This window comes from Streptomyces sp. NPDC006798, assembly GCF_040635975.1.
Lineage (GTDB): Bacteria > Actinomycetota > Actinomycetes > Streptomycetales > Streptomycetaceae > Streptomyces.
Genome location: NZ_JBEYIS010000052.1, coordinates 1 through 50,779 on the forward strand (window position 1 = coordinate 1; position 50,779 = coordinate 50,779).

Here is a 50,779-nt window from a genome sequence, read left to right on the forward strand (position 1 = left end):
GGGCCGCTGGATCAGCGGTGTCGTGGTCATCGGCACGGATCCGTGTACGGGACCGGGGCCGTGTCGTGCCCGTACGGAAACGGGGTCCGGCGCTCTCGTACGGGACCGGGGCGCGGTCGTTCGCAGGGAACCGGTCCCACCCGGCCGCCCGGCCCGGTGGACGGAATCCGGAGGGAGGGATCCGGCCGGGGTGGAGACGGGCCGAACGGGTAGCCGAGGTGCGGCCGTCGCCCCGTCAGCTGTCCGTTTTGATGGGAAGTTGACCGACACGTGCTGTGGCATGAGCAACAAAGAGGGCTGTTTGTTTGGTGATCGACACGCGCCGCGCCTAGCGTCGGTCCGGCTGTTCGCAGGCAGGCGCCGCAACCGCGGCACGGACAGCCATCGCCGAGTCCCCGTCAGGCGCGAGCCCTGGGGAGCCGGGGACCCATGTTCCCCTTGGGGTGAATCGGAGCCTTCGCAGCCCGCGGAGGAGCCGTAGGAGACCTTCCTCTTCTCCGAACCCGTCAGCTAACCCGGTAGGCGAGAAGGAAGGAAAGGACCAGCCTTTTCATGGCGTTCGCCCGATCCCACGGGAAGCATCGTGCCCCGAGCCGTGTGACGCGCCGCAGCGCGAGCCTGGCCGGCGCGGCGACCCTCGCCACCACCGGCGTCATCGGCACCTTCGCCGCCCCCGCCTTCGCCTCCGACAACGACGGCCGCGACCAGGGCCCCGAGACGGGCGGCCTGAGCGCCGAGGACACCGGCTCGATCCAGATCCTGGCGGCCGAGGACACCGGCTCCCTGCGGACGCTCTCCGGCCCCGACACGCTGGCCTCCCAGGTCGCCGACCAGGCGCACGCCCAGAAGCAGGAGGCGATCGCCCGCGCCGAGGCGGAGGCGGAGGCCGAGCGGCAGGCGGAGGAGCGGGCGAAGGCGGAGCGCGAGGCCCGGGAGCGGGCGGCCCGCGAGGCCGAGCGCAAGCGGCTCCTCACCACCTGGACGTCGCCGGTCGCCGGTTCCGAGGTCACCACCTCGTACCGGGCCAACAGCTCCCTCTGGTCCTCCGGCAGCCATACCGGGATCGACTTCCACGCCTCCACGGGTACGAAGATCGTGTCCGTGGGCGCGGGTACCGTCGTCGAGGCGGGCTGGGGCGGCGCGTACGGCTACAACGTCGTGATCCAGATGCGGGACGGCTCCTACACGCAGTACGCCCATATGTCGTCCCTGTCGGTCGCCGCGGGCGCGACCGTGATGCCCGGCCAGGAGATCGGCCGCGCGGGCTCCACCGGCAACTCGACCGGGGCCCACCTCCACTTCGAGGTCCGGACCGGAGCGGAGTACGGGTCGGACGTCGACCCCCTCTCCTACCTGCGGGCCAAGGGCGTCAAGGTCTGACCCCCTGCCCCCGCCCCGGCGGGCGCCCGCCCGGCCCGTCCGGGTGAGCCGTCCCCCTGTTTCCTTCCGTGCCCCGGCGCCGTGCGCGCCGGGGCACGCGGCGTTTCCGGCCCCGGCTCGCCAGGGGCATGCCGTACGGAATCGGCCGCCGTCGGCCGAAATGCGATGCCGGGCTATCGGGAACAGTCGGAATTCCCGATCGGCTGACATAGAGTCGGCGGGGAAATGAGAACCGTAGATGATTTCCCGGACCACGGCGGAGGTACGGTATGCGGGTTCCCGCGCATTCGGTCTGCAGGGCGATTCGCGACGACATCGTCTCCGGAGTGTTCCGGCGCGGCGAAAGACTCACCGAGGAACAGCTCGCCCAGCGGTACGGAGTCTCCCGGGTCCCGGTGCGCGAGGCGCTGCGGACCCTGGGGGCCGAGGGCTTCGTCACCACCCGGCGGCATGCCGGGGCGTCGGTCGCCGAGCCCACCGGCCGGGAGGCGGCCGATCTGCTGGAGATCCGTACGCTGCTCGAACCACTGGCCGCCGCCCGGGCCGCCCGGCACCGCACGGAGGGCCATCTGCGGGTCCTGCGCGGACTGGTCCGGCTGGGGCGGGAGTGGGCGGACGGCGGCGGCCGGGCGGGGGATCCGCAGGCGCTGGACGCCTGGTTCCACGACACCCTCGCCGAGGCGTCCGGCAGCCCGGGGCTGATCGCGCTGCTCAACCCGGTCCGGCGGAAGATCGCCTGGATGTATCTGGTGGAGTCGGCTCACGGGCGGTCCGCCGAGTGCTGGGCCGAGCACGCGGCGATCGTGGACGCGGTGGGGCGCGGCGACGCCGAGCGGGCCCGGGCCCTGACGGCCCTGCACACGGAGCGGGCCGCCGGACTCCACCGGCTCTGCGGGCCGGGCGCGCCGGACGACGCCTTCGAACGGCCGCCGGTGGCGGAGCGGCCGCCGGTCCGGGGCCGCCCGCGGGCGAGGGGGCGTTCGGCGGCGGGTACCGGCGGGGCCGCCCGGGTGGGGGCGCGGGGGCCGGCCTGAGGCGGTCGCGCCGCGGCCGGGAGGCCGCAACATTTCGGCAACATGGAATGCGGCCGTATTTAACACGGCTCCCGTATAAAGGAGTCGTGCCATATTTCCGATGGCATTCCCGATGATTCCCGGCGACGGACCGCGGCCGGGTTCTGCGTTTTCGCCGGTCGTGCGGTGAAAACACATCAGGCGCTGATCCCCGGGCGGGGGATCAGCGCCTGAGAATTCCGGGAGCGCCGATTCGGCGGGGAATTCCGGAGCGCGCCGGAGGCCGTGGCGGAGCCGGACGGCCGGACGCGGGAGTCGCGGAGTCGGCTCAGACCGTCTCCGGCAGCTCCTCGAGGCCTTCGGCGACCAGCTTCGCCAGGCGGTCGAGCGCGGCGTCGGCACCCTCGGCGTCGGAGGCGAGCACGATCTCCTCGCCGCCCTGGGCGCCCAGGCCGAGCACGGCCAGCATGGAGGCGGCGTTCACCGGGGAGCCGTCGGCCTTGGCGATCGTGACCGGAACGCCGGAGGCCGTGGCGGCACGGACGAAGATGGAGGCGGGACGGGCGTGAAGGCCCTCGGCCCAGCCGACGTTGACGCGGCGCTCAGCCATGGTGTTGCCCTTCAAATCTCAGTGGTTGTCTAGACCAGTTCCCGGTCAGTGTCTCACGACGCCCCGGGTGCTCGTGCCGACCGCCGGGGCGCGGTCGTGCCACCCAGAGTGCCCCGCCGGGGCGTCCGTCGCGAACCGTGACCGGGCCGTGTCGCGGCGGCGGGCGCGGGGCCGGGTGGGGTCGGCGAGTACCGGTGAGTCCCCATGTGTCCCGTGCCGCGGGGCCGCGCCGTACGCTTTCTGCCATGCAGACCGAACGGGGTGCCGAGCGGGAGAACGGGCGACCGGATTCCGGCGGGTCGGACGGCAGCCGGCCGAGGGCCGGGGAGCCCCCGGCCAGGGAGTCCCCGGCCGGGGCCGAGTCCGGTCCGGGACCCGGGGCCGAGTCCGGTCAGGGGGCGGGAGCGGACGGCGACGGCGCGCCGGAGCACGCGTACCCCGACCACTGGGAGGCCGACATCGTGCTGCGCGACGGCGCGACCGCCCGGATCCGGCCCATCACCGCCACCGACGGCGAGCGGCTCGTCGACTTCTACGAGCAGGTCTCGGACGAGTCGAAGTTCTACCGTTTCTTCGCGCCCTATCCCCATCTCTCCGCCAAGGACGTCCACCGCTTCACCCACCACGACTTCGTGGACCGGGTCGGGCTGGCCGTCACCGTCGGGGACGAGTTCGTCGCGACCGTCCGCTACGACCGCATCGACCGGCACGGGCGGCCCGCGAGCGCGCCCGCCGACGCCGCCGAGGTGGCGTTCCTGGTGCAGGACGCGCACCAGGGGCGCGGGATCGCCTCCGCCCTGCTCGAACACATCGCGGCGGTGGCCCGGGAGCGCGGCATCCGGCGGTTCGCCGCCGAGGTACTGCCCGCCAACAACAAGATGATCAAGGTGTTCCGGGACGCCGGGTACACGCAGCGCCGCAGCTTCGAGGACGGCACCGTCCATCTCTCCCTCGACCTCGAACCGACCGCCGAGTCCGTCGCCGTCCAGCGCGCCCGCGAGTACCGGGCCGAGTCGCGTTCCGTACAGCGGCTGCTGGCGCCGCGCGGTGTCGCGGTCGTCGGGGTCGGACGAGCGCCGGGCGGTCTGGGCCGTACGGTGCTGAGCGATCTGATCGCGGGGGGATATACGGGCCGGGCCTACGCGGTGAACCGGGCCTTCCCCGCCGACCGGCTCGACGTCGACGGCGTGCCCGCGTACCGCTCGGTCACGGAGATCACCGGATCAGGCGCCGGTTCGGGCGCCGGATCAAACGCCGGATCAAACGCCGGTTCGGGCGCCCGTCCGGGCGCCGGGACCGACCCGGCGGCCGGTGGCGGCACCGCCGGGCCGCCGGTCGATCTCGCGATCGTCGCGGTGCCCGCCGAGCGGGTGCCCGAGGTGGTCGCCGACTGCGGTGAGGCGGGCGTCCGGGGCCTCGTCGTACTCAGCGCCGGATACGCCGAGACCGGCGCGGCCGGACGGGAGCGCCAGCGGGAGCTGGTCCGGCAGGCGCGTTCGTACGGGATGCGGATCATCGGCCCGAACTCGTTCGGGATCATCAATACGGCGGACTCCGTACGTCTGAACGCGTCCCTCGCCCCGCACGCCCCCGCACCCGGCCGGATCGGCCTCTTCACCCAGTCCGGTGCGATCGGTATCGCGCTGCTGGCGGCGCTGCACCGGCGGGGAGCCGGGGCGACCGGGCTCCACGGCCCCGGCGGTACGGGCCCCGCGCGGCCGGACGGCTCCGAGGACCCCGCCGGGCCGACCCCCGCCACCGCCCTCGCCGGCCTCGCCGGCCTCGCCGGCCTTTCTACGTTTGTGTCGTCCGGCAACCGCGCGGACGTCTCCGGCAACGACATCCTCCAGTACTGGTACGAGGACCCCGATACCGATGTCGCCCTCCTCTATCTGGAGTCCATCGGCAATCCGCGCAAGTTCACCCGGCTCGCCCGCCGCACCGCCGCCGTGAAGCCCGTCGTCGTGGTCAAGGGCGCCCGCCACAGCGGCAGCGAGCCCCCCGGCCACGCGGTCCCCACCCCCCGGATCCCCGACGCCGCCGTCGACGCCCTGCTCCGCCAGGCGGGTGTGATCCGGGTCGACACCGTCACCGAACTCGTCGACGTCGGCCTGCTGCTCGCCGGGCAGCCGCTGCCCCGCGGGCCGCGCGTCGCGATCCTCGGCAACTCCGAATCCCTCGGTCTGCTCACCTACGACGCCTGTCTCGCCGAGGGCCTGCGCCCGCTGCCGCCGCTCGATCTCACGACCGGTGCCGCGCCCGCGGACTTCAGGGCCGCCCTGGCCCGGGCGCTGGCCGCCGACGACTGCGACGCGGTCGTGGTCACGGCGATCCCCTGGGTACGGGAGAACGGAGCGACCGACTCCGGTGACGGGGGCGACCTGGCGGCGGCCCTGCGCGAGGCGGCGACCACCGCGCCCGCGAAGCCGGTCGCGGTCGTCCAGGTCGAACTCGGGGGCCTGGCGTCCGCCCTCGCGGCGGCGACCGGCACCCGCCCGCACCCGCCCGCGCAAGCGCCCGCGCCGGACGACGACGCCACCCCGGCCCCGACCGGTGCCGCCCCCGCCGGTGCCGCCGCTCCGACCGGTGCCGGTGCCGGTGCCGGTCCCGCGACCGGTCGTACCGCCGCGCCCGCTCCGGCGCGCTCCGGCGACAACCCCGCCCCCGCCGACGCCACCAGCAAAGCCCCGTCCGCCGCCCCGGCCGGACCCGCCGATGCCGGAACCCCCGGCCCCGCCGTCGAAGGACCGCCCCGGGGAATCCCCGCCTATCCCGCCGCCGAGCGGGCCGTCCGCGCCCTCGCCGAGGCCGTCAAATACGGACAGTGGCGGCGCGAGGCGGCCGAGGGCGGCAAGGTCCCCGAGTACGAGGACATCGACGAGGGCCGGGCCGGGGAGCTGATCGCCGGGGTGCTCGCCGGGGACACCGGTCCGCGCGGTGTCACCCTCGACGCCGGGGACACCCGCGCCCTGCTGGCCGCGTACGGCATCCGGGTACGCCGCGCCCTGCCCGCGCCCGACCCCGACGAGGCGGCCCGGGCGGCCGAACGGCTGGGCTACCCGGTCGCCCTCAAGACCACCGCACCCCATCTGCGGCACCGCTCCGACCTCGGCGGCGTCCGGCTCGACCTGGGCGGCGAGGCCCAGCTCCGCCGCGCCTACCGGGAGCTGACCGAACTGCTCGGCAAGCCCGTCGAGCTGCGCCCGGTCGTCCAGGCCATGGCGCCGCGCGGGGTCGACACGGTGGTCCGGGCCGTGGTCGACCCGGCCGTCGGCCCCTATCTCTCCTTCGGGCTCGCGGGCGTCGCGTCCGAACTGCTCGGCGACACCGCGCACCGGCTCGTCCCGGTCACCGACCGGGACGCGGCGGGCCAGATCCGCTCCATCCGTACCGCCCCCCTGCTGTTCGGCTGGCGCGGCTCGGCCCCCGTCGACACGGCGGCGCTGGAAGAGCTGCTGCTGCGCGTATCACGACTGCTCGACGATCACCCGGAGGTCGTCGGAATCAGTCTGGAACCCGTCGTCGTGGCGCGTCGCGGCCTTTCCGTCCTGGGCGCTTCGGTACGGCTCGCGCCCACCCCCGTCCCCACCGACCTCGGCCCCCGCAGACTTCCCGGCTACTGACCACTCCCCGACACCACCGAGCGTTCCCCACCCCCCGGGGCCCGTAGGATGGACCACATGGCGAAGACCGGTACGACGACCCAGGGGCTGCGCGCGGCGATCGAGCGCAGCGGCTACTACCCGGCTCTCGTGGCAGAGGCGGTGGAGGCTTCCGTCGGCGGTGAGCAGATCGCCTCGTACCTGGTACACCAGGAGACGACGTTCGACGCCAACGAGGTCCGCCGCCATGTGACCGTCCTGGTGCTCACGGCCAACCGGTTCATCGTCAGCCACACCGACGAGCAGGCCGCCGACTCCAGCTCCCCGACGCCGTACGCGACCACCTCCACCGAGTCCGTGAAGCTGGACCGGATCTCGTCCGTCGTGGTCAGCCGGGTCGTCGCCAACCCCGAGTCGTACACCCCCGGCACCCTGCCGCGCGAGGTCGTCCTCACCATCGGCTGGGGCGCCGTCTCGCGGCTGGATCTGGAGCCCGCCGCCTGCGGCGACCCGAACTGCGACGCCGACCACGGCTATACCGGCAACTCCACCGCCGACGACCTCAGCCTGCGGGTCAGCGAGGCGGGCGACGGCCCGGACACCGTCCGGCAGACCCTCGCCTTCGCCCAGGCGCTCTCCGAGGCCACCGCGGCGACTGCCCGCTGATGGCCCAGCCCGACACGGCCGCCTACTGGCCCGACGAACCCCAGCCGCTCGCCGTCGGCAGCGCGCCGGTGCCCGAGTACGGCTCCGGGTCGCTCGCCGATCTGCTGCCGACGCTCGCCGCGGGCCTCGGGGTCCCCGGTCTCACCGCCGCGATACCGGAGCTGCTGCCCGCCGACCGGGTCGCGGTCTTCCTGATCGACGGCCTCGGCTGGGAGCAGATCCGCAACCATCCGGACCAGGCCCCGTTCCTCTTCTCCCTGCTCCATACCTCCAGGGGCGGTACGGGACGGCCGATCACCGCCGGATTCCCGGCCACGACGGCGACCTCCCTCGCCTCCGTCGGTACCGGGCTCCCGCCCGGCCGGCACGGACTGCCCGGCTACACCGTCCGCGACCCCGGCACCGGCGCCCTGATGAACCAGCTCCGCTGGAAGCCGTACACCGATCCGCACGCCTGGCAGCCGCATCCCACGGTGTTCGGCCTCGCCGACGCCGCCGGGGTCCATACGGCACAGGTGTCGTCGCCCCTCTTCGAGCACACCCCGCTGACCCGGATCGCGCTCAGCGGCGGAACGTTCCACGGCAGGCTGAGCGGCGAGGAGCGGATGGACCTCGCGGCCGAGCAGCTGGCCGCCGGGGACCGCTCCCTCGTCTATACGTACTACAGCGACGTCGACGGCATGGGCCACCGCTACGGGGTGGACTCCGACGCCTGGCGAGGTCAGCTCTCCCATGCCGACCGGCTGGTCCAGCGGCTGGCCGAACAGCTTCCCGCGCGTTCGGCGCTCTATGTCACCGCCGACCACGGCATGATCGACATCCCGTTCGACGAGGAGTCCCGGATCGACTTCGACGAGGACTGGGAGCTGCGGGCCGGGGTCGCCCTGCTGGGCGGCGAGGGCCGGGCCCGCCATGTCTACGCCGTCCCGGGCGCCGAGGCCGACGTACTGACCGTCTGGCGCGAGGTGCTGGGCGACCGCTTCTGGGTGGCGAGCCGGGAGGAGGCGATCGCGGCGGGCTGGTTCGGCCCGGCCGTCGACGAGCGGGTGTACGGCCGGATCGGCGATGTGATCGCCGCCGCCTGCGACGATCTCGCCATCACCGCTTCCGTCCATGAGCCGCTGGAGTCGGCGCTCGCCGGAATGCACGGCTCCATGACGCCCGCAGAGCAACTGGTCCCGCTGGTCGAGATCCGTTCCTGAACCCGTCGCTCCCCCTTCTCCGCTGTATGTCGCACGGCTTCGCCGGACGGTCTCCCGCCCGGACGCCCGGCTGCCCACGATCGCCGAAAGGTTCTCAACCACCCATGTCCGAGCTGGTCTTTTTCTCCGGAACCATGGACTGTGGAAAGAGCACACTCGCCCTCCAGATCACCCACAACCGGTCCGCGCGCGGCCTCCAAGGGGTGATCTTCACCCGCCGGGACCGTGCGGGCGAGGGCAAACTCTCCTCCCGGCTGGGCCTGGTGACGGACGCCGTCGAGGTCACCGACACGATGGACGTCTACGGCTATCTGGTCCGTGAGCTGTCGGCGGGCGGCAAGGCGGACTATGTGATCGTGGACGAGGCGCAGTTCCTCGCCCCGGAGCAGATCGACCAGCTCGCCAGGATCGTGGACGACCTCGATATGGACGTCTTCGCCTTCGGTATCACCACGGACTTCCGGACCAGGCTCTTCCCCGGCTCGCAGCGGCTGATCGAACTCGCCGACCGGATCGAACAGCTCCAGGTCGAGGCCCTGTGCTGGTGCGGGGCGCGTGCCACCCACAACGCCCGGACGGTCGGCGGGGAGATGGTGGTCGAGGGCGAACAGGTGGTCGTCGGCGATGTGAACCGTCCGGCGGAGGAGGTCGGCTACGAGGTCCTCTGCCGTCGGCACCACCGCCGCCGGATGACGTCCGCGTCCGCCCGGGCCGCGTCGCTCTCGCCGGACGTCCTGCCGGTCAACCACGTCTGACGTCCCGTCGACGGACGTCCGGTCCGGTCGGAGATCCCGGAAGCGGACCCGTACCGTGCCCGGCCGGAGCGGCGGGCACGGTACGGGTAGGCGGGCTCAGCGGCCCGAACTGACCAGATTGAACACCGCGCCCTCCGGGTCCGTCACGGTCGCCCGGCGGCCCCTGGCCCCGGCCGCCGGCGGGGCCACCACACGTCCGCCCAGCTCGGCGACCCGTTCCACGGCCGTGTCCACGTCGTCCACCTCGAACCAGGTCACCCAGTGCGAACCCCGGTCCCGGGGCAGGTCCTTGCCGACCCCGCGCAGCGCGGCCACCGGCAGCCCGTCCCGGACGAGGGTCACATAGTCCGCCGGTCCTTCGTCCCGGTCGCCGTGGTCGGCGGCCCCGGGATCCCGTGACTCCTGATAGCCGAAGACCGTCCGGTAGAACTTCAGGACCGCCGCCGTCTCCGCCGTCACCAGCTCGTTCCACACCGGTGTGCCGTGGGCGCCGCCGGCCGCGATGCCGAGATGCCCGGCGGCCTGCCAGAGCCCGAACACCGAACCCGCCGTGTCCGTGACGATCGCCAGCCGTCCGGAGTCCTCCGCGTCCAGCGGCCCCACCCCGACCGTGCCGCCGCAACAGCGCAGCGCCTCGGCCGTACGATCCACATCCGGCGTGGCCAGATAGGGCGTCCAAGCGACCTGGAGCCGGGGATCGGCGGGCAGCCGCCCGACGCCCGCCACCTCCTTGCCGTCGATCAGCGCACGGACATAGGGGCCGAGCTGTCGTGGACCTGGGTGGAACTCCCAGCCGAACAGCCCGCCGTAGAAATCCATGGTCGCGTCAAGGCCGTGCGCCATCAGACTCACCCAGCAGGGTGAACCGGGAGCACGCCGAGTCGCCTCGGTCATCGTCATTCTCTCCTCGGACCATCGTGGTGGCCGTGCGGGGGATGGAAGCAGGGGCCAGTGGTAACGGCCCGCGGACGTGCGCCGTGTCCGTCGTGTGTGCACGGCCGCACGCCCCGTGCGCATGTTTCCACTCAGCGGAGCCGGTGACGCCCCGGCCGCGCCGCATTTGGCGGGTTCCCGATGGAGGTTGCCCGCTTTGTTGAGTTTTAGGGGTTGCGCCATGGGTCGGCAGCCGCTGCGACGGTTCCCCCGGTGCCGGGCGCGAGAGCTGAACGGAACGCTCCGGAAGGCGCCGGAGGGCGGTGGAACGGGACGCTCCGGCGCGCGGTGCGCCAGGATGGACCCATGAACGCGACCCCGTCCTCCCGTCCGATCGTCTCCGCCGCGGAACTCGCCGAGGCCCTCGCCGGGCCCCGGCCGCCGGTGCTGCTCGACGTCCGTTACCGACTGGGCGGTCCGCACGGCCGTCCCGACTACGACGCCGGGCACATCCCGGGCGCGGTCTTCGTCCACCTCGACGCGGAACTCGCCGGAACCCCCGGGGAGCGGGGCCGCCATCCGCTGCCGGATCCGGCGGAGTTCGGCGCGGTGATGCGGCGGGCCGGGGTCTCGGCGGACCGGCCCGTCGTCGCGTACGACGGGGACAAGGGGTGGGGCGCGGCCCGGGTCTGGTGGCTGCTGCGGTGGACCGGCCATGCCGATGTGCGCGTCCTCGACGGCGGGCTCGGCGCCTGGCGCGGGCCGCTGGAGACATCGGCGCCCGAACCGGAGCCGGGCGACTTCGTGCCGAGGCCCGGCGGGCTGCCGCTGCTGACGGCGGACACGGCGGGGGAGTTCGCCCGGTCCGGGCTGCTGCTGGACGCCCGGGCGGGGGAGCGGTACCGGGGCGAGGTCGAGCCGATCGACGCGGTCGCCGGGCACATCCCGGGCGCGGCCTCGGCGCCGACCACGGAGAATCTGGACGCCGAAGGGCGTTTCCTGGCGGCGGAGGCGCTGACCGCCCGGTTCACGGCGCTCGGCGCGGCGGAACCGGGTACGGAGGTCGGGGTCTACTGCGGCTCCGGCGTCTCGGGGGCCCAGCAGGCTCTCGCGCTCGAACTCGCCGGGTTCGTGCCCGCGCTGTACGCGGGCTCCTGGTCCGAGTGGTCCCGCGACCCCGCCCGGCCGGTGGCGACAGGTGCGGAACGGGGCTGATACGGACTGACGCGAGGCGGGCGCGGGGCGCGGCGGTGCGGCGGAGTTCCGTACGCCGCCTGTTCCGTACGCCGTCCGCTTGACCTCAATCGAACTTGAGGTAAGAGGCTGGCCGGGTCAGTGAAGATCACGACCTACGGGAGACCTCCATGCGCGCCGCCGTCCTCCATGCCTTCGGTTCCGCCGGCAATCTGCGGTACGAGACCGTGCCCGACCCCGAGCCCGGCCCCGGGCAGGTCCGGATCGCCGTCCGGGCCGCCGGGGTCCATCTCGTGGAGACCATGCTGCGGCGCGGCCCCGAGTTCAATCCGCTGCCGTGGACACCCGAACTGCCCGCCGTACTCGGGGGAGAGGTGTCTGGGGTCGTCGAATCCGTGGGCTCCGGGGTGGATTCCTCCTGGGTCGGGCGGCCCGTGGTGACCTCGGCGGGCAAGCCGGGCGGCTATGCCGAACTCGCCGTCGCCGACCTCACGGCCGTCCACCCCGTACCCGAGGGGCTGGACCATGAGGCGGCCGTGGCGATGGTCGTCACCGGCGCGACGGCGGTGTCGTTCCTCGAACGAGCCGCCCTCACCGCCGACGACACCGTCCTGATCACCTCGGCGGCCGGCGGGGTCGGGCAGTTGGCCGTCCAGTACGCGATCGGGCTCGGGGCCCGGGTCGTGGGCCTCGCGGGCGGTGCCGCGAAGGTCGCGGTGGTACGCGAACTGGGCGCGGACGTCGCCGTCGACTACCGGGCCGACGGCTGGACCGCGCGGGTCGCCGACGCGATCGGCGGACGTACGGTGACGGCCCTGCTGGACGGGGTCGGCGGGGAAGCGGCCCGGGACGCGCTGGGGCTGGTCGCCGACGGCGGCCGCTATGTGACCATCGGCGACGCCTCCGGGGCGCAGTGGCTGCCGGACGAGGCGGACCTGGCCGCGCGGCGGATCGTCCATGACGACGCCCTCGCCTATCTGCTGGAGCACCGCGACCGGGACCGGGAGTTCCAGGCCACGGCGCTGGCCGCCGCGGCGGAGGGGCGGCTGGTCCCGGCGGTCCACGCGTTTCCGCTGGCGGAGGCGGCGGCCGCGCACGCGGCGCTGGAGGAGCGGGCGACGACGGGGAAGGTCGTCCTGGTGCCGTAGGCGCGGGTGCGCCGGGGGCTTCAGGGGGGCGGGGAGGGGCCCGGGCCGCGGGGTTGTTCGCCGGCCGCGGGCCGTGGTGGGCCGTTCGCGCGGTTCCTCCCCCTACGTCTGGCGGCGTGGGGGGACTCCCAGCGCCCCTGAAAAGCTCCCCCGCGCACTGCCCTTGCGGAAGACGGCACTTCCGACCCCGTAGAGGTCGGAAGTGCCGCGCCTTTGAAGGGGGTCAGTCGCAGGTGACCTCGTCGCGGGGGGTGTAGCGGGTCTTGAACGGTTCCCGCTTCACCTCCTGGCCGTTGTCGATGAAGATCCGCTGGACCGTGACGTCGAAGCCCTCCAGCGGGGTCTGCGGCTGGCAGTCCTTCTTCGCGCCGGGGCGGGTGCCGGGCTCCTTCACATTGGTGCGCTCGCCCTTCTCCGCCTTGATCTCGTCGTACTTCTTCGTCCCGACGAAGGTCACCGTCACCGAGTCGTTGTCGGCGCCGGCGAGGATCTGGATGGCCTTGCCGGTGTCGTTCTTGAAGCGGAGGTCGAGGCTGCCCCAGGCGACGGTGGCCTCCCGGCCCTCCGGGTAGCGCTCGATGTAGAAGGAGTGGGCGCCGTACTCGACGGGCTTGACCCCGGCGAAGAACATCGCGTTGAAGACCGCGGTGGCCACGGTCGAGACGCCGCCGCCCGCCGCCTTCGTGTACTTGTCGTTGAGGATGATGATGCCGTCGACGAACCCGTTCTCCGGGGTCCGCTCGCCGACCGTGTCGTTGAAGCTCCAGGTCTCGCCCGGCAGCACCGTCGAGCCGTTGATCAACTCGGCGGCCCGGCCGATGTTCGTGGTGCGGTAGGCGGCGGTCTCGAAGTTCGCGGTGAAGGACGACACCGTCTCCGTGAGACCCATCGCGGCGACGCTCTCCCGGGTCAGCTTCGGCTGGGTGACGACCGTGGCCACCTCGCCCGTCCTGGCCTCGGCGCCCTCCTTGGTCAGCAGCGGCATGACGGCGGCGGTGAGGCCCTTGGCGTCTATCTCGCGGCCGGGGGTGCCGTCCGCCGCGACCTCGACCCGGCCGCCGCTCAGCCGCAGGGTGGCGTCCTTCGCCTCGTTCGTCGCGGCGGCGATCCGGGGAGCCATGATCCCGTCCTTGAGCAGCTTCGCGCCGTCCAGCTTCGGCGCCAGCTTGCCGTCCGCGCCGGGCGCGATGGTCAGGGCGCGGCCGATGGCGCCGGTGGTGACCGTGATCTTCTTGCCGCCCGTGGTGAGCGTGACCGGCTCGGACATCGCGGGCTCGGCGAACTCGCGCATCACCCGCTCGATCTCCGCCGCGTCCGTCTTCGGCGCGGTCTCCTTCACGGGGAGGTCCGCCGGGCCGCCGGACGCGCCGTCGGAGAAGGCCGTCCGCAGCTCCCCGACCGACTTGTCGACGTTCAGCGACTGGCCGGTCACGGAAGGGGTCTCCTTGGCCCGGCCCTTGTCGAAGGTGATGCCCCCGTTGCGCATCTCGCGGTCGTGCTTCTTCGCCAGGGCGTCGAGGGCGGCCTTCGCCTTCTCCTCGTCCATGGTCACCACGGGCTCGACGGCGCCGCCGCCGGAGGAGAAGAGATTGCCGATGACCGTGAACGGGTCCTTGTCGGAGCGGGTCGCCTCGGCCGCGGTCTTCGCGGTGTCGAAGGAGAGTCCGGCCGCCGCCGGGCTGACGGTGTCCTTCTTGTCGCCGACCGTCACGGCGACGGGAGCGGCGGCGAGCGCGGCCAGGTCCTTGTCCAGCTTGGCCCGCGCCTCGGACTCGCTGAGCCCGCCGATCGCCACGCCCCGGACGGAGGTGCCGCCGGGTACCTCGTCGCCGGTGACCAGCAGCCCCGTGACGTACAGGGCGCCCGTACCCAGGACGACGGCCCCGCCCACGAGAGCGGCGGGATGTATTCGGCGGAGCAAAGGGGACCCCCCGGGGAAGAGCGGTACGTCCGGCCGGACGCGACCCGGCCAGGGTATTGAGCGCTGAGGACGTTACCGACGCGTGGCTAAGGGAACGGTAAATAATCCTACCTTTCGGATATCCCTGATCCGTCCCCGGGGTACCCGCGGGGGGTGTGCGAAACCCCGGCCCTGCAAGGGTTTCCGCTGGTCGGCGCCGGTTGCCGCCGGTGCGGATGCGCCGGAAAAGCCGACCGGTGCGCCGAGGGGGGACAACGGCACACCGGTCGGTGGTCGGGGACGGTCAGACGACCTTGGTGACGGTCCAGGTGTTGAGGTCGTACCGGGCGCCGATCACATTGAGCGACCCGGCCGACACCCGGGCGGCCACGTCCGCCTCGCCGAGCAACTGGTCCCGGACGCGCTTGGTGTTCCGCTCGATGGTCAGCTCGGTCCGGTTGGCTGTGCCCGCCGGGGGGATGATGGGCCTGATGTGGGCGTACAGCCATTCCAGATACACGGGGTGGGGCGGCGGGTAGGCGGGGCTGCCGTCCTCCCGGCCGATGGCGTAGTCGACCGCTCCGCAGCCCTCGTGCCCCAGGACGACGATGAGCTTCACATACGACTTGCTGGCCGCGTAGGAGGCGCTGGCCAGTACCGCTTCGTCGATTACGGGACCGGCGGTCCGGCTGACGAAGAGGTCGCCGAGGCCCTGGTCGAATATCAGCTCCGGCGGCACCCGGGAGTCGATACAGCTCACGATCATCGCCCAGGGCTTCTGGCCGGTGGTGGCGACTTCGTTTCGCCGGGCGGCGGTCTCGTTCGGATGTGTCTGGGTCTGGCCGGCCCAGCGGCCGTTGCCCGCCATCAGTTCCGCCTCGGCCAGGGCGGGGCTGGTGGGCGCGAGGAGGGTCTGTGCTCCCGAAGTGCTCCGCGTCCCCCGTGGAAGACCTCCGGGTGTCGCGGCGGCCGCGGGGCCGGCACCGCCGAGGGTCAGTCCGGTTCCGGCCACCAGACCACCCGCGACCAGGCCACGGAGAATCCCGCGACGACTTCCGTTCGCAAGCGGCTTTGCCAAGTCTTGCTGGTTTGTTGACTGGTTCTTTTCTGCGTCTTTCATGTTTCGAAAATCTAGGCGGCCCAACCCCCTTTTGTGAGCGATCATTTACGTCAAGGCGTTATGTGCTGGATGGGGCGGTTGTTAGGTAAGCACGTGATGAGCACGTGATGACCGGACTGGAACGACGTTCCGGCGCCGGTGCGGTGACGGACATTCCGCCCGGGACAGAAGGATGACGTCCTTCCGGTTCCGCTTCCCGGTGGACGCTGCGGAGACATGATCCAATGTCTCCGCCGATGCTGGACGAACGCTCATTCCAGTACGGCTTCATGGGATTTCAGCCAGGGAAACATCGGCCGGTGATTAAGTCCGCCGGGTTTGGATATAGATGGCCCCTGCCGTGGCCGGATTTCGACCTGACACCTCGGAATCCGACGACGTCCCGGCCCTGAACGGGGATTTCATCTCCCGCCCGGAACGCGCAAGAGAACCCAACACGCCATGGTCATCGCCGTTCCGGGCTCGGCCGGCCTCCGGCGGCCTAGGACCGCCCCCGTTCCGGGCCCGGAACGGGGGCGGTCCTAGGCCAAAAGCGGCGGGCTAACGCTCCAGCAGGGCGAACAGCCGCTCCCAGCGGTCCAGGATCCGCTCGGCCGAGTAGCGTTGTACATTGCGCCTGGCCCGCTCGCCCATCGCGTCCCGCAGCTCCCCGTCCGCGAGCAGCCGCCGTAGCTGGGCGGCGAGCCGTTCGGGGTTCCCGGGCGGGGCGAGCAGCCCGTCCTCGCCGTCCGTGATGATCTCCCGGACCCCGGGCGCCACGTCGAAGGCGACACACGGCACCCCGGTCGCCATCGCCTCCATCGGCGCCAGCGGGAACCCCTCGCCGCGGGAGCTGAGGACGAAGACGGAGCTGTCCCGCAGCGCCCCGGCGACATCGTCGGTACGGCCCATCCACGCCACGGAGTCCGTGACGCCGAGCGCCGCGGCCTGGGCGTGCAGGGCGGCCTCCTCCTCACCGGTGCCGTAGATCCGCAGCGTCCACTCGGGGTGGTGCGGGGCGACCCGGGCCCAGGTCTCCAGCAGCAGATCGACGCCCTTCTCCTCGTGCAGCCTGCCGATGCTGACGACGTTCCTCGCGGTCCTCGGCGACGGGGCGTCGGGGAAGAACGGCAGCGGGTTGGGCATGAAGCCGACATGGTCCAGCCGCTGGCGGACCCAGAGGTCGGCGTCCTCCCGGGTGAGGGCGAGCATCCGGTCCGCGTCCGCGTAGAAGCGCTTGACCCGCCGGAAGCGGGAGGACCTGCGGCAGGTCTCGTACGACTCGTGACTCATCCCGATCACCCGTACCCCGGTGAGATCGGCGAGGGCGACCCATTCCATCGCCCAGACCTGGGCGACGATCACCACGGCGCCCGGCCGGGCCTCGCGGAAGAGCCGGGTCAGCTCGGCGGCCCGCTCCCGCATCCCGGCCCGGTGCGCGGCGTGCCGCCGCCGCTCCAGCAGGTCGAGCCTGCCCCGGACGCCGCGGACCGGCTTCAGGGCCGGCGGGTGGGCGTCGTAGAGCGTCGTCGTCCGGTACGGCGGGGCCGCGCCCAGATCGCGGCGGCGGCCCTCGGGCGCCGGGGTGATGCCGATCCGGTGCACCCGGTGGCCCCGGTCGTGGAAGAGTCCGGCGATCTGATGGGACCAGTTGGTGATCCCGCCGAGTTCGTCCACGCTGTTGGTGACGATGAAGACGTCCCGGGCCCCGGCGTCCCCGCCGATCAGTGTTTCGGTCATCACTGCCTCCACTCGGCGAAGAACCGGTCGACGATCGTGCGGGCGGCGTCCCCCCGGTCGTACTCGCCGTACCGGGCCCGGAACCGTTCCCGGGCCGTCTCGTGTCCGTCACCCGCCGCGAGGTCCAGCGCCCCGACCGCCTCGAAGAACTCGTCCTCGGTCCGGATGAAGGGGCCGGGCGCCACCTCGGGCAGATCGAAGTACGTGCCGCGGCTCTCGCCCGCGTACTCCTCGTAGTCGTAGCCGAAGAAGAGCATCGGCCGGTCCAGCAGGGCGTAGTCGAAGAGCACCGACGAGTAGTCCGTGATCAGGGCGTCCGCCAGGGTCAGCAGCGGGGTGACGTCATGGCGGGCGGAGACGTCGATCACCCGGTCCGCGACCGTCGGCGGCAGCACCACATGGTTGAGGTAGTGCGAGCGGATCAGCAGGACGTACCGGTCGCCGAACTCCGCCGCGAACCGCTCCACGTCGAACGGCGGCTCGAACCGGTCGGCGCCCCGGCCGGTCCGGCGGAACGTGGGCGCGTACAGCAGGACGTCACGGTCCGCCGGGATCCCCAGCTCGGCGGCGAGCGGCCCGCGATCGCGCCGCCCCCGGGGTCCTCCCCGCTCCCGCTCCCGTTCCCGTTCTTGTTCGCGGGCCGCGACGAGGGCGTCGTTGCGGGGGTATCCCACCCGCAGCAGCGTCTCGGGCCGGAGCCGGAACGCCCGTGCCAGGGTGTCCACATCGTGCTCGGAGCGGATCAGGAAGTGGTCGAAGCGGTCCAGCGCCTCCTGCTGGGCCTCCCGCCGGGCCCGGGGCAGCGCCTTCTGCTCGGGCAGGTCGAATCCCATCCGCTTGAGCGCCGAGCCGTGCCAGGTCTGGATGTACGTGGTCTCCGGCCGTTTGGTCAACCGGTGCGGAAAGCTCTGGTTGTCGATCCAGAACTCGGCCCGCGCCAGGGCCTTGAGATAGGGCAGGGACCACCGGCGGACCGGGGTGGCGTCGGCGGGGAAGTCCCCGGGGCTGCCCCGGTAGGACCAGACGGCCTCGAAATCGAGACCCTGGCGGCGCATCTCCTCGTAGATCGCGCGCGGGCCGTCGCTGTACTGCCGGCCGAGATGGGACTCGAAGACGACGGTCCGCCTGCGGACCGGCAGTCGGCTGTACACATCGTGGTAGACGCGGAGTTTGGTCTCGCCCGATGTGACGGTGGCCCGTACCGACCTGGCCTTGCGGTATCCGGCCTTGGCCAGCGCTCCGGAGCGGCCGTGGAGTCGGCGGAGGACGAGATCGTGCATCCTGGCGTTGTGCCGCCCCCGGGTGACCAGCCGGAACGCCAGATGGCCCTTGGCGCTGGTGTGGGCCTCGACATGGTCGCCGACGGCCCGGGTGAGCCGGGGCCTGACCCGCAGCACCCCGTCCGAGAGGCCGATATCGCCGACGGTGAGCCGGGTGGTGGTGCGCACCCCGGCCGCGTCGAGCCGCAGCCGTACGTCCCAGACCGTGTCCACGATGCCCAGCGGCCGCAGCCGGGCCGACAGATCGGCCTCGGTCTCCCAGTGGACCGTATCGCCGTCGTGGCGGACGGCGCGGACCGGGAAGCTGAAGGACTGGAGGCTGCGGCGGCGGGCGCTGAGGATCAGTTCGGCGGAGAGAGGGGCATCGGCCGCGATCACCCCGAGGGGGTTGGTGATCCGGCCGCCCAGCCGGAGGGCGGTGCCGGTGACCTCGAAGTCGGTGAGCCGGTTGCGCAGGAACATCTTGTCGAGCGGCCGGGTGTGGTAGCCGAGGCCGGTCATGTCCAGCACCTCGCGGCCGAGCGGGTCGTCGAGATGGTCGGCGCACCAGTAGATCCGGCCGTCCCGTTCGGCGAGCGGGGTGGAGATCTTCTCCCGGTGGATCAGGGTGTCCACGGCGGGGATCAGGTTCTCCCAGTCGTCCCGCTGGAGGAGATAGGCGCAGACGGCCTGGGCCGGCGCCACCCGGCCATAGGCGGACTGGTCTATTCCGGCGAGGTATTCACGGGACAGCCGACCGAATTCACGGCGGTACGCGTCATCCCTGAACGGGAGGTCCCGCAGATGGAGTACGAGATCGTGCTTCAGGAACTTGACGTCCTTGGCGCGCCTGAGTTCATCGAGCCCCCGCTGTTCGAGCAGGGCGTCGATCCGGCGGTGGATCTCCAGCCGGTGCCGGTAATTGATCATGTCGTGGCGGCTGTTGGTGACCGAACTCCGGGCCGCCTTCTCGTGCACATGCCAGAAATAGACCTGATTGGGGACCAGGGTGATCCGGCGCGCGGCGAGATATGCCTCGGCGATGAACTGGAGATCCTCGTAGAACATGCCCTTGGGGAACCGCAGCGCGTTCTCGATCAGGAAGTCGCGGCGGTAGCACTTGTTCGTGGAGAGGGTGTCCCAGACGAACAGGTCGGGCAGTTCGGTGACGGACTCCAGGGTGCGGGTGGCCGAGTAGAGCCAGGGGTACCACTCGTCGCGCTTCTGGTTCCTGGTGTCCTTGTGCAGCCGGACGCAGAGCCCGGAGACGATGTCGGAGCCCGTCTCGTCGGCGGCCTCCAGCAGATTGCGGCAGGCGTCCCGCTCCAGTACGTCATCGCTGTCGAGGAACATCACATAGCGTCCGGCGGCCTCCCGGATTCCGGCGTTCCGCGGTTCTCCGCCCGCACCGCTGTTCTCCGGCAGCCGGATCGCGCGGATCCGTTCCGGATACTCGGCGGCCAGCTCTCCCGCCACGTCGTACGAATGATCGGTGCTGTGGTCGTCCACGATCACGATCTCGATACCGCGCAAAGTCTGGTCCAGTACGGACCGGACGGCGGTCGGCAGTCTTTCGGCGTCGTTGTAGACGATGACGACCACGGATACTTCCGGCACGACGTTCTCAATCCTCTCCCGATGGAACTGGTTCGGCAGAGTCTTGGATGGCGGGGCCGGGCATTCGGTTGTGCGAGGTGAGGGGATTACATCCGACCGGATCCGAAGCGGAGTATTCCGCTTAGCCCTGAGGTGATGATGTTTCCCCTGTTCAGGGCGATCTGTAGAGCAGCCGCGAATGGGAAAGGGAATGTATTCGCCCTGGATCTTCGATGTCGGCGAAGAGCGTGATCGACTGCTTCTCCGCTGGTGGCGGGCGCCGGTGAGCGGTGCGCGTGGCATGTCCCCGTACCCGCTGCCGAACGGTTGGCGGGGCCGGGTCGCGCTGTATTCGCCGATGGCTTTCCGCGTGTTTCCCGTCACAGAATCCATTGATCGGGAACCCGGGAAAACCGTGGCCCCTCCATCCGGTAGGGGGTGGTTTTCTCATGTTCCCCATTGTGATGATTGTGTCTCGACCGTGACGCCCGGCCGGGCCGGGGCGGTATGACATGTCATGGCAAATGACGCCAAAAGGTGTGCTTCTGGCGGCGGTTGCTTCGCATTCTTGATCGCGGAATAAGGCATTCAGATATCTCCGATCTGTCACTGAATTGTGCGGTCTCGGTCAACTCTTGACCTTTTGCGGCCAATACTCATAGCCTCATTGGCAATACCGCGTGCCCCTACGGGGATTCGGGCAGCGGTGATCAGGTGTGGTTTGCCGTAAGGGAACCCATTCCGATCCAGGGGGAATATCGTGTACGACGTAATTGTTGTCGGCGCGCGCTGTGCCGGCTCGCCGGTGGCGATGCTGCTGGCCAGGCGCGGGCATCGGGTACTCGTGGTCGACCGGGCCACATTCCCGAGTGACGCCGTCTCCACCCACTACCTCCACCAGGCGGGGCTCCGCAAACTCAAGGAGTGGGGGCTGCTCGACGAGATCATCGACGCCGGGACCCCGCCGCAGCGCAAGATGCACTTCGCCTACCGGGGCATCCGCCTCGAAGGCTTCGCCGAGCCGGTCGACGGAATCGACGCCGTGTACTGCCCGCGCCGGATCGTGCTGGACGAGATCCTGGTCAACGCCGCGCGACGGGCCGGTGCCGAGGTCCTCGAAGGCTTCACCATGAGCGATCTGCTCTTCTCCGGCGACCGGGTCACCGGTATCCGGGGGAGCCAGGGCGACGGCCCCGAGCGGGAGTTCCGGGCCGCCGTCGTGGTCGGCGCGGACGGCTTCAACTCCACCGTCGCCAAGAAGACCGGGGCCGAGCAGTACAACGTCCGGCCCGCGTCCGGGTTCGTCTACTACGCGTACTACCGGGGCCTCGACTGGGGGCTGCACCACAAGACCGGCTTCAACGAGAACTGGTTCGGCACCTGGCCCACCAACGACGGACTGAACATGCTCTCCGTCATCTCCACCCGGCGCCGGTTCAAGGAGTTCCGGCAGGACGTCGAGGCGGGCTTCCTGACCGTCTTCGACGACGTCGACCCGGAGATGGGCGAGCAGCTTCGCGATCTGGGCAGGCGCGAAGGGTCGTTCAGGGCCATGCGCTACCCGGACAACTACTACCGGCGCGCCCACGGCCCCGGCTGGGCTCTGATCGGTGACGCCGGTTACCACAAGGACCCCTACACCGGCTGGGGCATTTCGGACGCATTTCTCCACGGCCAGCTCCTCGCCGACCGGCTGCATCAGGGCCTGGCCGGGGAGCGGCTGATGGACGACGCGCTCGCCGAGTACAACAAGGTCCGCGACGAGGAGAGCGCGGGCGTCTACGAGTTCACCACCGCCCTCGCCCGGCTGACCGAGCCGCCGCCGTTCTTCCGCGCCACGATGGAGGCGGCGAGCCGGAGCCGGGTGTGGACGGAGAAGATGCTGGGGGTGATCGGGGGCGTCGTCCCGGAGTACGAGATCTACGGGCGCGACGCGCTGGAACGGCTCTACGAGGACACCGGGGTGCCGCCGGAGCAGCGGATCTACGACCCCGCGGGCTGACGGGCTCACCGGCTCTGACCCGGCAGGCCCGGACGCCGGAACGACGGAACCCGTACGCGGACGCCGCGTACGGGTTCCGTATCTGGACACCGACGGGAACTCTCCGTGAGCATATGGTCGTTCAGTGTGATGGCTGCGCGCGGTCGGCGGGAGGTACCCGGGGTGGCGGACTGTACGAGTACGGGTGGCGGCGGGCCCGCCGACCGGGTCGAACCCGAGGTGTCGGACAGTCTGAAGACATTCGGCGCGATCCGAACCGGCCTGGTTCAAGAGCGGCTACAGCGGCTCCGAGGGAGATGACTGCGTTGAGGTGGCCATGTCCTGGCGCAAGTCGAGTTACAGCGGCTCGCGGGGCGACGACTGCGCAGAGGTCGCTCTCCCTCTGGCACAAGTCCAGCCGCAGCGGCTCCGACGGCGACAGCTGCGTCGAGGTCGCCGCTTGCCCCTCCGCCGTGTATGTCCGGGACTCGAAGCTCAGCCGGAGTCCCGAGCTGATGGCGGCTCCGGCTGCCTGGACCGGATTTCTGGCGTACGCCGCCCGGGGCTGAGCCCGGCGTACCCCCTGAACGCGCGCCCCGCCCGGCAACACCTCCCCGGGCGGGGCGCGCTCGTCTCCGTACCGGACCGGGTCAGGTGCCGGTGTACTCCGCGAGGTGGCGGGCCGTGAGGGTGTCGCCGGAGGCGATCAGGTCGCGGGGGGTGCCGGTGAAGACGACCTGGCCGCCGTCGTGGCCGCCGCCGGGGCCGATGTCGATGATCCAGTCCGCGTGGGCCATGACCGCGAGGTGGTGCTCGATCACGATGACCGAGTTCCCCGTCTCGACCAGCCGGTCCATCAGGGCCAGCAGCTTGTCCACATCCGCCAGGTGGAGACCGGTGGTGGGCTCGTCCAGGATGTAGATCGAGGACTTCTCGGCCATGCTGATCGCCAGCTTCAGCCGCTGCCGCTCACCGCCGGAGAGCGTGTTCAGCGGCTGCCCCAGCCGGATGTAGCCGAGGCCGACGTCGTTGAGGCGGCCGAGCAGGGTGTGGGCCTGGCCGGTGGGGAAGAAGTCGTACGCCTCCGATATCGGCATCGACAGCACATCGCTGATGTTCTTGCCGCGCAGGGTGTAGTCGAGGACCTCGGGGGTGTAGCGCCTGCCCTCGCACTGTTCGCAGACCGAGGCGACCCCGGCCATCATCGCCAGGTCCGTGTAGACCAGCCCGACGCCGTTGCAGCCGGGGCAGGCGCCCTCCGAATTGGCGCTGAACAGGGCCGCCTTGACGCCGTTGGCCTTGGCGAAGGCGGTCCGGATCGGGTTCAGCAGCCCGGTGTACGTCGCCGGGTTCGAGCGGCGGGAGCCCCGGATGGGGGACTGGTCGGCGACCACGACGCCTTCGCGGTCCGCGAGAAAGCCGTGGATCAGGCTGCTCTTTCCGGAGCCCGCGACGCCCGTGACCACGGTCAGTACCCCGAGGGGCACGTCCACCGAGACGTTCTTCAGGTTGTGCAGGGTGGCGTTCTCGATCGACAGCTTCGAGGTGTGCGGGCGGACCGTGTCGCGCAGGGCCGCCCGGTGGCCCAGATGCCGGCCGGTGAGGGTGCCGGAGGCGCGGAGTCCGGCGACATCGCCCGCGTAGCCGATCTCGCCGCCGTTGGTGCCCGCGCCGGGGCCGAGGTCGACGACATGGTCGGCGATCGCGATGACCTCGGGCTTGTGCTCGACCACCAGGACCGTGTTGCCCTTGTCGCGGAGCCGGAGCAGCAGTCCGTTCATCCGCTGGATGTCGTGCGGGTGGAGGCCGGTCGTCGGCTCGTCGAAGACATAGGTGACATCGGTCAGCGGCGAACCGAGGTGGCGGACCATCTTCACCCGCTGCGCCTCGCCGCCGGAGAGGGAGCCGGAGGTGCGGTCCAGGCTGAGGTAGCCGAGGCCGATCTCGACCAGGGAGTCCAGCAGCCCGCCGAGGCTCGCCAGCAGCGGCGCCACGGACGGGGCGTCCAGCTTGCTGACCCAGGCCGCCAGGTCGGAGATCTGGAGTCCGGCGCACTCGGCGATGTTGAGGCCGTTGATCCGGCAGTCCAGGGCGGCCCGGTTCAGCCGGGCGCCGTCGCACTCGGGGCAGTCGCGGAAGACGACGGCCCGGTCCACGAAGGCCCGGATATGGCTCTGCATCGCCTCCCGGTCCTTGGCGAGATAGGTCCGCTTGATCCGGGTGACCAGACCCTCGTACGTCATCGTGCTGGTGTCGATCTTCACCTTGGTGACCGGCTTGTGGAGCAGGTCGAACAGCTCGGTCTCGGTGAAGTCGGCGACCTTCTTGTCCGGGTCGTAGAAGCCGGACGAGGCCATCACCCGCCACGACCAGGAGTCCACCGGGAAGCCGGGGACGACGATGGCGCCCTCGTTGAGGGACTTGGAGCGGTCCACGACCTGGTCCGGGTCGATGTCCGAAACCCGGCCTATGCCCTCGCACTCGGGGCACATGCCCTCGGCGTTGTTGAAGCCGAAGAAGTGGGAGGGGCCGACATACGGCTCGCCGAGGCGGCTGAAGACGATCCGCAGCATCGTGTAGGCGTCGGTGGCGGTACCGACGGTGGAGCGCGAGTTGGCGCCCATCCGCTCCTGGTCCACCACGATCGCGGCGCTGAGATTGCGCAGCGCGTCCACGTCGGGGCGGCCCACGGCGGGCATGAAGGACTGGATGAAGCTGGTGTACGTCTCATTGATCAGCCGCTGCGACTCGGCCGCGATCGTGCCGAAGACCAGGGACGACTTACCGGATCCGGAGACCCCGGTGAAGACGGTGAGACGGCGCTTGGGGATGTCGACGGAGACATCGCGGAGGTTGTTCTCCCGGGCGCCCCGGACCTCGATGACATGGTGGCTGTCGGCGGGGGCGACCTCGCCGGGGCGGCCGGTTCCGGCGGGGCCCGTGCTCTGCTGGTGAATCGTGCCATCGGCGGCGGACATGCTGGTTCTCTCCTCCGTGCCCGGTGAGCGGCCGGGTGGCCGGCCGCTCGGCGAAACGCACACTCTACCTGGACTGGATACACCGTACGCAGATGATCACCGGTGATTTCCGGCCACCGGGCCGGGTGGTCCGGAGGTTGATGGTTGACGAAGCACATACCGGCCGGCCAACTCTCCGCTGGCAGGCCCTCGGTGAAGGTGAAATACTGAAAAAAGGGGTGTATCGCCCGGCAGGGGTTCCACAGATCACGGGAGCTGGTGCCGATGTGCGCCGCGGCCTCGGGGACGCCCATGGACGGGACCACCGTCACCTTCCTCCGCCGTGAGGACATGCTCGTCCTGGACTTCACCTTCTCCAACATCTCCCGCTCGGGCCCGGCGGGCGCCGTCGTCCTCGCCCCCACCACACCCGGCAGCACGGGAACGATCACCGCCCACTTCCCGCCGCAGTCCGTACTGGAGCAGGTCACACCTCCGGCGGCGGAGACGACCGCCACCAAACGTGTGCGGTACGCGGGGGAGAGCACCGTCGCCCTGGGCGTCCCGCCGGGCACCACCGTCCCCTTCACCGCGGACGGGCTGCTCTCCTGGGCCGCGCTCCGGGCCGCGCAGTCGGGCACCGTACTCGAATGCGTCTGGGGCCTCTTCTTCGGACCCGCGTCCGCCGACTTCTGCTGGCGGCACGTCACCGCCCCCGTCACCGGCAGCTCCGGCGCCACTGGCATCTGGCACACCAGGATCGCCCCCGCCTCCGCCCCCGACCCCTACGAAGGCGGTCCGGTCGGCCTGCGGAGCGTCGCCGCGCCCCGGACCTCGCAGCCCTTCCCCGGCTCCCTCGACGCGACGGCGCGCCAGCAGATCCACAGCGTCTCCGCCGCCCGGCCGGTCACCGCCACCGGACTCGTCCTCACCGCCCTCGGCGCCAACGCCGACCTCAACGGGAACTGGACGGACCTGGTGGGATACGGCATCACGCAGTACCGCCACCGGTCGGCCGGCGGCCGGGACATCGTCGTCCGGGTCGACCAGCGCGGCTTCCTGCTCCCGTTCGGCTTCCCCGTCCAGATCTCCACCCGCACCGAGCGCCGCCTCGACTACGGACTGATCCAGACCATCCGGCTGACCGTACTGAGCCCCGAGATCACCTACGAGGGCGTCGCCGCCCTCCCCAACGCCGGGCGGGCCTTCCCCTTCGTCCGGGTCCGGATCGACCGGCCGCGCGACACCGAGATCTACCAGGGCCCGTCCCTCGCCGGGATCGGCTACTGGATCAACGCCCCCGGCGGATCGGGGCAGCGCCTCCTCTTCGGCCTCAGCGCCGAGGACCGGCTCGGCCACCGGGTCGACTTCACCGCCCCCCTCGTCTTCGTCCACGGCACCGACACCGCCTACGACATCCCCGACGCCGCCCTCCAGCAGTACGAGAACCTCGCCAAGGACATCCGGCTCCCCGCCACCGGCCGCCTCGAACTCGCCCGCGACGAGACCACCACCGAGGAGCGGACCACCGTCGACATCGACGGGCTGTGGATCGGCGCCGAACCGTCCTCCGCCGCGCCCGGCCTGCTCAAGGCCGCCGGACGGATGGGCGCCCACCCCCGGCTGATCACCGTCGGGGCCCGGATTCCGGCCCTGGACGCCCTCGCGCCCCCCGCCGCGTCCGCGACGGTGAGCGCCGCCGTACCGCCCGTCGTCACCGGCGCCGTCCAGCAGATCAAGCTCTGCCAGAAGTACGTCACCGACGGCCTCGCCGCCGCCGAGCAGGTCTACGCGTTCCTGCCGAAGGCCGCCGACTTCACCCCGCCGCCCGCCGCCTCCGGAGCCGTAGCGGCCCTCGGACTGCCGGTCAGCGGACTCTCCGCGGCCACCGGACTCGTCGGCGGCGATCTGGCGACCGTCGCCGCCGGAACGTTCGACCCGCAGAAGTTCTTCACACCCCCCGCCGTCCCCGGCGAACTGCCCACCACCCGGCTGCTCGGCGTGATCGATCTGACCAAGCTGGTCGACACCGGGCCCATCACCGCGGGCGACGGCACCAGCACCCCCAAGATCGTCACCACCGTGCTGCACGAACAGGGCACCCTCAAGCCGCCGACCGGGGTCAGAACCGAGATGAACTGGCGGCCGAAGATCAAGGTCGGCACCTTCGGCGTACTGAAGACCAACCGGGCCGACAGCCTCGCCATCACCTCCACCGGCCTCGCCCGGTTCGACGGCTCCCCGGTCACCGCCGAGGTCCGCGGCGAACTGCGGGACTTCGAGCTGAGCTTCGCGGACATCCTCTCCGTCCATTTCCGGCGGATGGCCTTCACCGCCAAGGCGGGCACCACCCCCGACCTCGACGTCAAGATCGGCGGCGTCGGCTTCGCCGGAGACCTCCAGTTCCTCGACAAGCTCCGCGAATATCTGCCGTCACCGCCCAACGGACTCCGGGTCAAGGCCGACACCACGGGGATCGAGATCGGCTACGGCTTCGCCGTACCGGCCGTGGGCGCCGGGGTGTTCCTGCTCCAGAACCTGGCCCTCAACGTCGGCGTGCGCCTCCCCTTCGACGGCAAGCCCGTCCGTACCACCTTCGGCGTCTCCAGCCGCGACCACCCCTTCCTCATCACCGTCTCCCTGCTCGGCGGCGGCGGATTCCTCTCCCTCACCGTGGAGTCCGGCGAGGTCACCGGCCTGGAGGCACAGTTGCAGTTCGGCGCCGCCGCCGCCCTCGACCTCGGCGTCGCCAGCGGCTCCGTCTCCATCTCCGCCGGGGTGTATCTGAAGCTGGACCACGGCAAGAGCCTGCTGGAGGGCTTTCTGCGGGCCATCGGCGCCCTCGACGTCCTCGGCATCATCAGCGTCTCCGTGGAGTTCTATCTCTCCCTGCGGGCGGTCGACGTCCCCAAGAACCCCTCGAACCCCGACGGCCCGCAGCGCAAGGACATCATCGGCAGCGCCGTCGTGACCGTCCGGGTCCGGGTCGCCTTCTTCTCCCAGTCCGTCAGCCTGCCCATGGAGCGCCGGTTCGGCGGCGGCGGAGACCCCTCCTACGCCGACGCCTTCCCCACCCAGAACGGGTGGAGCAGGCGATGCGCCGCCTTCGACACCATGGAGGACGCGGCATGATCAAGGAGACCGTGATCTGGACCCTGCTCCCCGACCCGGCGGCACCCCCGAGCGCCCCGGGGACGGTCCAGCTGACCCTGATCCTCAGCATCCGGCTCTCGAACGACGAGGGCAGCCCACCGGGCACCGCCGTCCTCCCCCTCTCCCGGTATACCGAGATCGCCGACTTCCCCCACCTCGACTACGAACCCTTCAGGGTGATCGTCAAGAAGAAGAACGGCGCCTCCACCACCCCCACCGCCACCTTCGTCGACACCCCGCCGCAGACCGCCCTCTGGCAGGCCCTCTTCCCCGGATCGCTGATCGTCCAGCCCTTCGTCTTCGCCGACCACGCCGTCACGGCGCCCATCGAGTCGTACCCCGCCCGCCGGCTGGCCGGGGCGCTCTCCGACGTCTACGCCCGCTTCCTGGCCGACGCGGTCGAAGGCACGATCTCCGGCTCGGCGAGACAGAACGATCCCGGCGGCGGCGACGGCCGGGAGTGGGAGACGATCGACCGGCTCGTACGGCGCGTCGGCGCGCCCGGCCCGGCGGAATCCGGCGACTCGGCGCTCCGCCGCGAACTGCTCCGCACCCGGGCCGTGGCCGACGACGACCCGCGTGACGCCGAAGGCTGGGCCCGGCTCGCCGACTTCCACCGGCCCATCACCCCCACGGCCCTCCAACGCGCCGCGACCGGCCCCGGCACCCCGAACCCGAACGAATTCCACGCCCTGCTCGCCGCCCTCGCCGACCATCCGGTACTGATGGCCCCGCTCGGGCTCGTCCGCCGTCTCACCATCCAGATCCCGCCGGACTTCGACGAACGCGACCCCGTCACCATCCAGGCCAACCCGGACCAGACCGTCTTCTTCCAGAACTACCGGCCCAGGACCCTGTGTACGGCCCGGGCCGGCCGGATCACCCTCGCCCGCCCCGACGGCGGCTCCGGCGCCCTCCACCTGCCGCTGAACGACACCACCGTCTACACCCCGATCGACGTCGACCTCGACGCGGGCGGACTCGCCCTCCAGAACTACGCCCGCGCACTGGAGTCCCTGCCCCGCGACGAACCCCCGCCCGAGATCAGGCCGCCCGCCCTGCGCTCCGGCGGCATCTTCGTCGCCGAGACCGACCGGCAGGTCACCTTCCAGAACATCCTCGCCGTCCTGGCCGACATCGACGAAGACCTCAAAAACGGCGGCGAGGGCGATACGAAGACCCTCAACGCGGCCACCGTCCAGCAGGGCATCCGGGTCGACGTCCACGACGCGCGCTCCAACCGCTGGTACCCCCTCTGCCGCCGCCGGGGCCAGTACACCGTCACCGGTTTCGGCACCCTGCCCGTCGACGACGAGGGCGCCGTCACCGACGCCGTCAGCCGGGGCGAGGACGCGCACGGTACGGAACTGGTCAAGCTCACCCAGGCCGTTCTGCGCTGGGACAACTGGAGCCTGACCGCCGAACCCCGGGGCCGGGCCGTCGGCGTCGACGACAAGGTCGTCGACCCCGGGCCCGCGACGAACCCCGTCCTGCCCTTCGCCGTCGCCACCGACTGCCCCGACGGCACCCTGCCGTCCCTCCGCTTCGGCCGCACCTACCGCTTCCGGGCCCGGCTGGTCGACCTCGCGGGCCGCAGCACCCCCTTCGGCCGGGCCCCGGTGGCGGGCGAACCCGCCACCGTCCCGCTGACCTTCTCCCGCTACGACCCCGTACCCGCGCCCGTCATGGTGCTGCGGCGGCCCGTCACCGCGGGCGAGTCACTCGCCGATCTGGTGGTCCGTACCGACAACTCCGATGCCGGCGCCCCGGTCGCCGGACCCACCTGCGAACGGCATCTGCTGGCGCCGAAGACATCCGTGGAGCTGGCCGAACGCCACGGAGTGCTCGACCTCACCGGCAAACACCGGACCGACCAGGCCGTCCACACCCTGCTCACCCAGTACGACGGCGGAAAGATCACCGGCACCCCGGACCCGGGCGCGGGCGGCAGCCCGTACATCGACAGCGACACCGTCGCCCTGCCGTGGCTGCCCGACCCGATCAGCCGGGGCTCGGCCCTGCGCGGCGTACCCGGCACCCCCGAACTGCTCACCCGCTGGCCCGCCGGGGGCACCGGCTGGCACCAGCGGCTGCCGATCCGGCTGGTGGTGGAAGCCGGGCCGATGAACAGCACCCAGTCGACGGCAGCCTTCGACGCCGCCGCCCGGGCGATCCGGGTCAAACTTCATCCGGCCGCGTCCTTCCCGGGCGCCCTCGGCTCCCTGCTCGACCCCGGCGACGAAGCCCTCCTCGGCCAGTGGCGCTGGTACACGGACCGGGTCCGGGCGGCGGCGGCCCCGGGCGGCGGGACCGGGGCCGGCTCTGCGGCGGGGTCCGGCGCGGCGGGGGAGACGTACCGTACGGGCGGATCCGCCGAGGCGTCGTACCCCGGCCCCGGCGAGGGCGCCGAGTCCGACGTCCACGAACTGCTCGCCGCCGCCACCGGACCGGAGTCCTTCGGCGCCCCCGGGAGCAGCCGCCCGGACGAGTCCATCGGCGCCGTGTCCGACGCGGAGGCCGACGCCGCCCTCCGGGCCGCGCTCGACGGCCGGCTCGGCCAGCTCACCCCCACGACCGGGCTGACCTTCGTCCACGCGGTCCGCTGCCCCGTCACCCCGCCGACCTTCACCGGCCCCCGGATCGGGCGGGCGCCCGGCGAGACGGTCTACGTACTCGACGAGCCCGCCACGGCCGTCCACGGCCCGTCGACCCTCAGCATGTACACCGAAGCCACCTGGACCGAGTACAACGACCTCACCGGTACCGGACTCGTCACCAGCCCGGGGCGGATCGTGCTCCGGCCCGAGACCGACGCCCTCGGCTCCCCCGGGGGACCGACCCTCACCAAGGCGCCGTTCCGCAGCCGCCACGACCCCGGGGACACCCGGCACCGGCTGATCCGGTACACCCCCGTCGGCACCTCGCGGTTCGTGCCGTACTTCGCCGAACGGCTCACCGTCACCCTCCGCGGCACCGCCGCCGCCACCGTCTCCGCCCGGGGCTTCGTCCCCGGCACCGTCGCCGTCCGGCAGTCCGTCGCCCCGCTGCTCGCCGACGGGACCCCGGCCGCGCCCGGGGCCGCGTACAGCGTCGACACCGATGTCGTCGTGAACGACACGGGCGGCACGATCGCCCGGAAGCCGGGCGGGACGATCCCCGACGGGGCGCCGGTCGAGGTCTCGTACGTCCGGCCCCCGGTCATCCGGGCCGGTCCCTCGGTCTCCCTGCACGTACCGTCGACCGTCCGGCCCCCGGCGCCCGTCGTGCACTCCCTCGTCCCCGCGTTCGGCTGGCAGCGGACCACCTCGGGCACCGCGATCACCAGCATCCGCGACGAAGGGACCGTACGGGTCCATCTCCGGCGGCCCTGGTATCTCTCCGGCGAAGGCGAACTCCTCGGCGTCCGCGTCGTGGACGAGTCCACCACCGGCTATGTCGACCCGGAGACCCAGAAATGGGCCACCACCTGGGGCCGTGACCCGATCCGCGATCCGGGGGCCGCGCAGACCATGGCGTACCCCCGACCGTCGAACCTGGACCCGCGCGCCGTCGACGTCCGGCTCGCCCAGGGGCACGCGCTCGGCTTCCCGGTCGACTACGACCCGGGGCGGCGGCTCTGGTACGCCGATGTCCGGTTCCTCGGCAACGACCTCTACCAGCCCTTCGTCCATCTGATGGTGGTCCGGCTCCAGCCCGACTCGCTCACCGCGCCCGAGGACCTGCGGGCCTCCACCGTGGCCGACGCCGGATGGGTGCAGGTACCGGCCTACCGGCGCGCCAAGGCCGACGTCACCGGTACCGCCGAGAACTCGCCGGTCAAGGTCTCGGTGGTCGCGCCCGCGCCCCCGCCCGGACTGGACGGGCTGACCTCGGAGTTCACGGCCGTCATCCAGTTCCGCAGTACGACACTCACCGACGACGTCGGCTGGCTGACCCTCGACACGGCCCCGCCCGTACCGCTGGTCCGCGACGCCGTCGCCGGACCGGTCGGGGTCTGGCGGCGGGAGCTGAAACTGCCCGCGGCCCTCGGATCCGTGCCGATGCGGGTCGTGATCCGGGAGTACGACGTGCTGGCCGACAGCCCGGAGCCGGGGCGGACCAGCCGCCGGATCTCCTATCTGGACACGATCCCCCTGTGAGCCGTCGCGGACGCGTCGCGGTGTGAACTACGCCTGGGTATCGCGCAGTACGTCGTACGCGTATCCCGGGTCGAGCGGCGGCGGGACCACGGACGACCGGGTACCCGGGGGCCGGACGCGGGTGATCGCGTACCGTACCGCCCCGGCCGGCGCGGCCGGGAAGCGCGACCACAGCAGGGCCACCGCCCCGGTGACGGCGGGCGCGGCGGCGCTGGTCCCGGTGAGCCCGCCGGGGAGTACGGGCGCCGACAGACCGCGGCGGCCGATCGCCCGGCCCAGGGTCGACGTCGGCAGCGGGCGGCCCCGGGCGCCGAGCGCGACCACGGGGATCACCCAGGGGTGGCGGACCAGGGGCGAGCCGCCGAGCCCGCCGTCGTTGCCCGCCGCCGCGACCACCAGGGCTCCGCGCCGGGCGGCCTCGTCGACGGCTGCCAGCAGCCGCCGGATCCCGGGCCCGGACGCGTCGGTACGGCCGCCGGTGAGCGGCCCCAGCGACAGGCTGATGTTCACCACCCGGGCCCCGGCCGCCGTGATCTCGTCAAGGGCCGCGGCCAGTTCGGCGGGTGAGGCGGGCGGCGTGTCCACACCGGCGACCGGGCGGACGAGAAACGTACAGCCCGGACAGAGCCCCGGGACCGAGGCGGTGGGCCGGGCCGCGAGCGCCGCCAGGACCAGCGTGCCGTGCGACGGGCCGGTCGCGGGGGAGGGGGCGGCGGTCGCGGCGGAGGAGGCGGCGGTGCCGGCGAACCGGACCGGCTGGAGCGCCAGACCCGGATGGCCGAGGTCGGCCGTACCGTCGATTACCCCCACCACGACATCCGGACGTCCGGCCGTACGCGCTCCTGGCGCGTCCGGCCGGACCGGCCCCCGGGGCGCCGCCGTCACCGGGTCACGGGCAGGTCGGCTTGACCAGGCTGGGCGATGAGTAACTCGTCGTACCGTCGCACTCCTTGCAGACGGTCACGGCCACGGTCGCCCCGTCCGCGTTGCAGTGCCGCTCCTCATGGCAGTCCGGCTGGCACGGCGGGCGGAGGCAGTCGTCGATACAGGCCGGCTGGCACCGCTGTTGACAGCTCGCGGGGTTGTACTTGCCCGCGCACTGATTCCGGCAGATTTCCCGGCACTCGTCCCGGCACGTCCCGTAGGAGACCTGGGCGGGGAAAACGCCGTATCCGCCGTCGAGGACGGTCGCACCGGTGAAACCCGGGAGGTTCATGATGGTCACCCCTTCCCAGGGGCTCGGCTGTTCAGAGGCTCGGCCCGAGGTGGGTCAGCAGATAGGGATTCATATGGCGGGTGGCGACCTGGACCGCGTACCGCTCGGTGATGTCGGTCTTGCGACCGGTGTACGAGACGACGAAGTTCATCACGCCCTGGTCGCCGCCGACGGCCGCCGGGCCCACCTCGATCGAGGTCAGCGCGTAGTCGGCGGCGAAAGCCTCGAAGGTCTTGAGGTAGACCGCCTCGTACCGGCAGGCCACATAGTTCGCGGCCCGGTCCGGGGCGGTGGCGCCCGCGTTCTCGGTGATCTGGAGGATCTTGGTGAGGACCGCGTCGGCCGTGGCCCGGAAGCGCTTGGCCGACATGCCGTCCGGCTTCTCGATCGCGTCGAAGAGCACCGGGCGGCTGAATGAGTAGAGCTGGTAGAACTCCACCACGGGGAGGGCGAGTCCACCGCACGAGCCACCCGAGGGGACCCGTACCCCGATCACCACATCGAGGTCGAGCGGTGACGGCTGGGGCCGCAGGGCGTCGATCAGCTTCTCGTAGTCCTCGGGGAACCGGGGAACGACCGTATAGGTCTCCACCCCCTGGATGATCAGGACGAACTGCAACTGGCGGGCCAGATAGCGGTTCTCCGGGCGGCCCACGACCTCGCGGAGCACCTGGTCGTCCGTCTTCCCACGGGTCTTCGAGCCGCCGACGACCTGGGTGAACTCCTTCTCGACGCCCGGGTCGGGGAACCGGCAGGCGATCCGGCCGACGGCGAAGACATAGGAGTCCCTGTCGGCACAGGAAAAGCCCTCGTCGTGCCGGTGGTACTCGTCCGGCTGGTATCCGTCCGGGGCCGGGGACGGGGCCGCCGCCTCCGGTACGTCCCCCTGCGGCACGGCTTCATCGCTCATGACTGGCTCCCGGTGTCCCGTGGGCCGGCCGCGTGTCTCAGCGGCGGCGTCCGGAGAAGGTGACCCATTGGTTCATCCGCCGGGCCCGGCGGGCACAACCACCGCACGGACGGACCCCGGCGGCGCTCGTCGCCCGGCTCACCAGGTCGCCGAGTCCGATCTCGTCCTCGTGGACGAATCCGGGGAGACGGATGTCGTGGCGCGCCCGCCCCCTGCCCTCGCGCATCCCTTGATCGTCGCGCTCCCGGCCCATGTCCGGTGCTCCTGACGTGCGGCCCCCTGTCACCTTCATTCTCCGCCGCGTGGCAACGCCCCGCATCCGGGAGGGGAGGCGGGGCGTCGCGCGGTCCGTTCGCCGGTCCGTCAGGGGGACTAGCGGTAGTCGAACGAGTAGTACTTGACACTCGGGTCGTCCCAGGACCGGTTCGGGTCGAGATAGGCGTCGGGGTAGCCCTCGCACGCCGTCGAGTACTTGAAGAGCCAGATTCTCTTCGTGGTGTGGTTGTAGCCCTTCACCGCGCCCTCCGGCGTCGGATAGCAGAAGTACGTGTCCAGGTCGGTGTGCTTGTACTCCCGGCCGTCCTCGTCGTAGTAGAGGACGTAGCACGGCACACCCGTGGTGCAGGTGGTCTCGGCCTGTGCCGTACCGGCGAGACCCGGGACGCCCAGGGCCAGACCGAGGGCCGCCGCGATGGTGAACGCTGCCTTACGGTGCCACATGACAGAACTCCTCTCCGGAATCCCCCGCCATGCCTCGGCCAGGATGGCACCCGGCACCCCCGGTCGCGCCCGCCGGAAGGTGTGACCGGGCGGTTACCCGACCGCCCGGAAGCCGTACCGGGTCAGGGCCGGACCGCCCGGCGCGGCGGGGCGCGGATGTCGGCCAGGGGAGTGACCGGGGGAGTGGCCGGAGTGAGGAGCGGCCGGGGATCCCGACAGTCGGAAGTGTGTCGTCAGGAGTCCCGGAGCATGATGTCCCCGTCCTTCGACGTGAGCTTGATCTTGTGGCGCGCGGCCGGGTCATGGGCGATGTCGACGTTCTTGTCGCCGCCGTCGGAGGCGGCGGCCACCTGGTAGCGCGCCTTCGCGACCCGCAGATTGATCCGCCCGCCGTCGGTCGTCACCGTCACACTCGCCGGAGTGCGGACCGTCATATGGACCGTCCCGTCGCCCGCGCTCGCGGTGACCCGGTTGCCCGCGATGTTCCGGCCGGTGATCCGGCCCTTCGAGGTCTTCACCTCGACCGCGCCCTTCACCCCGTTCAGCTCGATCCGGCCCGACTTCGTCGTCACCTTCACCGCGCCCACCCGGGACAGCTTCACCGAGCCCTTGTTCAGCTCGCCCCGGACCGGGATGCCCTCGGGGACCTCGACGTCGTACTCGACCGAACAGTCCTTGCCGCAGCCGCCGAGGACCAGGACACCGTTCTCGATCCGGTGCGTGGGCTTCTTCGGGCGGTCGTCCCGGTACTCCACCCGGCGCTCCAGGGTCAGGCTCCGGGTGCCCGACATCCCCTTGACCGTGACGTCACCGCCGCCGTTCTCCAGCAGGACGGAGGTGATCCGCCCCGAGATGGCGCTGTTGTCGTCGAAGGAGTCCCCGTTCAGCCCGCACCCCGAGGCCCCGGCCGCCACGAGCCCGGCCACCGCGACCGCCCCGAGCCGACGGAGTTGCCGACGACGCATGTACGCCCCCTGATTCCTGTGCCGTGACCTCAACAAGCCGGTGCCCACGGTGTGTTCACCACCGCGGGCCCGTACCCCTCGACGCTACCGTGCCGGGAGGCGGCGGGCCATGGGGCGCCGATCGGGTCAGGGGGTCGTCGCCTCGGCGGCGGACTCCGGCTCCGGCGCGCCGCGGTCCGCGGCGGGCACTCCGCTGCGACCCGCCAGCCGACAGCTCAGACACTCCGGATGCCCCAGCCGGGCGGCCTCGTCGTGACCCCCGAAACCCCGCTGCCCTACGGGACGCGAGCCCGGGGGCTTGCCCCGGCCCGCGAGATGCAGCCACCAGGTGACCAGGACGGCCGCCGCCATGATCACGATGCCCAGCCAGATCCCCGGGCGCCAGCCGACGACCCCCACGGCGGCGACCGCCGAGCCGGTCGTCGCGACGGTGAACCCGGTCCATCCGGCGACGGTGTGGCCGTGGTCGTATTCGCTCATCCCTCGTCGCCCCCTGAGTGTGCGCCGCTGAACTCCCTCTGATGCTAAGCGAATTGGGCCCCACGGTCACGATCCCGCGCGCGCCGCTTCCCGCCTCCGGCGCGCCTCGCCTCCTCGGGTTGCCGCCCACTATCCGGGCCGCGCCCGGCGCCCGTGCGTTGTCGGCGGTCTGCGGACCGCCGGTGGCTTGTCTCGCAGTTCCCCGAGCCCCTAAATGCTCTCCCCGGCACCGGCCCTGAAAGAGGGGCCCACCCCCGGTAGACGGGACCCGCCTCTCTACGAGGGCGACGAGAAGGGCAACCAGGGGCGCGGGGAACTGCGCGACAAGCCACCCACCGGCGCGCGGTCGCCCGACAACACCCGCCCGGCTGGACGGGACGGCGCGGGCCTCACCCGGAGGGTCAAGGCGCTGGGGGTCCCCCCATTGCTGGGCGCGCCGCCCGGGAGTGAGACGGGCGGCTTGGCTGAAAACGTATGCACAGGCGCCTCCCCGCGCGGCGCCCCTGGCTTGGACGTATGTCGATTTGAGACATGTTTATCGGTCAAGCACGGGAAAAACTTAGGTTAGGCTAAGCAAAGCAGTGCGTCACCGCAGCCCCGTCGCCCCGCGACACCCGCTGCCTTCCCGTCCGAGGAGTCCTTCGTCGTGCGTTCCGTCCGTTTTCGCAAGAGCGTCGTGGTGACCAGTACGGTCCTGTGCGCGGGTCTGGTGCTGAGCGCCTGCGGCAAGTCCGACGAGAAGTCGGATTCGGCCAAGGGCAAGAGCCAGGGCGAGGTCAGCATCACGACCGCCAAGGGCGAGGTGAAGGTGCCTCTGAAGCCCGCCCGGGTCGCCGCGCTCGACAACACCTCCTTCCTCACGCTGAAGGCGTTCGGTGTGAAGCCGGTCGCCGTGCCGAAGGGGCTGCTGCCGAACGAGGGCTTCGAGGACTGGAAGAACGATTCCTCGATCAAGGACGTCGGTACCCACCGCGAGCCCAAGTTCGAGGCGCTGAACGCCAGCGAGCCGGACCTGATCATCGGTGGCTACCGGTTCACCGACCACCACGCCAAGCTGGCCAAGATCGGCAAGACGATCGACGTCGCCCCGTCGGACGAGGCGAAGGACGGCTACGTCAACGCCCTCAAGACCCAGACCACGACGCTGGGCAAGGTCTTCGGCCAGGAGGCCAAGGCCAAGGAGATCGTCGACGCCCTCACCAAGGCCGAGCAGGACGCGGTGAAGTCCACCAAGGGCGAGAAGGTCTTCCTCGCCGTGGCCAGCGCCGGCAAGGTCGACAACGGCGCCAGCCGGATCGGCCGGCTCACCCAGCCGCTGAACCTGAAGAACGTGCTGAGCGCCGAGGGCGAGGACAGCACCTCCGTGCACAACGACTCCGGGCTCGCCCCCGAGACGATCGCCAAGCTCAACCCCGACTGGATGATCGTCCTCGACCGTGACGCCGCCGTCGGCGCCAAGGAGGGCACCGAGGCCGTCGCCGCGAAGAAGATCATCGAGGGTATGGAGGCGTGGGACAAGACCACCTTCCGTACCAAGGGCCAGGTCATCTACCTGGACAACGACTTCTACCTGACCGAGGGCATCCAGGCGTACACCGACGCCTTCGGCCAGGTCGCGACCTCCTTCAGCGCCGCCGGCTGATCACTTCCACGCCGTTCGCCCCGGCCCCCGTCACGGGGCCGGGGCGGCCGTGCACCTCCACCCGTCCCGGAAGCCCGATGCGCCGAATACCCTTGCTGCTGGCCACGCTCGGTGTGCTGGCCCTGGTCACCGCCTCACTCTTCGTCGGCGGCTACGACATCGATCTGCGCGGTCTCTTCACCGACCCCGACGAACGCGAGATGTTCCTGATCTCCCGGGTCCCGCGCACCCTCGCACTCGTCCTGGCGGCCGCCGCGATGGCGGTCTCCGGTGTGATCATGCAAATGCTGGTCCAGAACCGCTTCGTGGAGCCGACCACCACCGGCACCAGCGAGTGGGCGGCTCTCGGCATTCTGCTGCTCACCCTGCTCGCCCCGGGCGCCTCGCCGCTGGTGAAGATGGGCGCCGCCAGCGCCTTCGCCTTCGCGGGCGCCGTCGTCTTCCTCTTCGTACTCGGCCGGATCGCGCTCAAGTCGCAGGTCATCGTGCCGATCGTGGGCATCATGCTGGGTGCCCTGGTGAGCGCCGTGACGCTCTACATCGCGTCCTCGGAGAATCTGCTCCAGATGCTCGCCACCTGGCGTTCGGGCGGCTTCAGCTCCATCGTCCGGGGCAACTACGAACCGCTGTGGGTGGTCGGCGCGATCCTCGTCGGCCTGTACGTACTGGCGGACCGGTTCACCATCGCCGGTCTCGGCCGGGACACCGCCACCAGCCTGGGGCTGCCGTACCGCCGGATCCTCTTCACCGGACTGGTGATGGTCGCCCTGGCCACCGGGGTGACCACCGTCGTCGTCGGCTTCATCCCGTTCCTCGGGCTGATCGTGCCCAATCTGATCTCGATGATCCGCGGTGACGACGTCCGCGCCAATCTGCCCTGGGTGGTGCTCTCCAGTGTGGCGCTGATGATCGCCTGCGATCTCGTCGGGCGGACCGTGGTCTTCCCGCTGGAGATCCCGTCGACCGTCGTCCTCGGCGCCGTCGGAGCGGTCGTCTTCGTCGTGATCATTCTGCGTCAGCGGGAGAGGGCCCATGTCTGAGATCTCGACCCCCGCCGCGCCCCCCGCGGCTCCAGCCGTTGCCGCGCCCGCCCGGGCCCGCCGGGGATTCCCCCCGGCCGCCCGGCTCGCCGTCGCCGCCGTGCTCGCCACCGCCGCCGCGCTCTGCTATCTCTTCCTCTTCATCGAGGGGTCCTTCGACTTCGCCTTCGAACGGCGGACCACGGTCTTCTGGACCATGGCCGTGGTGGCGTTCTGCCACGCCGTGGGCACCGTGGTCTTCCAGACCATCACCCACAACCGGATCCTGACCCCGTCGATCATGGGCTTCGACGCGGTCTACATCCTGATGCAGACCCTGATGGTGGCCTTCTTCGGCGGCAGTGTGCTGGCGGTCACCGACGGCATGCCGAAGCTGATCACCCAGACCCTGCTGATGGTCGGCTTCACCATGCTGCTCTTCACCTGGCTGTTCTCCGGCCGCAACGGCAGCCTGCACGTTCTGCTGCTGGTCGGTGTGGTCCTCGGACTCGCCTTCCGCAGCCTGTCGGACTTCCTCCAGCGGCTGCTGTCACCCGCCGAGTTCGACGTCCTGTCGGCCCGGCTCTTCGGCCGGCTCACCAGCGCCGAGGTCTCGTACCTCCCGCTGGCCACCCTGGTCTGTGTGGTCGTCGGCGGGGTCGTCCTCTACCGCTGCTACCGGCTCGACGCCCTGCTGCTCGGCCGGGACACCGCGACCAACCTGGGCATCTCCCACAAGCGCGAGCTGACGGTGATGCTGCTGATGGTCTCCCTGCTGATCGCGATGGCGACGGCCCTCGCGGGCCCGATGACCTTCTTCGGCTTCGTCACCGCGATCCTCGCCCACCAGCTGGCGGGCACCCACCGGCATATCGTCGTGCTGCCGATGGCGTTCCTGATCGGCATGATCACCCTGGCGGGCGGCCAGTTCGTGATGGAACACGTCTTCTACGCCTCCGGCATGCTCACCGTCGTCATCGAGTTCCTCGGCGGGGCGGTCTTCCTCCTCCATCTCCTCCGGAAGGGCACCCTGTGATCGAGTTCACCGACATCACCAAGTCGTACGGCGACCACACCGTGCTCGGACCGGTCTCCGGGCAGATCCAGGCGGGCGGGGTGACTTCCCTCGTCGGACCCAACGGCGCCGGGAAGTCGACCCTGCTGACCATCATCGGGCGGCTCGCCGAACCCAACTCCGGCACGGTCACCGTCGACGGGGTCGACGTCCACCGGGCCCCCTCCCGCGATGTGGCCAGGCTCCTCTCCATCCTCCGGCAGGAGAACCACTTCACCGCCCGGGTCACCGTCCGCGAACTGGTCTCCTTCGGCCGCTTCCCGCACTGCCGGGGCCGGCTCGCCAAGGACGACATCGCCAAGGTCGACGAGGCACTCGACTTCCTCCACCTCGGCGACCTCCAGCACCGCTATCTCGACCAGCTCTCCGGCGGCCAGCGCCAGCGGGCCTATGTCGCGATGGTGCTCGCCCAGGACACCCGGTACGTGCTGCTGGACGAGCCGCTGAACAACCTGGACATGAAGCACTCCGTCCGGATGATGAGCCAGCTCCGGCGGGCCGCCGACGAACTCGGCAAGACCGTCGTCCTGATCGTGCACGACATCAACTTCGCCGCCACCTACTCCGACCATGTCATCGCCCTGCGCGACGGGAAGATCGCCGCGTCCGACACCGTCGACGGGATGATGCGGGCCGAGGTGCTGACCGAGGTCTTCGACACCCCCGTACAGATCCATGAGATCGAGGGGCGGCGGACGGCGGTCTACTACCGCTGAAACCGTGACCGATGGGATCGGCGGGGCGGGCGGGTCAGGTGGTACGCCACCGGGCCCGCCCGCCCCTTCGTCCGCCGCCCCGGGAAAGCGCCGAGCCGGGCCGTCAGTCGCCGAGCGGCCCGAGCAGCCAGCCACCCGGCCCGTGCGGATCGTCGTCGAAGTAGTAGGCCCGGATCGACTCCAGCAGATCGTCCCGGCCGATCAGCCCGTCCCCGTCGGTGTCGAGCCGCCCGAAGACCTCCCGGGCGTCCGTCGCGGGCAGCCCCATCAGCGCGCCCGTCCACCGCACCTGCTCGTCCCGGGTCAGCCTGCCGTCGCCGTCCCCGTCGACCACGTCCATCAGGGCGTCCAGGAAGGGCCGGTACGCCCCGTCGAACGAGGCGGGTGTCACCAGCGCCCCGGCCGCGAAGGCCGTCGCGTACTCCTCCTCGGTGATCCGGCCGTCCCCGTCCAGATCGGCCTGGGCGACCAGATGCTCCCAGAGCCCGAGGCTCAGCTCCCGGACCCGGCCCAGCGCCGCGCACCCCGGCTCCCGGCCGAACGCCGTGCCGAGCCGGGCGACGGCCGCCTCGAAGTCGGTCCGCTCCACGAAGCCGTCGCCGTCGGTGTCGTACGTCGCGAACCTGCGGGCGAGCCGCCGCCGCAGAAACGCGTTCCCCTCCGGATTCCGTACGTCGGTCCCCATACTGTCGCTCCCCTCGGCCGGACCCGTGCCCGGCGCCCTCGCGCCGGCGGTCCCTCGACCGCATTCCTACCGCGAACCCGGTACCCCGGGGGCCGAAAGGCCGCTTACGGACGGCCGCCGAGCCGTCGTCACCCGGCCCACTTCGAGATTCCGTACGACCGGGTTGACATGTTCCGGACGCTTGTTCGCCTCATCCTGATGTCTCACGGTCCGGCCGCGGTGCCCGGCGCGCCGGTTCGGCCACCACCCCGTACTGACCGGCACCGCCCGGGAGCGGGAGTGCTCGGGGCCGGGAGACACCGGGGGCCGGTCTGCGACCACATCGGCTGACCCGCCGTTAGACGGCGGGCAGGCCGGACGGCAGATCGCAGCCCGCGTCCCGGTGGCTCCGCCGGGCCGCCGCGAGCGCCAGTTCCTGTACCGCCGTACGGGCCCGCTCGACGTCCCGCTCGCGGACGCCCGACGGCAGCCGGACCGTCACCCCCAGACTGCGCGCGCCCTCCGGGGACTGCGCCGCGGGCGAGCACGGCACCAGGAGCGCCGCCGCCCGGCCGGAGGAGCGGCCGGAGTTCCCGGGGCCGAAGCTCCGCAGCTGCCGGTCCGGGTAGTCCCGGGCCCGGACGGTCGAGAACCAGCCCGCCACCGGCTCGGTGGCCAGCATCTCCGTATGGGCCACGAACAGCATGTTCCGGTCGCCGTCCAGGACCCGGCAGGCCGTGGCGTAGCCGTCGGACTTCTTCCCCCGGCGCTCCGCGGTCTCGGCGTCGAAGCGGTACGTGCCGGTGGCGGGGAGTATCCCGTCGAGCGTCCTCGCGGCCGGCTCGGCGGGTCCGAGCTGGGCGCAGACCCGGTCCGCGGCGATTCCGCCCCCGTCGCCGTCGCCGCCGAACGGGGGTCCCCCGGCGGCGTAGTAGACGGCACCGCCCACCACCAGCACGGCGGCGGTCGCGGCGGCGATGGCGTTCTTGCGCATGGGTGTCACTCCGACTCCAGGGTCCTGGACGGCGCCGTCCGCCCGGGCGGCCCGTCGACGCGCCCATTCTGCTACGTGCCGTCGTAGTAGTCGCGCGTCCGGGTGCGGGAAGCGGGAGTTCGGGGAGGCCGCGCGCACACCCGGGGCGGACCGGCCGGGCGGCGCGCCCGGAATCCGAGGAATGTGACCAGCGGCACATTCACCGATTTTCAGCCATCAAAGGTGACATGGTGGGCTGGTGCTGGACGATACGGACCGCAGGATCGTACGGGCGCTCACCCGGGACGGCCGGACGCCCTATACGGCCCTCGCCCGCGAGCTGGGCGTCTCCGAGGGGACCGTACGGCAGCGCGTGGCCCGGCTCCAGGAGAGCGGCGTGCTGCGGATCGTGGCGCTCTGCGATCCGCTGCGGCTGGGACACCAGTCCGTACGGCTGATGATCCGGGTCCGCGACCTGACCCCGAGGGCGGTCGCCAAGACGCTCTCCGGAATGCCGATGATCAACCATGTGGCGCTCTGCGCCGGAAGCCAGGACATCTTCCTGGAGGGCACCTGCCGCGACCAGGCCCAGCTCGTCCAACTGCTGGACGACATCCGGATGCTGCCGGGGGTCTCCCGGGTCCAGGTCCTGCTGCTGCTCGAACTCTTCAAGGACTACTCGTGGAGCGGGCTCGCGAGCGCCGTGGGGCAGCGGGTCACGGAGGAGTAGCGGCGGCCGGTTCCGTACCGCCGCGGGATCCGGGGGAGCGCGCCTGGTGTTCCACGCCGTACGGCCGCGGGTGCCCGGTGTTCCGTACCGTACGGCTCCGGGCGCCGCCGGGGCGGTCAGCCCGGGATGATCCGCTTGCCCGGCCGGACCGGGACCTCCCGGAACCCTTCCCAGAGGTACGAGTCCTTGATGACCTCCAGCACGGTCAGCGCCTCGGCGTGGGCCACCCCGTTCACCCGGCGGACCCGTTCGGTCAGCAGCTCCGCGAGATGCTCCAGATTCCGGCAGCGGACGTCCACGATCAGGTCGTAGGGGCCGACGCAGGAGGCGACGTACCGCACCTCCGGCATCCGGGACAGCTCATGGGCGACCAGGGCGACCGGGATGTGATGGACCCGGACCGCCAGATGGACCTCCATCTCGCCCATCCGCACCGCGTCGGTCATCCCCACCACCTGGAGCACGCCCCGGCGCTGGAGCCGCTGATAGCGGGCGCGTACGGATGCCTCCGAGAGTCCGACCGTCCGGCCGATCTCGGCGAACGAGCGGCGGCCGTCGACCCTGAGCTGGTCGATGATCTGGCGGTCCAGGTCGTCGATCACCGGGGGCCTCCGGAGGGTGCGGAAACGGATCTCTGTCAGCACCATCATCCGCCCACCCTGCTGACCGTCCTATGTCCCGGGTCACATCCGGCGTTGCGAGATGCGTGGAAATCGGGGGGTGTTTCCACGGGATTCGTTTCGGTTTCATCTATCCGGCCCGGGGGCCGTTCACCGACGCTTTCCCCATCCGAAACCCCGGCCCCCGGCGGCCCGCCCCCCGGGGCCGCCGCAAGGGGCTCCGGGCCCCTCCGCCCCGGCCGCCGCACCCCCGCGCCGGCCCCCGCGGCGACCGGGCCCGGACCGGAACCGCCCCCGGAGAAGGAGTTCAGCGCCATGCACACCACCCCGCCCCCCGACCGGACGTACCGCCGGGCACCGCGGTGACGGTCGCCACGACCACCACCGGTACGGCGCCCCGGCGCCCGGGGCGGCCCCAGGCCCCGCCCGCCCGGGAGCCGCGGGCCCGCCGGGCCGCGGTCACCACCCTGCTGCTGGCGCCCGCCGGGATCACCGTCGCCGGACTGGTCCTGGTCCCGCTGCTGCTGGTGATCCGGAACAGCTTCGCCTCCGCCGACGCCTACGGCGGCATCCAGGGCGGCTGGACCCTGACCAACTACCAGGACCTGATGGACCCCGTCTATCTCAAGGTCTTCGGCTACAGCCTGGGCATGGCCGCCCTGAACACCGCCGTCTGCCTGGTCCTCGGCTATGTCGTCTCGTACTACCTGGCGAGCCGGTCCCCGCAGCGCCAGATGCTCCTGCTGCTGCTGATCATCGTGCCGTTCTGGACCGACTTCCTGGTCCGCACCTTCGCCTGGATCAATCTGCTCAGCCCCGGCGGCCCGGTGAACAGCCTCACCGACGCGATCGGGTTCACCGACGGCGCCACCCAGTGGATCCCCAGCCAGGGCGCGTCCTTCGTCGGCCTCGTCTACGCCTTCCTGCCCACCGCGATCTTCCCGATCTACGCCGCCCTGCGCGGCGTCGACAACTCCCTCGGCGAGGCCGCCCGGGACCTGGGCTGCGGCTGGTGGCGGGTGCACACCCGGGTCCTGCTGCCCATCGCCCGGCCCGGGATGCTGGCGGCGGCGCTGCTCACCTTCATCCCGACCCTCGGCGTGTTCGTGATCCCCGTCCTGCTCGGCGGCGGACGCGACCAGCTGGTCGGCAATCTGATCGTCACGCTCTACACCGAATTCCGCAACCAGCCGATGGGCGCCGCCGCGTCCGTGGTGCTGCTGCTCCTGATGGTGGCCTCGATGGCGGTATTCGGACTCGCCGCCCGGCGGCTGAGGAGGAAGTCGGCATGAAGCACGCCCTCGACACCGTGACCGCGTGGCTCGCCCGCGGCGTCATCGCCTTCCTCTACATCCCCATCGTCGTCGTGGTGGTCCTCTCCTTCAACGACTCCGAGGTCACCTACAAGTGGGCCGGATTCAGCACCCGCTGGTACGGGGAGCTGTCCCGGAACACCGAACTCCTGGCCGCCCTGCGGATCAGCGCCGAGACGGCCCTGGTCTCCGCCACCCTCGCCACCCTCTGCGGACTCCTCGCCGCGATGGGCATGGCCCGGCTGCGGGCCCGCGGCAAGGCGGTCTTCTCCGGCGGGCTCTTCCTGCCGCTGATCATCCCGGAGATCGTGCTGGGCGTCGCCCTGCTCTCGGTCTTCGGCGCGATGAGCGCCGACCTCGGGATGCGGACCCTGATCCTGGGCCATCTGGTGGTGACCCTGCCGTACGCGGCGCTGATCGTCCTCGGCGCCTACAACGCCCTCGACCCGTCGCTGGCAGAGGCCGCGACCGACCTCGGCTGCAACGCCTGGCAGTCGTTCCGCCGGGTCACCCTGCCCCTGCTCAGACAGCCGCTGCTGGCCGCCTGGCTGCTCAGCTTCACCATCTCCTTCGGCAATATCGTGATGTCGACCTTCACCAACGGCATCGGCAGTACGACCCTGCCGCTACGGGTCTACTCGATGCTCAAGGGCGGCCTCACGCCCGAGATCAACGCCCTGGGCACCCTGCTCGTCCTCTTCACCCTGCTGATCATCCTCGGCGTCGGAGTGCGGCAGATGCGGCGCGTCCTGCTCGGCGCGGGGCGCTCCTGACCCCGGCTCCGGTTCCTTCCGGCCTCTCAGGCCCTCTTCGGACTTCCCCTCCCCGCGGCCCCGGCCCCTCCCGGCCCCCGGCCCGTACGAAAGGCACCACCCATGCGCACCAGAAGCATCTCCAGAGGCGTACTCGCGGTCTCCGTGGCCACCGTCACCGCACTCGTCGCCACCGGCTGCGGCGGCTCGGGGTCCGCCTCCGGCGGTGGCGGCAAGAAGCTCAATGTCTACGCCTGGGCCGGGGAGATCCCCGACACCGTGGTGAAGAAGTTCGAGCAGGAGACCGGGATCGACGTCACCCTCGACACCTTCGACAGCAACGAGACCATGACCGCCAAGCTCAGCTCGGGCTCGGCCGGTTACGACCTGGTGGAGCCCAGCCAGTACAGCGTGCAGCAGTTGATCGGCCAGAAGCTGATCCAGCCGCTGGACCACTCCCGCGTCAAGGGCCTCGACAACCTCGCGGACAAGTTCCGCGACCCGTCGTACGACCCCGGGAACAAGTACTCGGTGCCGTGGATCTGGGGCACCACCGGCTTCGCGTACAACAAGAAGTGCATCCCGTCCGCGACCAGCTGGCAGACCCTCTTCGACGAGAAGTACCAGGGCAAGGTCTACATGCTGGACAACATGCTGGCGGCGTACATCGCGGGCCTCCAGGTCACCGGCGCCCGCGCCACCAGCACCGACAAGGGCGAGATCGAGGCCGCCACCGACGCCCTGACCGACCAGAAGAAGATGCTCGCGGGATACAACTCCACCAACTACCCGCAGCTGCTCTCCACCGGGCAGGCGTGCGCCGCCCAGGCGTGGAGCGGTACGGCGATGGCGAAGGTCGTCGCCGCCAACCCCGACGTCCAGTACGTCCTCCCCGAGGAGGGCGGCTCCATCTGGACCGACGGCCTCGCGATCCCCAAGGGCGCCAAGAACACCGACGCCGCCTACCAGTTCATCAACTTCCTGCTCCGCCCCGAGATCGCGGCCATGGCCACCGACGACGGCGGCAGCGCCAGCACCAACGCCGAGGCGCGCGACTTCGTCAAGGACAAGAAGGCGCTGGACAACCCGGCGATCTACGCCCCCGACGCGGCGGTCGCCAAGGCGGACTTCCTGCTCGACCCGGGCACCGCGATGAAGCACTTCCAGCAGGGCTGGACCAAGGTGAAGGCGTCCTGACCATGACCACCGACACCATCACGACCGCCCCCGGGGCGGCCCCCGGCCCCGGCGCCGTACCGGCCGTACGGCTCACCGGAGTCGGCAAGACCTTCGGCGGCACCCCCGCCGTCTCCGATGTCACCCTCGACATCCGGCGGAACGAGTTCTTCTCCATCCTCGGTCCTTCCGGCTGCGGCAAGACGACCCTGATGCGGATGATCACCGGCTTCGAGACGCCCACCGAGGGCACCGTCGAACTCGGCGGCACCCCCGCCGCCGGAACCCCGCCCCACAAGCGCGATCTGAACATGCTCTTCCAGAGCTATGCCCTCTTCCCCCATCTCTCCGTCGCCGGCAATGTCGCCTTCGAACTGAAGGTACGGAAGACCAGGCCCCGGGCCGAGATCGGCGAAGCGGTCCGCGAAGCCCTCGCCCTGGTCCGGCTGGAGGGATACGGCGACCGGTCGATCGCCCAGCTCTCCGGCGGCCAGCGGCAGCGCGTCGCGATCGCCCGCGCCCTGATCGGCCGCCCGTCGCTGCTGCTGCTCGACGAACCGCTCGGCGCCCTCGACCAGAAGCTCAGGGCCGAGATGCAACTGGAGCTGAAGAAGATCCAGCGGGAGGTCGGGGTGACCTTCGTGACCGTCACCCACGACCAGGAGGAAGCCCTCACCATGTCCGACCGGATCGCCGTCATGGACGGCGGCCGGGTCCTCCAGGTCGACACCCCCGAGGCGATCTACGAACGCCCCGCGACCCGGTTCGTCGCCGACTTCATCGGCACCTCCACCTTCCTCGCCGGGACCGTCGCCGGTGACGTCGTCGACGTACCCGGCCTCGGCCGTGTCCCCGCGCCCGGCGGCCACGGACTCGCCGACGGCACCGAGGCCCATCTCGCCGTACGGCCCGAGAACGTCCGGCTGGCCCCCGCCGGGGAACGCCCGCCCGGCTGCGGAGCCGTACTCGACGGCACGCTCCGGCAGATCGTCTACCTCGGCCACGCCACCCGCTACCACCTGACCCTCGCCGACGGAACGGCCCTGGTCGCCGAGGCGGCCGGGGCCGACCGGGGCACCCTCGCCGCCGGCACCGCCGTCACGGCCGGCTGGGACCCCGAGCGGTCCCGGCTGCTCCCCGAATGACCCCGGCGATCCGCCCCGGCGGACCGGACCCGGACCCGGGCCGTCCCGTGACCCGGGCCGCCGGGCGGGACCGGACCCCGGACCACCCCCACCACCCCCAGCAAGGAGACACGGCCGTGAAGGTCGCCGCAGCCCAGTTCGCCCCCACCGCAGACGCGGCGGCCAACCTCGCGGTCATCGAGGAGATGACCGCCGAAGCCGCCGCCTCCGGCGCCGAACTCGTCGTCTTCCCCGAGGAGTCGATGCTCCCGTCCGACGTCGCCGACGAGACCGGTACCCCGCTCCGCGCCCTCGCCACCGCCCACTGGGAGCCCTTCCTCGACGGGCTCTCCCGGATCGCCCGCAGCCACGGCACCGCGATCGTCGCCGCGGGCTACGAGGACAGCGGTACGGCCCTGCCGTACAACACCATGGCCGCCGTCGACGCCACCGGCGAAGTCCTCGGCCTCTACCGCAAGATGCACCTCTACGACGCCTTCGACTACAAGGAGTCGCGCCGGATCCAGCGCGGCGACACCGGCCCCGTCGTCGTCCGGATCGGCGACTTCAACGTCGGACTCGTCAACTGCTACGACATCCGCTTCCCCGAGTTCACCCGCTCCCTGGTGGAGATGGGCGCCGACCTCCTCGCCGTCTCCGCCGCCTGGGTCAAGGGCCCTCTCAAGGAGGACCACTGGCAGACCCTGCTGCGGACCCGGGCCATCGAGAACACCTGCTGGGTCGTCGCCTCCTCCCTCACCACCCCCGACTGCATCGGGATGTCGATGGCCGTCGATCCGCTCGGCGTGGTCCGCGGCGCCCTCGGCGAGGAGGAGCGGTCCCTGTTCGTCCTCGACGCCGACAAGGACCGGATCGACCGGGCCCGCACCGTACTGCCCGTACTCCGCAACCGCCGCATCATCATCGGACCGAGGTGACCCGCAGCCATGCCGCTCGACATCCGTGAACTCCCCGCACCCCTCGACACCGCACTCGCCGACCGGCTGCGGACCGTCGACTTCCCCACCCTCGGCCACTATCTGGAGGAAGGTTTCTGCAATCCTGCCCTCCAGCGGGTCGCGGGCACCGGCAAACTGGTCGGCCGGGCCGTGACGGTCCGTACCACCGCCACCGACTCGACCCTGCTCCACCACACCGCCGGACTCGTCGGCCCCGGTGATGTCGTCGTCGTGGACACCGGCGGCGACCGCCGGCACGCCCCCCTCGGCGAGGTCGTGGTCAACGCCCTCGCCGCGCGCGGCGCCGCCGGAGCGGTCGTCGACGGGCTCTGTACCGATATCGAGGCGCTGCGGGCGGTGGGACTGCCGGTGTACGCGTACGGCCGCACCCCTCTGACCACGAAGCTGCACGGTCTCGCGGACGGCTCCCTCTGCGCCCCCGTCACCTGCGGCGGGGTCCCCGTCCACGCCGGTGACATCGTGCTCGGCGACGCCAACGGCCTGATCATCGCCCCGGCGGGCCGGCTCGCCGCCGTACTCGACGAGGCGCTCACCGACGACGCCGAGGAACCCGCCCTGGTCGCCGAGTTGTGGGCGGGCGCGAGGCTCGGCGACCTCACCGGCGCGACCGAGACGGTACGCCGACTCACCGCCTGACCGTTCCTTCCCCCACTCCGAAAGGACCACCGTGTTCCTGAAAGCCGCCGTCAACGGCGGGCGCACCCCGACCGAGTGCCCCACCGTCCCGGTCACCGCCGAGGAGATCGCCGCCGACACCCGTGCGGTGCTCGCCGCCGGAGCGGACGTCGTCCACTTCCACGTCCGCACCCCGGACGGCGGCCAGACCATCCGCCCCGACGCCCTCGCCGAAGTCCTCCGGGCGATCCGCGCCACCGCCCCGGACGCCGTGGTCGGCACCACCACGGGACTGTGGACCTGCTCGGGCCCCGAGGAGCGGTACGAACTGGTGAAGTCCTGGGATCCGATGCCCGACTTCGCCTCCGTCGCGTTCTGCGAGGAGGGCGCCACCGAGACCGCCGAACTGGTCGTGGAACGCGGCATGGTGCTGGAGAGCGCCGTCTGGACCATGGACGACGTCCCGGCCCTTCTCGCCTCGCCCACCCTCCACCAGAACGTCCGGATCCTGATCGAACCGGTCGAGGAGGACCCGGAGGCGGCGGTCGTCGCGGCCCGCGCGATGGCCGACCGTATCGTCGCCGCCGGAGTGACCTGCCCGATCCTCTACCACGGCGAAGGCGCCACGGTCTGGCCCCTGGTCCGCGCGGCGATCGAGGACGGCCACGAGACGCGCATCGGCTACGAGGACGGCACGACGCTCCCCGACGGCACCCCGGCCCCCGACAACGCGTCCCTGGTCCGCGCGGTCCGCACGCTGTCCGGCTGACCCCGGCCGCCGGGGCGCGGGGGCTCCCCCGCGCCCCCGCGCCCCGGCGCGCC

General features: G+C 71.5%; 40 protein-coding genes, 1 pseudogene and 1 riboswitch. Of the genes and pseudogenes, 24 read left to right on the forward strand and 17 right to left on the reverse strand.

What is annotated here, in order from left to right:
- Nucleotides 1-375 precede the first annotated feature (375 nt).
- Nucleotides 376-540, forward strand: a riboswitch (cyclic di-AMP (ydaO/yuaA leader).
- A 12-nt stretch (nucleotides 541-552) separates the two neighbouring features.
- Both ABZ714_RS27995 and ABZ714_RS28000 read left to right on the forward strand, forming a co-directional pair.
- Entirely contained in the window at nucleotides 553-1,380 is an 828-nt protein-coding gene (locus tag ABZ714_RS27995) for a M23 family metallopeptidase (RefSeq protein WP_358828122.1), read from the forward strand.
- Nucleotides 1,381-1,649: 269 nt separating this feature from the next.
- Nucleotides 1,650-2,414, forward strand: a complete 765-nt coding sequence (locus tag ABZ714_RS28000) for a GntR family transcriptional regulator (protein ID WP_358828123.1) — start codon at nucleotides 1,650-1,652, stop codon at nucleotides 2,412-2,414.
- Nucleotides 2,415-2,721: 307 nt separating this feature from the next.
- On the opposite strand, the gene ABZ714_RS28005 is transcribed toward ABZ714_RS28000, so the two are convergent.
- Nucleotides 2,722-3,003 carry an HPr family phosphocarrier protein gene (locus tag ABZ714_RS28005; RefSeq protein WP_358828124.1) on the reverse strand — a complete coding sequence of 94 codons (282 nt, stop codon included), beginning with the start codon at nucleotides 3,001-3,003 and terminating at the stop codon, nucleotides 2,722-2,724.
- Between the two features lie 245 nt (nucleotides 3,004-3,248).
- Here ABZ714_RS28005 and ABZ714_RS28010 point away from each other — a divergent pair, with 245 nt between their 5' ends.
- The 4 genes from ABZ714_RS28010 to ABZ714_RS28025 all read left to right on the forward strand — a co-directional run bounded on the left by ABZ714_RS28010 (nucleotide 3,249) and on the right by ABZ714_RS28025 (nucleotide 9,228).
- The gene (locus tag ABZ714_RS28010; RefSeq protein ID WP_358828125.1) at nucleotides 3,249-6,626 is read left to right on the forward strand and encodes a GNAT family N-acetyltransferase; all 3,378 of its coding nucleotides are present in this window, start codon (nucleotides 3,249-3,251) and stop codon (nucleotides 6,624-6,626) included.
- A 57-nt stretch (nucleotides 6,627-6,683) separates the two neighbouring features.
- Nucleotides 6,684-7,271 carry a DUF5998 family protein gene (locus ABZ714_RS28015; RefSeq protein ID WP_358828126.1) on the forward strand — a complete coding sequence of 196 codons (588 nt, stop codon included), beginning with the start codon at nucleotides 6,684-6,686 and terminating at the stop codon, nucleotides 7,269-7,271.
- Entirely contained in the window at nucleotides 7,271-8,473 is a 1,203-nt protein-coding gene (locus ABZ714_RS28020) for a nucleotide pyrophosphatase/phosphodiesterase family protein (protein WP_358828127.1), read from the forward strand. The genes ABZ714_RS28015 and ABZ714_RS28020 overlap by 1 nt, the downstream gene beginning before the upstream one ends.
- A 104-nt stretch (nucleotides 8,474-8,577) precedes the next feature.
- A complete protein-coding gene (locus ABZ714_RS28025) occupies nucleotides 8,578-9,228 on the forward strand; it encodes a thymidine kinase (RefSeq protein ID WP_358828128.1) in 651 nt (216 codons plus the stop codon).
- Between the two features lie 96 nt (nucleotides 9,229-9,324).
- Here ABZ714_RS28025 and ABZ714_RS28030 read toward each other — a convergent pair whose 3' ends face one another.
- The gene (locus ABZ714_RS28030; RefSeq protein WP_358828129.1) at nucleotides 9,325-10,122 is read right to left on the reverse strand and encodes a VOC family protein; all 798 of its coding nucleotides are present in this window, start codon (nucleotides 10,120-10,122) and stop codon (nucleotides 9,325-9,327) included.
- 345 nt (nucleotides 10,123-10,467) lie between these two features.
- On the opposite strand from ABZ714_RS28030, the gene ABZ714_RS28035 reads away from it, so the two are divergent.
- Entirely contained in the window at nucleotides 10,468-11,316 is an 849-nt protein-coding gene (locus ABZ714_RS28035; RefSeq protein ID WP_358828130.1) for a sulfurtransferase, read from the forward strand.
- A 149-nt stretch (nucleotides 11,317-11,465) separates the two neighbouring features.
- Entirely contained in the window at nucleotides 11,466-12,443 is a 978-nt protein-coding gene (locus ABZ714_RS28040; RefSeq protein WP_358828131.1) for a zinc-binding dehydrogenase, read from the forward strand.
- A gap of 223 nt (nucleotides 12,444-12,666) precedes the next feature.
- Here the strand turns inward: ABZ714_RS28040 and ABZ714_RS28045 are convergent, their stop codons facing one another.
- From ABZ714_RS28045 to ABZ714_RS28060, 4 genes are all read right to left on the reverse strand, one after another.
- Complete coding sequence (locus ABZ714_RS28045; protein ID WP_358828132.1) at nucleotides 12,667-14,364, reverse strand: VanW family protein; 1,698 nt, start codon at nucleotides 14,362-14,364, stop codon at nucleotides 12,667-12,669.
- Nucleotides 14,365-14,647: 283 nt separating this feature from the next.
- A complete protein-coding gene (locus ABZ714_RS28050) occupies nucleotides 14,648-15,355 on the reverse strand; it encodes a carbonic anhydrase (protein WP_358828133.1) in 708 nt (235 codons plus the stop codon).
- Between the two features lie 648 nt (nucleotides 15,356-16,003).
- Nucleotides 16,004-17,182, reverse strand: coding sequence for a glycosyltransferase (locus ABZ714_RS28055; RefSeq protein WP_358828134.1), 1,179 nt, complete (start codon nucleotides 17,180-17,182; stop codon nucleotides 16,004-16,006).
- The gene (locus tag ABZ714_RS28060) at nucleotides 17,182-20,058 is read right to left on the reverse strand and encodes a CDP-glycerol glycerophosphotransferase family protein (protein WP_358828135.1); all 2,877 of its coding nucleotides are present in this window, start codon (nucleotides 20,056-20,058) and stop codon (nucleotides 17,182-17,184) included. The genes ABZ714_RS28055 and ABZ714_RS28060 overlap by 1 nt, the downstream gene beginning before the upstream one ends.
- A gap of 739 nt (nucleotides 20,059-20,797) precedes the next feature.
- Here ABZ714_RS28060 and ABZ714_RS28065 point away from each other — a divergent pair.
- Together ABZ714_RS28065 and ABZ714_RS28070 are read left to right on the forward strand one after the other, a co-directional pair.
- Nucleotides 20,798-22,039 carry an NAD(P)/FAD-dependent oxidoreductase gene (locus ABZ714_RS28065; RefSeq protein WP_358828136.1) on the forward strand — a complete coding sequence of 414 codons (1,242 nt, stop codon included), beginning with the start codon at nucleotides 20,798-20,800 and terminating at the stop codon, nucleotides 22,037-22,039.
- A gap of 259 nt (nucleotides 22,040-22,298) precedes the next feature.
- Nucleotides 22,299-22,587, forward strand: a pseudogene (locus ABZ714_RS28070) (DUF397 domain-containing protein); the annotation flags it as partial.
- Nucleotides 22,588-22,668: 81 nt separating this feature from the next.
- Here ABZ714_RS28070 and ABZ714_RS28075 read toward each other — a convergent pair.
- Complete coding sequence (locus ABZ714_RS28075) at nucleotides 22,669-24,996, reverse strand: excinuclease ABC subunit UvrA (protein WP_358828137.1); 2,328 nt, start codon at nucleotides 24,994-24,996, stop codon at nucleotides 22,669-22,671.
- 291 nt (nucleotides 24,997-25,287) lie between these two features.
- Between ABZ714_RS28075 and ABZ714_RS28080 the strand changes: the two genes are divergently transcribed.
- Nucleotides 25,288-28,107, forward strand: coding sequence for a hypothetical protein (locus ABZ714_RS28080; protein ID WP_358828138.1), 2,820 nt, complete (start codon nucleotides 25,288-25,290; stop codon nucleotides 28,105-28,107).
- A complete protein-coding gene (locus tag ABZ714_RS28085) occupies nucleotides 28,104-32,267 on the forward strand; it encodes a hypothetical protein (protein ID WP_358828139.1) in 4,164 nt (1,387 codons plus the stop codon). Before ABZ714_RS28080 ends, ABZ714_RS28085 begins: the two co-directional genes overlap by 4 nt.
- 27 nt (nucleotides 32,268-32,294) lie before the next feature.
- Here the strand turns inward: ABZ714_RS28085 and ABZ714_RS28090 are convergent, their stop codons facing one another.
- From ABZ714_RS28090 to ABZ714_RS28120, 7 genes are all read right to left on the reverse strand, one after another.
- The gene (locus ABZ714_RS28090; RefSeq protein ID WP_358828140.1) at nucleotides 32,295-33,077 is read right to left on the reverse strand and encodes a S8 family serine peptidase; all 783 of its coding nucleotides are present in this window, start codon (nucleotides 33,075-33,077) and stop codon (nucleotides 32,295-32,297) included.
- A gap of 79 nt (nucleotides 33,078-33,156) precedes the next feature.
- On the reverse strand, nucleotides 33,157-33,483 hold the full coding sequence (locus ABZ714_RS28095; RefSeq protein WP_358828141.1) for a hypothetical protein: 327 nt from the start codon (nucleotides 33,481-33,483) through the stop codon (nucleotides 33,157-33,159).
- A gap of 31 nt (nucleotides 33,484-33,514) precedes the next feature.
- Entirely contained in the window at nucleotides 33,515-34,393 is an 879-nt protein-coding gene (locus tag ABZ714_RS28100; RefSeq protein ID WP_358828142.1) for a hypothetical protein, read from the reverse strand.
- A 37-nt stretch (nucleotides 34,394-34,430) separates the two neighbouring features.
- A complete protein-coding gene (locus tag ABZ714_RS28105) occupies nucleotides 34,431-34,619 on the reverse strand; it encodes a hypothetical protein (RefSeq protein WP_358828143.1) in 189 nt (62 codons plus the stop codon).
- A 146-nt stretch (nucleotides 34,620-34,765) separates the two neighbouring features.
- Entirely contained in the window at nucleotides 34,766-35,113 is a 348-nt protein-coding gene (locus tag ABZ714_RS28110; protein WP_358828144.1) for a hypothetical protein, read from the reverse strand.
- Between the two features lie 233 nt (nucleotides 35,114-35,346).
- A complete protein-coding gene (locus tag ABZ714_RS28115) occupies nucleotides 35,347-36,078 on the reverse strand; it encodes a DUF4097 family beta strand repeat-containing protein (protein WP_358828145.1) in 732 nt (243 codons plus the stop codon).
- Nucleotides 36,079-36,204: 126 nt separating this feature from the next.
- Nucleotides 36,205-36,558, reverse strand: a complete 354-nt coding sequence (locus tag ABZ714_RS28120) for an HGxxPAAW family protein (RefSeq protein ID WP_358828146.1) — start codon at nucleotides 36,556-36,558, stop codon at nucleotides 36,205-36,207.
- 646 nt (nucleotides 36,559-37,204) lie between these two features.
- On the opposite strand from ABZ714_RS28120, the gene ABZ714_RS28125 reads away from it, so the two are divergent.
- The 4 genes from ABZ714_RS28125 to ABZ714_RS28140 all read left to right on the forward strand — a co-directional run bounded on the left by ABZ714_RS28125 (nucleotide 37,205) and on the right by ABZ714_RS28140 (nucleotide 41,010).
- Nucleotides 37,205-38,200, forward strand: coding sequence for an ABC transporter substrate-binding protein (locus ABZ714_RS28125; protein WP_358828147.1), 996 nt, complete (start codon nucleotides 37,205-37,207; stop codon nucleotides 38,198-38,200).
- A gap of 77 nt (nucleotides 38,201-38,277) precedes the next feature.
- Nucleotides 38,278-39,240 carry an iron chelate uptake ABC transporter family permease subunit gene (locus tag ABZ714_RS28130; protein ID WP_358828148.1) on the forward strand — a complete coding sequence of 321 codons (963 nt, stop codon included), beginning with the start codon at nucleotides 38,278-38,280 and terminating at the stop codon, nucleotides 39,238-39,240.
- A complete protein-coding gene (locus ABZ714_RS28135) occupies nucleotides 39,233-40,255 on the forward strand; it encodes an iron chelate uptake ABC transporter family permease subunit (protein WP_358828149.1) in 1,023 nt (340 codons plus the stop codon). Before ABZ714_RS28130 ends, ABZ714_RS28135 begins: the two co-directional genes overlap by 8 nt.
- Nucleotides 40,252-41,010 carry an ATP-binding cassette domain-containing protein gene (locus ABZ714_RS28140; RefSeq protein ID WP_358828150.1) on the forward strand — a complete coding sequence of 253 codons (759 nt, stop codon included), beginning with the start codon at nucleotides 40,252-40,254 and terminating at the stop codon, nucleotides 41,008-41,010. Before ABZ714_RS28135 ends, ABZ714_RS28140 begins: the two co-directional genes overlap by 4 nt.
- 103 nt (nucleotides 41,011-41,113) lie before the next feature.
- On the opposite strand, the gene ABZ714_RS28145 is transcribed toward ABZ714_RS28140, so the two are convergent.
- Nucleotides 41,114-41,695: an EF-hand domain-containing protein gene (locus tag ABZ714_RS28145; RefSeq protein ID WP_358828151.1), complete on the reverse strand. Its 582-nt coding sequence runs from the start codon at nucleotides 41,693-41,695 to the stop codon at nucleotides 41,114-41,116.
- Between the two features lie 337 nt (nucleotides 41,696-42,032).
- The gene (locus ABZ714_RS28150; RefSeq protein WP_358828152.1) at nucleotides 42,033-42,668 is read right to left on the reverse strand and encodes a hypothetical protein; all 636 of its coding nucleotides are present in this window, start codon (nucleotides 42,666-42,668) and stop codon (nucleotides 42,033-42,035) included.
- Between the two features lie 238 nt (nucleotides 42,669-42,906).
- Here ABZ714_RS28150 and ABZ714_RS28155 point away from each other — a divergent pair, with 238 nt between their 5' ends.
- A complete protein-coding gene (locus tag ABZ714_RS28155) occupies nucleotides 42,907-43,377 on the forward strand; it encodes an Lrp/AsnC family transcriptional regulator (RefSeq protein ID WP_358828153.1) in 471 nt (156 codons plus the stop codon).
- Between the two features lie 116 nt (nucleotides 43,378-43,493).
- On the opposite strand, the gene ABZ714_RS28160 is transcribed toward ABZ714_RS28155, so the two are convergent.
- A complete protein-coding gene (locus ABZ714_RS28160) occupies nucleotides 43,494-44,027 on the reverse strand; it encodes an Lrp/AsnC family transcriptional regulator (protein ID WP_358828154.1) in 534 nt (177 codons plus the stop codon).
- 332 nt (nucleotides 44,028-44,359) lie between these two features.
- Here ABZ714_RS28160 and ABZ714_RS28165 point away from each other — a divergent pair, with 332 nt between their 5' ends.
- From ABZ714_RS28165 to ABZ714_RS28195, 7 genes are all read left to right on the forward strand, one after another.
- The gene (locus ABZ714_RS28165) at nucleotides 44,360-45,289 is read left to right on the forward strand and encodes an ABC transporter permease (RefSeq protein WP_358828155.1); all 930 of its coding nucleotides are present in this window, start codon (nucleotides 44,360-44,362) and stop codon (nucleotides 45,287-45,289) included.
- Nucleotides 45,286-46,083 carry an ABC transporter permease gene (locus ABZ714_RS28170; RefSeq protein ID WP_358828156.1) on the forward strand — a complete coding sequence of 266 codons (798 nt, stop codon included), beginning with the start codon at nucleotides 45,286-45,288 and terminating at the stop codon, nucleotides 46,081-46,083. Before ABZ714_RS28165 ends, ABZ714_RS28170 begins: the two co-directional genes overlap by 4 nt.
- A gap of 102 nt (nucleotides 46,084-46,185) precedes the next feature.
- Nucleotides 46,186-47,259, forward strand: coding sequence for a spermidine/putrescine ABC transporter substrate-binding protein (locus ABZ714_RS28175; protein ID WP_358828157.1), 1,074 nt, complete (start codon nucleotides 46,186-46,188; stop codon nucleotides 47,257-47,259).
- Between the two features lie 2 nt (nucleotides 47,260-47,261).
- Nucleotides 47,262-48,383 carry an ABC transporter ATP-binding protein gene (locus tag ABZ714_RS28180; RefSeq protein WP_358828158.1) on the forward strand — a complete coding sequence of 374 codons (1,122 nt, stop codon included), beginning with the start codon at nucleotides 47,262-47,264 and terminating at the stop codon, nucleotides 48,381-48,383.
- Nucleotides 48,384-48,499: 116 nt separating this feature from the next.
- The gene (locus ABZ714_RS28185) at nucleotides 48,500-49,300 is read left to right on the forward strand and encodes a carbon-nitrogen hydrolase family protein (RefSeq protein ID WP_358828159.1); all 801 of its coding nucleotides are present in this window, start codon (nucleotides 48,500-48,502) and stop codon (nucleotides 49,298-49,300) included.
- A 9-nt stretch (nucleotides 49,301-49,309) separates the two neighbouring features.
- Nucleotides 49,310-49,978, forward strand: a complete 669-nt coding sequence (locus ABZ714_RS28190; protein ID WP_358828160.1) for an RraA family protein — start codon at nucleotides 49,310-49,312, stop codon at nucleotides 49,976-49,978.
- Nucleotides 49,979-50,009: 31 nt separating this feature from the next.
- Nucleotides 50,010-50,726, forward strand: coding sequence for a 3-keto-5-aminohexanoate cleavage protein (locus ABZ714_RS28195; RefSeq protein ID WP_358828161.1), 717 nt, complete (start codon nucleotides 50,010-50,012; stop codon nucleotides 50,724-50,726).
- The last annotated feature ends 53 nt before the right edge of the window (nucleotides 50,727-50,779 follow it).

Excerpts from the sequence above, each read along its gene's own strand:
- ABZ714_RS27995 (WP_358828122.1), top strand. The coding sequence starts at position 553 with ATGGCGTTCGCCCGATCCCACGGGAAGCATCGTGCCCCGAGCCGTGTG.
- ABZ714_RS28000 (WP_358828123.1), top strand. The coding sequence starts at position 1,650 with ATGCGGGTTCCCGCGCATTCGGTCTGCAGGGCGATTCGCGACGACATC.
- ABZ714_RS28005 (WP_358828124.1), bottom strand. The coding sequence starts at position 3,003 with ATGGCTGAGCGCCGCGTCAACGTCGGCTGGGCCGAGGGCCTTCACGCC.
- ABZ714_RS28010 (WP_358828125.1), top strand. The coding sequence starts at position 3,249 with ATGCAGACCGAACGGGGTGCCGAGCGGGAGAACGGGCGACCGGATTCC.
- ABZ714_RS28015 (WP_358828126.1), top strand. The coding sequence starts at position 6,684 with ATGGCGAAGACCGGTACGACGACCCAGGGGCTGCGCGCGGCGATCGAG.
- ABZ714_RS28020 (WP_358828127.1), top strand. The coding sequence starts at position 7,271 with ATGGCCCAGCCCGACACGGCCGCCTACTGGCCCGACGAACCCCAGCCG.
- ABZ714_RS28025 (WP_358828128.1), top strand. The coding sequence starts at position 8,578 with ATGTCCGAGCTGGTCTTTTTCTCCGGAACCATGGACTGTGGAAAGAGC.
- ABZ714_RS28030 (WP_358828129.1), bottom strand. The coding sequence starts at position 10,122 with ATGACCGAGGCGACTCGGCGTGCTCCCGGTTCACCCTGCTGGGTGAGT.
- ABZ714_RS28035 (WP_358828130.1), top strand. The coding sequence starts at position 10,468 with ATGAACGCGACCCCGTCCTCCCGTCCGATCGTCTCCGCCGCGGAACTC.
- ABZ714_RS28040 (WP_358828131.1), top strand. The coding sequence starts at position 11,466 with ATGCGCGCCGCCGTCCTCCATGCCTTCGGTTCCGCCGGCAATCTGCGG.
- ABZ714_RS28055 (WP_358828134.1), bottom strand. The coding sequence starts at position 17,182 with ATGACCGAAACACTGATCGGCGGGGACGCCGGGGCCCGGGACGTCTTC.
- ABZ714_RS28075 (WP_358828137.1), bottom strand. The coding sequence starts at position 24,996 with ATGTCCGCCGCCGATGGCACGATTCACCAGCAGAGCACGGGCCCCGCC.
- ABZ714_RS28080 (WP_358828138.1), top strand. The coding sequence starts at position 25,288 with ATGGACGGGACCACCGTCACCTTCCTCCGCCGTGAGGACATGCTCGTC.
- ABZ714_RS28085 (WP_358828139.1), top strand. The coding sequence starts at position 28,104 with ATGATCAAGGAGACCGTGATCTGGACCCTGCTCCCCGACCCGGCGGCA.
- ABZ714_RS28095 (WP_358828141.1), bottom strand. The coding sequence starts at position 33,483 with ATGAACCTCCCGGGTTTCACCGGTGCGACCGTCCTCGACGGCGGATAC.
- ABZ714_RS28100 (WP_358828142.1), bottom strand. The coding sequence starts at position 34,393 with ATGAGCGATGAAGCCGTGCCGCAGGGGGACGTACCGGAGGCGGCGGCC.
- ABZ714_RS28105 (WP_358828143.1), bottom strand. The coding sequence starts at position 34,619 with ATGCGCGAGGGCAGGGGGCGGGCGCGCCACGACATCCGTCTCCCCGGA.
- ABZ714_RS28110 (WP_358828144.1), bottom strand. The coding sequence starts at position 35,113 with ATGTGGCACCGTAAGGCAGCGTTCACCATCGCGGCGGCCCTCGGTCTG.
- ABZ714_RS28115 (WP_358828145.1), bottom strand. The coding sequence starts at position 36,078 with ATGCGTCGTCGGCAACTCCGTCGGCTCGGGGCGGTCGCGGTGGCCGGG.
- ABZ714_RS28120 (WP_358828146.1), bottom strand. The coding sequence starts at position 36,558 with ATGAGCGAATACGACCACGGCCACACCGTCGCCGGATGGACCGGGTTC.
- ABZ714_RS28130 (WP_358828148.1), top strand. The coding sequence starts at position 38,278 with ATGCGCCGAATACCCTTGCTGCTGGCCACGCTCGGTGTGCTGGCCCTG.
- ABZ714_RS28135 (WP_358828149.1), top strand. The coding sequence starts at position 39,233 with ATGTCTGAGATCTCGACCCCCGCCGCGCCCCCCGCGGCTCCAGCCGTT.
- ABZ714_RS28145 (WP_358828151.1), bottom strand. The coding sequence starts at position 41,695 with ATGGGGACCGACGTACGGAATCCGGAGGGGAACGCGTTTCTGCGGCGG.
- ABZ714_RS28150 (WP_358828152.1), bottom strand. The coding sequence starts at position 42,668 with ATGCGCAAGAACGCCATCGCCGCCGCGACCGCCGCCGTGCTGGTGGTG.
- ABZ714_RS28160 (WP_358828154.1), bottom strand. The coding sequence starts at position 44,027 with ATGATGGTGCTGACAGAGATCCGTTTCCGCACCCTCCGGAGGCCCCCG.
- ABZ714_RS28170 (WP_358828156.1), top strand. The coding sequence starts at position 45,286 with ATGAAGCACGCCCTCGACACCGTGACCGCGTGGCTCGCCCGCGGCGTC.
- ABZ714_RS28175 (WP_358828157.1), top strand. The coding sequence starts at position 46,186 with ATGCGCACCAGAAGCATCTCCAGAGGCGTACTCGCGGTCTCCGTGGCC.
- ABZ714_RS28180 (WP_358828158.1), top strand. The coding sequence starts at position 47,262 with ATGACCACCGACACCATCACGACCGCCCCCGGGGCGGCCCCCGGCCCC.
- ABZ714_RS28190 (WP_358828160.1), top strand. The coding sequence starts at position 49,310 with ATGCCGCTCGACATCCGTGAACTCCCCGCACCCCTCGACACCGCACTC.